The following is a 57,671-nucleotide window of genomic DNA, read 5'->3' on the forward strand; positions in this document are numbered from 1 at the left end:
GAAGAAGAGTTGGAAGCTGGAAAAAATACTTCCCATTCTCACGAACGGTAGAATCCGAAACCGAATATGACAATAAGGGCAACCGGACCGGTGAATGGACCTATTATTACGAAAACAGAAGGGTAGCTCGAACTGAAAATTATAGAAATGACCTTCCTACAGGCACCTGGGAGGAGTTTTACCCAAACAGGAATTTGGCCAAAAGAAAAACCTACAACGAGCTGGGTCTTCCCCATGGCGAGTATGTGGAATACCATAGCAACAATAACATCTCCGTGGAAGGTCAATTTGAAAACGGTTCAAGAGTGGGGCTATGGAAAAATTACTTCCCTGAGGGAGAGCTTTACAGCATAGGTGAATACAGAAATGATGTGAAATCTGGTCTTTGGAAGTATTTCAACAAAATTGGGATATTGATCGCTGAAGGGGAATATCAACTCGGTAGCGAACACGGCCAATGGGTATACTATTACGACGGAGGCCAGTTGAAGTCTGTAGGCTCATATTTTTATGGCTTTGAAGACGGCGTTTGGGGATTGTTTTATGACAACAAGCAATTGACCCAGGAAGAAACCTGGGCAAACGGAAGGTTGCTCAACGTAGGTGAATACAACAATTATGATGGCACATCCACTTTGGACCCTGGCACCTTGCAAAATGGAAACGGCACCCGCCTGACCTACTATGTAAATGGCCGTAAAGAGTCTGAAGGTACTTATCTGTCAGGCAAGGCAGAAGGAACGTGGAAATATTATCATGACAACGGAAGACTTGCCTCTGAAGGCGAAATGAAAGATGGCAAAAAAGAGGGGCAATGGAAATATTATAACCGAAATGGCCGACTTGATGAAGTCCTTATTTTTGAAAATGACGAGGTGGTAAACCTAGACGTACCGGAAGTAGACCTCCCGTTCCAAAATTTTGATTAAAGTCAGCAACATTTAAACAAAAAGCCCCACTTGGGGCTTTTTTTATTTATGGGCATGCAATAATTTTTATCATAAGTAAATCTTAGTATCTTTTTTACCTATTTGACTAGCCATTACCAAAAGGTAAAATTTTAAACCATTAACAATAACTTAATTAATTTTTTTATTAAAGTATTGTTTACTTATTTGTTTATTTATTAAATTGCATTAAATTAGACCTATGGACCTGATTAACCCCGACAAAGTACTCGAGCAGAAGGAAGGCGTGGTGGAGATTAAAAATTACCTTAACAAGATTAAGATAATCAAGCATCTCTATACCCATACGCACAATACCGCCAGCTCCATAGGAGGAGAACTGGGGTTGAGTTTACCCACTGTAAACTCCCTTCTGACCGCACTCCAGCAATCCGGAGAGGTCATTAAGCAGGGACAAGGTGAATCCCAAGGGGGAAGAAAGCCAGACCTATACGCCTTGACCGACGACTCCTTCTACGTGCTTTCTGTGGATGTGAGCAAGTACAAAGTCCAGGCGGCTATTTATAACAGCTCGCATAGACAATGTTCCCAGATAGAATCTCAAAATCTTAACCTCAACAATGAAAGGGAGACATATGAGGCACTGGAGCAGTTTCTTGAAGATACCATTAAAAATTCCGGTTTACCCGACCGAAAGATAATTGCCATCGGAATATCCATGCCTGGGCTGGTGGATTCAGAAAAAGGAATCAATCACAGCTACTTAAATTTTGGAAAGAAAAGCCTTAAGAAGAGGCTGGAAAAGAAATTTGAAAGGAAGGTTTATCTTGAAAATGACGCCAGAGCAATGACCTTGGCTGAATTCAAGTTTGGGCAGCACTCAGATAAAAAGCAAAATGTACTAGGCATCTTTATAGGCTGGGGTATTGGTTTGGGGATTATTATTGACGGAAAACTTTACCGGGGCGGAGCTGGGTTTGCCGGTGAATTTAGCCACTCCCCCATCTTCGAATCCAGGGAAATCACCTGCACCTGCGGCAAAAAAGGTTGCCTGGAAGCTGTTGCTTCCGGAACTGCCATTGTAAGAATGGCCAAGGAGGCCATCAAGACCGACGAAGACTCCATTCTAAGCAGGCTTGCAAAGGAAAGGAAAAACCAGCTAGAACCCTCCTGGGTGGTGGAAGCTGCCCTGGCCGGAGACCAGCGGGCCATTACCATCATTTCCAATGCGGGACTTGATCTAGGCCGCGGCATTTCCATACTCATCCAACTGCTCAACCCCGACATGATCATCATAGGAGGGTCAGTGGCAGAGGCACACCAATATCTTTTAACACCCATACAGCAGGCCTTAAATCTATACAGCATGGCCAAGTCAAGGGAACAGTCAGAACTGGTTCTTTACAAACTGGGTAAGGAAGTAGGCTTACTCGGCGGGGTGGCAGTGGTTGTGGATAAGATTTTCGAGGATTTGATGAATTGACAACCAACAAAGCATTTTACCAAAACATTAAACAATATGCCAAGTAGTTACCCATTATCAGAAGTAGAAAAAAGCTTTCAGAAAGAAGCCGGCCAAGGCCACAATTCTACTTTAATCCCTTATTTGACAGTTGACAACTTCCCGAAGCTAGGCCTGATGACAGCCTGTAGGTTTTTGGAATGGGCTGCAGCCAATCCTGAAGGGGTAATCAGTTTACCAACTGGCAAAACCCCTGAATTTTTTATCAAGTGGACGCAATTTCTGCTTGAAAACTGGGACACCGAAAAGGGAAAAGAAATACGTTCAAAATACGGTTTGACTTCGGTGAAGAAGCCAAAACTGGAAGGGCTACACTTTGTGCAGATTGATGAATTTTATCCTATTTCCTCCCGGCAAAAAAACAGCTTCTTCCATTATGTCAACAAATTCTATATTGACGGCTTTGGTTTGGACCCCAAAAAAGCTTTGCTAATCAATTCAGATGAGATTCCACTGGCGGAAGGAAGAAATTTTCATCAGGTCTTCCCTGACTTAAAAGTGGACCTCTCCCTAAGATTCAGGGAACCGGCCACCAAGCTTGAAAAAATCCAGCAGGAATCCATCTACCTCATCGATAAGTGGTGTGGGGAATATGAGCAAAAGATCAGGGATAAAGGCGGAATCGGCTTTTTTCTTGGGGGAATTGGCCCTGATGGCCACATTGCTTTCAATACAAGAGGCTCCCACCTTTTCAGCACGACCCGCCTTACCGAAACCAACTTTGAAACCCAGGCAGTGGCTGCAGGGGACCTTGGCGGGATTGAAGTCTCTGCAAACCGTCTGGTAATTACCATCGGACTAGACACCATTGTTTATAATCCGGAAGCAGTGGGAATCATCATCGCCGCAGGTGAAGCAAAAGCCCAGATTGTAAAAGACTCATTGGAGACTCCAATGACCAACCTCTACCCTGCCACCGTACTCCAAAAGCTGAAAAACGGCAGGTTCTACATGACCAAGGGAGCTGCCAGCAAACTAACTGACAGTCTCGATAATTATTATAAACAAGGCGATTGGACTCAGGAGAAAACAGAAAAATCCATCATTGATCTCTGTAAAAAGCTGGGCAAATATGGACACAGGCTGACTTTGGAAGATTTGAAGGCAGATAAATACACTTCCATGATCCCGAATGTTTCGGAAGAAACTGTTAAAGAGGTAATGGATAGCATTTTAGCCAAAATCAACAGGGGCACAACCAAAGAAAAGAATGAAGTATTGCTCCACACCGGACCGCACCATGATGACATTTCTTTGGGAATTCTCCCTCATATCACCACACAGCTTCAGGAAAACACTAACGAAGCCCACTTTTCAGTTTTAACATCAGGGTTCACAGCGGTTACCAACACCTTTGTAATCAACACTCTAACACAGACCAAGCAATTGCTGGATGAGGGAAGGATTCAAATGGTGAAGTATGAAGACTTCTACACATCGGGTTTTAAAATCAAAACCGACAAGGATGTCTATCAATACCTCACAAATGTGGCATCTGAAGACCCTGAGGAAAGCCTTCGAGGTCTTTGTCACCGGGTAGTTAGAGCTTTGGTGGAAATTTATAAGGTAGAAAACACGGCAGGGCTTCGCGAAACCATTAATGAGGTGATCAGCATTCTGCGTAATTCCTATGACGGGGAGAAAAATCCGGCCAAGATCCAAAAACTGAAAGGAATGATCCGTGAGTTTGAGGAGGAATTGGTTTGGGCCCACTTTGGTGTGCAGGTCAAAAATGTCCATCATTTAAGGCTAGGGTTCTATACGGGAGACATTTTCACCGAGCAGCCTGAAAAGAAAAGGGATGTGGAGCCTATCGTGGAGATGTTCCGCAAGATCCAGCCTACCAAAATCAGCCTTACTCTTGACCCGGAGGGTAGCGGCCCTGACACCCACTATAAAGTACTGCAGGCTACCGCCGAAGCTGTAAGGGTGTGGAGTGAGGAAAAAGACCTTAAAGACCTAAAAATCATAGGTTATAGAAACGTATGGTTCAAATTTGAACCAGCAGAATGCAATGTGATCGTGCCGGTTTCCCTTGGGGATATGGCCGTGATGGAGGATAGTTTTGCCAATTGCTATCTCAGTCAAGTAAACGCCTCCTTCCCTAGCTACGCCCACAACGGTAAATTCAGCACCATCGCGAAAAGAACCTGGGTGAGCCAGTTGAATGATATACAGTTGCTATTGGGAAAAAATTACTTCTATCTACACGAAACAGCCAAAGTAAGATCTAGCCATGGCCTAATTTTCTTCAAGGAAATGAATGTGAAGGAATTTTTGGAGCATGCCAGAGAACTTGAAAAATCAATAGAAGGTATGCTATAGCATGAGTGTGGCTTTTTCTAGAAAAACAAAAACCGGAGTCTTCTAAACTCCGGTTTTTTTAATATAGCATGTGGCAGTCGGTCCCCATCTTAGGGCCGCTGCGTGTTCTTTCCGTAAATTTTCATGCCGGTAACCCTTACTTCTGCCTACAAATTGGAAAAGCAGTCATCCAAATAAACATATTCAATTACCTTTGCAATTCTTTTAACAAAAATTAAGAATCATGCATGGGTTTAAAGCTAAGTCTTGAAATAAAGCATGTTATAACGTTAAATTTTATTTTACGTGTGTCAAAAAGGCAAAATAAACTATCGCATAAGATTTTAACAACAAACATATTACTAAAAGCTTGCGTAAACTCCCTTATACTTAAATCCCACAGCTATGAGAAATCCCTTTCAATATTTCCGATCTTATAGGCAGGCGCTTAGGGTTTTTGCAGTATTGGCTTTCATATCCATAGGTATCCATAAGCCGGTACATGCCCAAATGCAGGGTGCTGTCTCCTTTCAAGTCTTTTACGATGAATTGATGCCCTACGGTACCTGGGTAAATGACCCTCAGTATGGATTTGTGTGGGTACCTCACGTACATGCAAACTTTCATCCTTACGCAACAAATGGTCACTGGGTAATGACTTCCTACGGAAATACCTGGGTGTCGGATTTCGATTGGGGCTGGGCGCCATTTCATTACGGCAGATGGTTTTATAGCAATAGATACGGTTGGTCATGGGTTCCAGGCTATGAATGGGGGCCAGCATGGGTAGACTGGAGAACAGGGGGAGGCTATTATGGCTGGGCTCCATTGGCTCCAGGAGTACACATAAATGTTGTAGTAAACTTGCCCTACCATCATTATGTCTTTGTCCCGCATAATAGACTTATTCATAGAAGGGTTCACAGGTACTTTGTGCCTAGAGCAAGGGTAGTAAATATCTATCAGCAAACCACCATCATCAACAATACGGTGGTCGTCAATCAAAGATCATATGTGGGAGGTCCGCATAGAAGAGATTTGGAAAGGGTGAGCAGAAGAAGCATCCCCGTGTACCAGGTAAGCAACTCGGGCAGACCGGGCAGATCTGCGGTGGCCAGAGGATCTGTGGCCATGTACAGGCCAGAGGTAAACCGAAATACAGCCACTCAGGCAAGACCTTCCAGAGCCGTCAATTCTTCTGAATTTACCAGAGGTGCCAGGCCGAATAGAACTGCCCCTGTGAGAAGTTCAGCGGTACAACAGCGGGCAAATAGCGGTGTGCAGAGAAACAGTTCTGGAAACGTAAAGAGCGAAGCTACCGCAGCACCATCCCGAGTATCGGCACAGCCAGCACAGCGAGGCCAAGTGCAACAAAGACCCGCTCAGACTCAAACCAGACAGGCTGCCCCAAGGCAGCAACAGCAGGTGAGATCCTCGGCGCCCAATGTGAATAGCACCAGACAGCAGGCCCCCGCAAACCGCAGCAGCAATGTGCAGAGCAGGCCTTCTAATAGGAATTCCGGATCTGGGTCAGCGGTAAGAAGTAACGCTCCTAGACAATCAAACCGGAGCAGCGGAGGTACTGTTTCTAGCTCCTCTTCTTCAAGGAGTAGTAACGGAACAGTCTCCAGGTCTTCTTCCTCAAGAAGCAGCGGCGGAGGAACTGTCTCCAGATCTTCTTCCAACTCAAGAGGCAACAGTCGAAGAGGCGGCAATTAAAAATAAAAAGCTCCAAGCTAAATGGCTTGGAGCTTTTTATTTTTATTTACCTGTTGAAATCATCCTCAACTCTCACAATATCCTCCTCATCAGAGGGATTTGAAGGGTCAGCATGCATCCATATTTCAGCAACCATACCCCACTCTTTTAGTCCTACCAAACGGTGACGTTCTCCCTGCTTCAACTTGACCACCTCCCCTATTTTAAGGTCTTTCAACTCGCCTTGCTCATCGGTGTCACTGGTGACAATGCCCCCATTACCTTTGACCAGTTTCCAGATTTCAGCTCGTCGGTGATGGTATTGCCATGAGAGTCTTTTATCAGGAGCCACCAATAGGATTTTCGGACTCAGCTTTTGACTCAACTGCAATTTGTCCAATTCCACTTCAGGAAAAAACTGATCTTTAAATTTCTGGATCTGCCCCTCATCAATGACAAAAAACCCACCCCAAGGCCTACTCTGATCTTGGGTGATAATCTGGTATCCTTCTCCTTGCAGATAATTTTTTACCTGCTCAAAAATCTCACTTTTTTGGTTACTATTAAAATCAATATTTTGCATAATCTTAAATAAAATTGAAATTAAAAATTACGAATAATTTCTTCATAAAAGCCAGTTAACATCAAAAAAGCCACCAAATTTTATTGGTGGCTTTTGAATTTGCTAATGTTACAGCGATTATTTCAAAAACAGCATTTCTCTGTACTTCACCAATGGCCAATTTTCATCGTCCACTAGGAGTTCAAGTTTGTCTACAGCGTATCTGATTTTCTGGAAATATGCTTCCTTCACTTCAGTGCTATAGGCTTTGGCTTTTTCCTTTACATCTGTCACCTTGTTGAGTCTTCTTCTCACATCAATCATGGCATTGACATTTGATTTGATCGACTCGATGTAGTTGCTGACTTCTTTGATGGTTTCTACAGCAGCAGTATTATCCAAACCTAGATCTTTCATACCCTGGGCATTTTGGATCAGTTTATTTTGATAATTGATAGCCGTAGGAATAATATGATTAAGCGCCAAGTCACCCATAACTCTGGATTCAATTTGAATCTTCATCACGTAGTTTTCCAGCATGATCTCATGTCTGGCCTCCACTTCGATCTCAGAAAGTACCTTATGCTTGCTGAATAGTTCTTTAACCTTTTTGTCCTCGAAAATATCAAGTGCAAATGGCGTGCTTTTCAGGTTGGACAATCCTCTTTTTTCTGCCTCCTGTTCCCACTCTTCGGAGTAACCGTCACCCTCAAATCGGATGTTTTTGGTTTCGCTGATATATTTACGAAGTACATTAACTATAGCGATTTTCTTCTCTTTGCCTTTTGCGATTTCTTCTTTCACATCGGCATGAAGGGTTTTCAGGGTTTCGGCTACGATGACATTCAGAGTTGCCATTGGACCAGCCACGTTGGCATGTGAACCTACGGCTCTGAACTCAAACTTGTTGCCCGTAAAGGCAAACGGAGAAGTCCGGTTTCTATCGGTGTTGTCAAGGATAATCTGAGGGATCTTGCTAATCCCCAGCTTCATATACATGTTATCACCCTTTTCAATCTTGAGGTTACCATTTTCCTCCAGCTCATCCAAAACGCTTGTCAAAGTAGAGCCTAGGAATACAGAAATAATGGCTGGAGGCGCCTCATTGGCTCCCAATCTCCAATCGTTGCCGGCAGAGGCGATGCTTGCTCTAAGCAAATCAGCATTGTCATGAACGGCTTTGATAGTAGCCACCAAAAACGTCAAGAACTGAAGGTTTTCGCGTGCGGAATTACTTGGCTGGAAAAGATTGACCCCTGTATCGGTGATCAGAGACCAGTTGTTGTGCTTACCGCTACCGTTAAGGCCTGCAAATGGCTTTTCGTGGAAAAGAACTTTAAGGTTATGCTTTTCAGCCACCTTGGTCATCAAATCCATCAACAGTTGGTTGTGGTCAGTTGCCCTGTTGATTTCTTCATACAATGGGGCAACTTCAAATTGGCCTGGAGCCACCTCATTGTGACGCGTGGAAACAGGAATTCCCAATTTCCAGGACTCGATCTCAAACTCCTGCATGAAATCCTTAACACGCGTTGGAATAGACCCAAAGTAGTGATCATCCAGCTGCTGTCCCCTTGCAGGGTTATGGCCAAAAACTGTTCTACCTGCCATGATCAAGTCAGGTCTAGAAGCAAAAAGCGCTCTGTCAATGACAAAATATTCCTGCTCGACACCAAGCGAAGCTGTAATTTTTTTAACATTCCTATCAAAAAGCTGACAGACAGGTATAGCAGCATTATTGACGGCTTCGATAGACTTCAACAATGGTGTTTTGTAATCCAAGGCTTCTCCGGTAAAGGCCACGAAGATAGTTGGGATACAAAGAGTTTTATCAAAAATAAAGATTGGAGAAGTAGGATCCCAAGCGGTGTAACCTCGGGCTTCAAAAGTGGACCGGATGCCTCCGTTTGGAAAAGAGGAAGCATCTGGCTCCTGCTGGACTAAGGCAGATCCTTTAAATTTTTCTATTCCGGACCCTCCATCGAAAAAGGTATCGTGTTTTTCGGCAGTTGAGCCTGTTAGTGGCTGAAACCAGTGAGTGTAATGGGTCACCCCTTTGGAAAGTGCCCAGGTTTTGATGGCAGAAGCAACCTCATCGGCGGTGCTAGTGTCAATTTTCCCGCCTTTTTCAATTGCATTACTTATTTTTTTGTAAACGTTTGGCGCCAGAGCTTCCTTCATCTCCTTGAGTCCGAAAACCTGACTGCCGAAATAATCAGAAATTTTGGCTGAAGGAGCGACTACACTTACCCGTTCCCTCTGTTGCACCATTTTGAGTGCTTCTTGTCTTAAAGTTGCCATTTTTTATTTATGTGGTTTGATTTTAATACACAAATCTAACAATATTTATTTTTACTATGCAAAAATGGTCAAAAATTAAACCATTTTTCAGAGTTTTATCAAATTTTACAGATAAAACCCTTCTTTTTTGATCCACCCTATGGTTTGCAATCAAATCAATACAGAAAAATACCGGATTGAAATCTTAAGGGAATATGCTTACCTTTGCGGATTAATTAAGCATCAAGGATTTAGGTTTGAAGAAGGTAGCATTTTATACGTTAGGCTGTAAGCTCAATTACTCAGAAACCTCTACAATAAGTAGAATGTTTGAAAATAAGGGGTATCAGAAGGTCGAATTTGACCAAACTCCCGACATTTTCATCATCAACACCTGTTCGGTAACCGAGAATGCCGACAAAAAATGTAAAAAGATCGTCAAGGAGGCCAAAAAGATTTCCCCTAATTCTTATGTGACTATTATAGGCTGTTATGCCCAGCTTAAACCTCAGGAAATCGCCACCATCAAAGGGGTGGATGCCGTATTAGGGGCGGCCGAAAAATTTAGACTTATTGAATTGCTTGACGGCTTTGCCAAAGAGCAAGAAGCCAAAGTGCTGGCCTCCGAGATCCAGGAAGCCACTGTTTTCAACAACGCTTTCAGCATCAATGACCGCACCAGGACCTTTTTAAAAGTTCAGGATGGCTGTAATTACGGCTGTGCTTTCTGCACTATTCCTCTTGCCCGGGGTAAAAGCAGAAGTGACAGTATCGCCAACATTTTAGATTCTGCCAGGGAAATTGCCGCTTCCGATGTGAAGGAGGTGGTACTGACTGGCGTCAACATCGGCGACTTTGGAATCCAGGATGGCAAGAGAAAAGAGCGCTTTGCAGACCTGGTAACTGCATTGGATGAAATTGAAGGAATCAACCGCTTCCGTATCTCATCCATTGAGCCTAACCTTTTGACTAACGAAACGATAGAATTTGTTAGCAGATCAAAGCGTTTTGTTCCTCATTTCCATATCCCACTTCAATCTGGAAGCAATACTATGCTAAGGGCTATGGGCCGTCGCTACCTGCGTGAGCTTTATGAGGACCGTGTATCCAAGATTAAGACCCTCATGCCCCACTGCTGCATTGGCGTGGATGTGATTGTTGGATTTCCCGGAGAAACTGAAGAGCTGTTCTTGGAGACCTATAATTTCCTTAATGAACTCCCTATCTCCTACTTACACGTATTCACCTATTCTGAACGTGCCAATACACGGGCGACTGAGATGGGCGGGGTGGTACCTATGAAGGTTCGAAATGAAAGGTCCAAAATGTTACGGATTCTTTCTGAGAAAAAAAGAAGGCAATTTTACCAAGAAAATCTGGGCAAAACTTATACGGTTTTGTTTGAAGAGGATGTGGAAGAGGGTAAAATGCATGGTTTCACGGAAAACTACATCAGGGTTTCCGCTAAGTATGACCCCATGCTGATCAATGAGACAAAGTTGGTGCAACTGGTCGAGATCAATGAAATGGGCTCGGTGGATATCGAAGAGCCTGAAATCGTATACGAAAAACACTAAGAATTTTATAGGCCAAAGTCTAAACATCCTGCCTACAGCAAACGTTTAACTACTGATTATCAACGGTTTTCAGGTATGAAAAATGTACTGGAACCTACGGGCAGGATTACCAGAAGAAAGTTTCTGGTCCTCTTTGTGGTTTTTTATTTCATCAACCTTTTATGCCTGCTGAAGATGTACGAATCTTTGGAAATTCAGGCCTGGGTCAGTTTTGCCATTTTTGGAATCATCCTGGTCACCACCATTGTGTTTCTCATGGTAGCTGCCATCAGAAGGTTACACGACATTGAGTTGGACTGGAAATACTCACTCTATCTACTAATACCTCCCCCTATCAACTTCATAGGATTTATCTACCTGACTTTTAAAGAGGGGACTGTAGGGCCAAACAAATACGGCCCGGATCCTAGAAACACGGACGTGGTCTGATTATTCGTAGCGGAGGGACTCTATTGGGTCGAGTTTGCTGGCTTTGTATGCCGGAAAGAAACCACTTAGCAAGCCCACCAAGATACAGATACCGAAGGCCACAAAGATCCACAGCCAAGGCACCAGAAACCCGCCTGGCCCAACCAAGTTGGCCACCACGTTTCCGATTCCAATCCCAAACAGCACTCCAAGCAGACCGCCCAGAAGGCAGATTACTATCGCCTCGATCAAAAACTGTTGCCTGATTCTAAGAGGGGTCGCCCCTAAAGCTTTTCTCACGCCAATTTCCCGGGTTCTTTCGGTCACCGATACCATCATGATATTCATTAGACCTATTGCTGCACCCAGCAAGGTGATGAAGCCAATTCCAAAACCGCCAATGCGCAAAAAGCCGGCTACCTCCTCTAGGCTTTCTCCCAATGTCTGGCTCTTGACGATCTCAAAGCTATCTTCATCCCCAATCCTATCTTGGCGGATTTTCCGCATCACACCGGTGGCATGGCCCATTTCGTAGTCCATTTTTCCTGGGTCAGATAAAGAAGCCGTAATGGCATATCGGAACGTCCCATTTCGATCGAGTCTTCTGGCATTTTCCAAAGGAATCACCACAGCCCTATCAGGGCCGGATCCGGCAGTGGCACTCCCCTGCTCCTCAGTCACCCCGATGATGGTATACCTGCTACCATAAAAAGTAATATGCTGATTAATCGGGTCCTCCCCTTTCTCGAAAAGGGCAGATACGATTTCCTTGCCCACTACACATACATTGTTCCCAAATTGTATCTCGGAATTACTAAAGTTTCTCCCTTGTTCAATCTTAATACCCTTGATGAAAAAATAATTTTCATCCCCGCCAATCATTCTGCTATTTGGATTGGTTTTTTTGGAACCCCGCTTGATCTCCGTGGCTCCGGAAAAATTGGAAAACACGGTTACCACACCTCTTTGGGAGTATTCGTCCCTAAAGGCGGTGGCCTCTCTGTAAGAAATCGGCGGATAGGTTTTTTGAGCCACACCATCCGTGGTCACTCTTGCACCATTCGAAAACCTTGATTTCACATCAAAGTTGTTGGCACCGAACCCGGCAAAGCTCTCCTCAATCTGGGCTTTCATTCCATCTATGGCGGTAAGCATGCCCACCAGGGAGGTAATTCCAATGGCAATAATCAACCCAGTAAGGATTGTTCGGAGTAAATTGGACTGAACGGAGCGTAACGCTTCCTTTATGTTTTCAAGAAGATTCATTCTGTAATAAAAATACCGGATGTAAGTATAACTAAAAAACTCCAGAGTACATAGAACCTGTCTTTACTCTTTTTCAACGGTCAAAAAAACTTATCAATGCACTCTATCATCCCGCATTTCCAATTCCGAGATAATTTTGGCTTCTTGGGCTAGCCATTCTTTCCATCGGGCTTCCACTTTTGCCTCATCCTGGTAATGCCTCGCCAATTCCAAAAAATTCACATAATGCCCGGCTTCAGACACCATCAATTCATAATAGAATTTCTTGAGTTCTTCATCCTGGAGGTTTTTCCAAAGGAGTTTAAACCTCTCACAGCTCCTGGCTTCTATCAGGGCATTCATCAGCAGTTGCTCTGTGAGTTGCTGCATGCGATTGCCACCTTTTTTGACAAACTGAGCCAATCTGACTACATATTCATCCTTTCTTGGCCAGCCAAATGGAATATTTCTTTTTCGGAGCTGGTCCATCACCCTTTCAAAGTGGGCCCATTCCTCGGCTACCACAGGAGTGAGCGTATCCACCAAAAGCTCCAGATCCGGGTATTTCAAGATAAGGCTGATGCACGAACTGGCCGCTTTTTGCTCACAATATGCGTGATCAACCAAAATATCACCCAAATTCATACTTGCAATGTCCACCCATCGCGGATCGGTGGGCAGCTGCAAGTTCAACATCTTATTCTTTGTACTTTCTTCCCAACTCATTTTTATCAATCAAAGAAGGACCAATTGATCCCCAAATCCAGCATTCCTTTCAGTCCCGTATACCCTGGTGTCACAAAATAGCCAGGCTGTTCCAAAAGGTTATCATTCAAATGATTGTATCGGATGGATATCCTGGTCCTGTTGATTCGGAAATTGAAGAAAAAGTCAACCACGGGATACCCCTGCACCAAGAAATTGTCCTGCAGGTAAAACTGTTGGGTGGAAGGCATCCAGGCTGGCGCGAAATATTCACTTCTATATCTACCTTCAATTCCTATTTGCACGAAAATGTTCTCATCAAACCAAGGGCTGTCATAGAAAATCCTGGAGTTGACAAACCATTCCGGGATACGGAAATTGTCGGCTCCATCTCCAGTAATGGTGGTGTTATAGATTTCACTCTGGAAAGCGAATTTACCCAAAAAGAGATTGGCCGTCACCCCTGGGATCACCATGAAGGCATCGGCGGCGGTTTGTTCCGGCACCACCTCTTGGTTATAATAAATATAATTGCTCACTCTATTCAAAGTAAGTGATGGCCTAATCGAAATCGGTCCAAAATCGGCCTTCAACTGTCCGGTGATCTGATCCACCCCTGTGTTGGAAAGATCGTCGTTGGTCCATTGAAAATGGTTGCCACGGTATAACAGGTGCATCAAAGTAGGACGGTAAAGGGCCTTGGTATAGGTCAAATCCAGATAAGGCGACCTAAAAAGCCCCTTGATTCTAAAGGCATCCGGAATGAAATACTCCCCTTCCCCTTCAAAATACCACCTTTCGCTTATCTGACCGCGGAGAGCGCCACCGATGTAAAATTCATTGAAGCTGTTGTTGCTTTCAAAGTAGGGGCTTGCCATCCGGCCGGTCCGGAATTTCATGAATGCATTATAATAGATCGGCCCAATATCCCCTTTGAAACCAAATTCATTTCGCCATTCCGAAAAATGGCTTAGATTTCGGGTACTATCGGTACGGTCACCATCTTCACCAACATGAAACCTGTTGGTATTAAACTGGTCGAAAAACAAGTTATCTGATCCGGCCATGTCGGACACAAATGACACCTCTTGCTTTTTCTTGTCAAAGACATGGTAAATCTGCCAGCCTTTCACTACTTCATACTGGTGGTAAAGGTGGTAATCCTGCCTCAGATCATTGGCTTGGGAATTACGGAGCCACATTTTGGAATCCTCATAGGTAAAATAAAGCGAGGTGCTGTCCACTTCAGGTGGAATGATCCCCCCCTGCTCATTGACCGTATGCTTCATTCTCGAGAAGTTGGCTAGAAGTATGTATTTCTCGTTTTCTGAACGGTAGCTGGTGTGGATAGAATAGCTGTTCTGCACAGCCATGTTATCATCCCTACGGCTGGGGTTCAGTACTTTTCTGGCTCTGATAGTATTAAAATTAAACCCAACATTCCATCTGGGATTGATGTTTCGGGCAAATGCCACATCCAGCATATTGCGATTTCCCCCACCAAAAAAGGCCCCCAAATTAGTATAAGGCGACTTGGTATCGAAATACGTCATACTATCGGGAGAATTGTAATATAAATCGTAGGCATGAAAACCTGAAGTCCTTCCGATCTGGCCGGGGATTTCATAGAAAATCGGCATTGCACCACTCCCTATATTACCCAAATCCTGATGCCTATACCAGTGCCTGGCCACGGGCTCATAATTATGGAAACCGGTCAAAGCCGTGTCTATCTCAGTAAGCTCAAACCTATTGTGCCGGATATGTTTTTCTTTGAAATACAGGGTGGTGCGTGGCCCATACACCTGCTTGGTGGAGTCATCTAGGATACCTCTTCGGGGTCCCGCCTCCTCTTGGTCTTCGTCTGGATCCTGCGCCTGTCGCTGCTGGGGGCGCTGCTGACCCTGAGGGGGAGGCATAGTGACCTGGGCGCTTGCCTGAAGACAAAAGCCTAAAATGCCCAAAAAAAGGATGAGAAAATGTTTAAACCTCACGCTTATAATCTTTTTCAATTATGCTTTTTTGGATCATGTCCATCAGCAGCTTTTCATCTTTGTGGTCAAAATCCACCTTGACCGGAATTGCAAAAATCGGAATTTCCTCCAATAAATGGGCAAATTTCCTGTCTTTTAGTTTGACCATATCCTTTTCGGTGGTCAAAATCACCGCTTCATTTCCTCCAAACTCCTGAAAAGCCTTCCTGATTTTGCCGGCATCCTCCTCGGTATATTTATGGTGATCCGCAAATTCCAACGTGTATTTCAGGTTATATTGCCCTTCCAGCCTTTCTTTGAGCACTTTGTTATCAGCAATTCCGGTAAGGAGAATGACATCTTTGGTCAGCTTTCTTCCTGTCGGGAAAATTTCGTAAGGGTCACCGTATTTTAATCCGGCAAAAAAAACAGGGGTATCAGTCACCGCATATTTGGCTATTTTGCTTCGGTATTCCTGCTTGGTTTTCTCCGAAAGTTCGTTCGGGCATTTGGTCACCACCACAGCCTGGGCTCTGGAAGCTCCTTTTCTATGCTCTCTTAATGTTCCCAACGGGACCACCTTGTCATCGAAAAATGGTTTTTGAAAAGTAGTCAGCAGAATACTGAAATCACCTTTTACATACCTGTGCTGAAAAGCATCGTCGAGGAGGATCAAATCTGTGCCGGGGAACTCCATGATGACCTGGGGGATGGCCATCACCCGTTGTTCGCCCACGGCTACATGCACTTTTTCCCCAAACTTGGTGAAAATCTGAAAAGGCTCGTCCCCTATTTTTTCTGCCGTGGCATCTTGATCGGCTATGATCACCCCGGTGGTTTTCCTGCCATAACCGCGGCTCAGGGTGGCGATTTCATAATGACTGGAAAGCCTTTCGATAATAAATTCCACCATGGGGGTTTTGCCAGTACCTCCTAAGGCGAGGTTACCCACCACCACGGTCGGGATTTCAAACACTACACTTCTTTTGCTCCCTATATCAAAAAGCTTGTTTCTCAACCTGGTCATTCCATCATAAAGCAGGGCAAATGGATACAAGACGGGGTCAAATGGGCGCATTGGGGAAAATTTTGTTAATTTTGATTACCGAACATTCAATTAAGCAAAGACAAATATATGGTTTATTCTATAAGAGATATAACATCCTACCTGGAAACCTTGGCTCCCCCAGCCTATCAGGAAAGCTACGACAATGCCCAACTTCTCACAGGCGATCCGGAAGCTAAAGTAACAGGGGTGCTCTGTACACTCGATGCTACAGAAGCCGTGGTGGATGAAGCTATTGAACTCAACTGCAATCTGATTGTTGCCCATCATCCCATTATTTTCAAGGGATTAAAAAGTCTCACCGGGAAAAACTATATCGAACGTACGATTATAAAGGCCATCAAAAAGGACATCGCCATTTACGCAATCCACACCAACTTGGACAATGTCTCCACTGGGGTGAACAAGAAAATCTGCGATATGATAGGCTTGGAAAACACCAAAATATTAAGTCCCAAGAAACAGATGTTGCAAAAGCTGGTTGTCTTCGCTCCATTGGCATCAAGGGAAGAAGTGAGCCACGCGCTATTCCAGGCCGGAGCGGGTCAAATAGGCAATTATAAAGACTGCAGCTTTTTCCTTCAAGGCACAGGCACCTTCACCCCCAATGAAAAAGCGAACCCAACCATAGGAAGCCAAGGAAAGGAGGAGGAAGTGGAAGAAGCAAGAATTGAGGTGATTTTTCCCCAGTACCTATCGGGAAAGATTTTAAACGCCATGAAGAAAGCTCATCCCTACGAAGAGGTGGCCTACTACCTTCAATCGCTGGAAAACACAGATCAGGAAATCGGTTCGGGCATGATTGGCGAACTTCCAGAAGATATGGATGAGCAAAGCTTTTTTGCCCAACTTAAAAAGAAAATGAATCTAAACGTGGTGAAAAGGACTGCGTTGAGGGGCAAACCTGTGAGAAAAGTGGCGGTTTGCGGGGGAGCAGGCATCTTCCTTTTGCCAGCTGCCATCCGATCCGGAGCTGATGTATTTGTCACATCCGATGTAAAATATCATGAATTCTTTGACGCGGACGGTCAAATCATTTTAGCAGACATAGGCCATTACGAAAGCGAAATTTATACAAAAGATTTATTAAAAGAGAAATTGTCACAAAATTTTAGTAATATTGCACTCTATTTGACAAAAGTAGTTTCGAATCCCATAACTTATATATAGTACATGGAAAGTACAGTTGCACAGAAACTTGAAGCCATACACAACCTTCAGAAAATTGATTCCCGCCTAGATGCTATTTTTAAAATCAGAGGAGCTCTTCCAGAAGAAGTTCAAGACTTAGAAGATGAGATCATAGGTTATGAAACCCGCCTTGAGAAGTTCCAGACTGACATTACGGCCTTGGAAGATGAAATTAAGAGGCATAAAGAAGCTATCAAGGACTCAGAAAAGCTGATCAAAAAATACCAGGAACAGCAAATGAACGTCAGAAACAACAGAGAGTATGACGCCATCACTAAGGAACTGGAACTTCAAGATCTGGAAATTCAGGTAAGCAGAAAGAAAATCGGTGAAGCAGAAGCCAGAATCGAGTCCAAAAAGCAGGATGTAGATGCCCTACAAGAAACTTTGAAAGACCGTAAGAAGGATCTTGATACCAAGAAAGACGAGTTGAAGTCAATTGTTTCGGAAAGCGAATCTGAAGAGAACAAACTTAGAAGCGAAAAACAAGACGCCGGCAAGAAAATCGAGGACAGACTATTAAAGTCTTACGAGAAAATCCGCAACAATGCCAAAAACGGCCTAGCCGTAGTAATGGTTAAAAGAGGAGCTTGCGGAGGTTGTTTCAACATCGTGCCACCACAAAGACAAGCTGATATCCGAGAGAAAAAGAAGCTTATTGTATGTGAGCACTGCGGTAGAATCCTCGCAGGTGTAGAGGATGAAATCGAAGATGAGACTACGCCAAAGAAAAAAAGAAAAGCATAAAATGAAGCCCGAAGCAATTCGGGCTTTTTTTTTGCATATTTTTTGTAGAATTGAACAATACATTAGAGTAAAAACGTTTATTTTTATATATTCGATATTATGAGAACACTACTGACTGCCATATTAACGCTTACCATATTTTCTTCTGTTTTTGCAAAAAACCCAGAAGATAGAACATTCCTTATCATTTTTGATAAAGAGGAGTTAAAAGAGCTTAAGACTAGTCCAGAGTACATTGAACTTACTTTTAACCAGATGTTTACTACCAAAACATATTCTGGCAACAGCGAGTCGGTACTATTAATGACTATCCCAAACTGTAACATGGATCCATGTCAAGTGGGCGAATTGTTGGTTAGGGTAAACAGAAATACCACACTTTCGCTTCAGGAGGTAGCCTTTAGAATCGTAGACCTCAATGAGAGCAAGTCTGCCTATCAAGCCCTGCTTGCCCAATTGGACAATAAAAAAGACAACGGAAAGAAAAAGAAAGAGAAAGGGATTCTCTCCCTAGTCGCAAATTAAAAAAAGCTCCAAATGGAGCTTTTTTTATTCTAAATAGGAAGTGTCATTATACCTATCCAGCCTAAACTGCAGATTACCCATCAGGGTAAGTTCATAGCAACAGAGATTTTGATGTTCAAATAAATCCATGTATTGTAAGGGATAATGTAGCATCACACTCAGCAGCATCCGCATCGCTCTGCCGTGCATGCACAGCAGTACTGTTTCCTCCCCATCCTGCAGGATTTTCTTCAACCCTTTTTTGAGGCGCCGCTTCACCATATTGGGAGATTCGCCCCCAGCAATGGCATAATCAAGATCCCCAGACGCCCATTTTTCAAGCATGTGCAGATAATACTGGTTTTCGTCGTGAGTCATAGGAACCCCTTCATATTTACCCCAGCTGATTTCATTCATTTCCGGAAGGCTTTCACTCGGGATACCCAATTCCAAAAACCCGGCTATGGACTGTCTGGTCCTTTGTAGAGCCGTGTAATACACCTTATCGAAGGCTATATGCTTATGTGCCTCAAAAAATGCCTTGGCCTGCTCCTGGCCGTAACTGTTGATAGGTGCATCAATTCCCGAGCCTTGCACTATGCCCTTCAAATTGTAATCTGTCTGTCCATGACGGACTATGTATATTTTTTTCGTGGCCAAAAGTTCTTTATTTTTGCTTTCAATTTTCAAAGAAAAGGCTTTTTATCCAACATTTCATGATCTTTCCCCAAAACCTGCAACTCGAAACCCTAAACCAAATGAGCCAAAATACCATGGTGGAATACCTGGGGATAGTGTTTACAGAAATCGGAGAAAATCACCTTGCAGCTACTATGCCCGTAGACCATAGAACCAAACAACCTATGGGACTGTTGCATGGAGGAGCAAATGTGGTGCTTGCCGAAACCATCGGTAGTGTGGCCGGAAACTTTGTTTTAGACAGGGAAATACAACATTGTGTGGGGCTGGACATCAATGCCAACCACCTCAAAGCTGTCAAAAGCGGCTTGGTGAAAGGAATCGCTACCCCTATTAAACTCGGAAGCAAAATCCAGGTTTGGGAAATCAAGATTTATAACCAGAAAAATGAAATGACCTGTATCTGCCGGTTGACTTTGGCGGTACTGGATAAGGGATAATATGGAGACAACTTCGAGTATTAAAGCAATCACTCACGAGTCCTATTTGGACTTGATGCTGCAATATGCCTTTCAAGAAGGTTTTAATTTTGCTGTTTGGAGAAAGCCTAAATCCAATCAGGTAGAAATCATCATAGATTCCGAGCCTGTTCTGCGCCAAGGAATGCCCCAGTTGAAAGAACTGCCCGCTGGATTTATAGCCCATAATTTTGAGGATGGCACCTCCCCCTCCTATTTTTTCTTGGAAGCAAAGGAATATTATAGCCTTGATTTGGGTACTCCGGTGGAATTGGAAGAAAACCATCCCTTTGTCGAAAACACGACGCTTTCTAAAACAGAACTCCAAAAATTAGTTCGAGAGGGCATCAAGAAAGCCTCCAAGGGACTTCAGGTTCAGGAGACCAGTAAGGAAGACTTTATCGATCAAGTCCAAAAAGGAATTGACCAGATTAATGGCGGGAAACTGATTAAAGTAGTGCCAGCCAAAATTAAAAAGCAGGAATTGAATGAAAATTTAGATTTGAGCCAGACTTTCCTAAAGCTTTGCGAATCATACCCCAATGCTTTCATAAACTTTGTTCATAGCCCGGCATTCGGCACCTGGATGGGTGCAAGTCCCGAAGTCTTGATCAAAACCGAAGGCAATACCTTTTCTACCATGTCTCTGGCTGGCACCCAAAAAGCAATCGGTGACAATCCTCTCAAAACTGCCGCCTGGACCCAAAAGGAAATCGAGGAACAAGCATTGGTGAGTAGGTATATAGTAAACTCATTTAAAAAAATCAGGCTCAGGGAGTATGAGGAAAAAGGGCCAAAAACTGTATTGGCGGGCAATCTTCTGCACTTACGCTCTGATTTTATTGTGGACATGGAGACTACCAATTTCCCCCAGCTAGGTTCCACCATGCTGGAACTGCTGCACCCTACCTCGGCTGTTTGCGGCATGCCAAGGCAAGCTGCCCTAGACTTTATTTCCGCGAATGAGAGGTTTGAGCGCACCCTTTTTGCGGGCTATTTTGGCCCGGTAAATGTGCAGGATGCCACTTCTGTTTTTGTCAATCTCAGAACAGCGCAACTAATGGGCGATCATGCCTACCTCTATGCGGGTGCGGGCATCACGGAGGACTCCATTGCTGAAAAGGAATGGGAAGAAACCGAAATGAAGTGCGATATTATTGGACGATTTTTCACTAAAGAAAATAAATAGATTTGGTAATCCAGCCCATCAATGATCTAGTAGCCATTGCGGCTAAAAAAGGCATAAAAGAGGCCATACTCTCACCTGGAAGCCGATGCGCTCCGCTTACTTTGGCCTTTGCCAGGCATCCCGATATCCATTGCCGGACTATTTCCGACGAAAGGTCGGCTGCTTTTGTGGCCATGGGTATGGCCCAGCAGCTGGAAAAACCCGTGGTACTGGTCTGCACCAGCGGATCTGCCGCATTAAATTACGGCCCGGCTGTAGCTGAGGCGTATTATCAGCAAATTCCTTTGCTAATCATCACCGCTGATCGCCCAAAGGAGTGGATTGACCAATGGGATGGGCAGACCATCAGGCAGGAAGAAATCTATGGCAAACACGTGAAGGGGAGTTTTAACTTCCCCGATGAATTTTCAAATGAGGATAAGGTTTGGCATGCCCACCGGATCACAAATGAAGCCATAAACTTGGCAAATAGCTACCCAGCAGGCCCTGTACATATCAACATCCCTCTGAGAGAACCTTTCTACCCGAAAAGAGAGGAAATGCTGGACTTTAAAAAAGACTTACCCTGTTTTGAAACGGTAAAGGGGAACAGCACTCTCTCGGCTGATGATGAACTGAAGTTGGGCGAAAGCCTGAAGAAATTCAAAAAAATAATGGTTGTTCCCGGGCAGCAAAAGCCAAATAGAGCTATCAGGGAATTGCTTGGCAAGTTACAGGAAGACGGGAAGGCTGCGGTGGTGACAGATGCCATTTCCAATTTATCCAGCTCAAACAGTATTACTTTTCACGACACCTTTATACCCCATATCAAGGAGGATAAGGATTTTGAACCTGATCTTATTATCAGTTTTGGAAAATCCATTATCTCCAAAGGCTTAAAGCTATTCCTGCGGGCGAGTGGGGCAACACACTGGCACATTTCCCCTGCCGGAGCCTATAGCCCCGATACTTATCAAGGCTTGAGTAAGTTGATCCAAGTATCACCAAAGTCTTTTTTTGGGTTCTTTTCAAAAGTTGAACCTGGGCATAGCCAGACATTCGTCCAGAAGTGGAAGAGGGAGGACGAAAAAATTGGAAAAAGATTTATGGAGGTTTTATCGAGCGCAAGGTTTGGTGAATATCAAGCCGTGCACCTGATTGGGGAAAAAATCCCTTCTGAATCCAGGCTTCACCTTTCCAACAGCATGGCTGTCAGATATTTCAATTTCCTGGGACTAAAAAATCTTCCCTTCGAGATTGTCTGCAACAGGGGTACCAGTGGGATCGATGGCTCCAACAGCACCGCTGTGGGCTGCACATTCACGACCAAAGATGCTGTGACGCTCATAACGGGTGACATGGCCTTTTTCTACGACCGCAATGCCTTCTGGCACAATTACAACATGCCTAATCTTCGGATAATTGTACTCAACAATCACGCTGGGGGAATATTCAGGTTGATCGATGGACCAGCAGCCCAGCCGGAATTGGAGGAGTTCTTTGAAACTAAGCAGGCTTTAAGCGCAGAACACTTAGCAAAAGAGTTTGGGTTTGCTTATCAATCTGCCAGCAATAGTTATGAACTGAGGGCTGCTTTGGATAGTTTTTACAATAAATCGATGGAGCCAAAATTACTGGAGGTTTTCTCGGACAGCAAAACCAATGCGGAAATACTACAATCCGTGAAGGCACAATTGAAAGGAGCTTAGAAATGGAAGAGCAAAGAAGTTCTATTAACCTCAACAAATACATCAGTGACACGGGGATCTGCTCCCGACGTGAGGCTGAAAAATTCATTGTGGCCGGCAGGGTCAAAATCAACGGTGAGGTGGCCGCATTGGGCAACCGGGTATTTGAAGGGGATGAAGTCCTTTTGGACAACAAGCCCATTAAGGCCAAGGAACAGCCCATTTACTTGGCTTTCAATAAGCCAGTGGGCATTACCTGTACAACCGAAAGGCATATCAAAGGAAACATCATCGACTTTATCAAGCACCCGAAGCGGATATTCCCAATAGGCAGGTTGGATAAGCCTTCCAAGGGCTTAATTTTTCTAACCAATGATGGGAATATAGTCAACAAAATTCTTAGGGCGGGCAACAATCACGAAAAGGAATACACTGTGGGGGTGAACAAGCCCATAACTCAAAGCTTTATTGATAAAATGTCTAACGGGGTACCAATTCTGGATACGGTCACCAAAAAATGCAAGGTAGAAAAGATTTCGAACTTTGTATTTAAAATCACACTTACCCAGGGGCTGAACAGGCAAATCCGTCGGATGTGCGAATACCTGGGGTACGAAGTCACCAGCCTTCAGCGAGACAGGATCATGAACATCACCCTTGAGGGCATCCCTGAGGGAAAGTGGCGCTACCTCCAACCCAACGAAATCCAAACCATCCTCCAAGCTGTCGCTCAAAGTAGCAAAACCGAGGAAGCATCACGAATACCGAGACCGAGGAGAAAAAGGTAAATGATGTATTATGTACTAGGTACTAAGTACTATGTTGATGCAAAAAATTCTCGCCACTTTGTGAACAATTGTTACTGCGAACAGGCCTTGGTACCACTTTACATTTTTGTGCCCTTCGTGGCCATTTTCTCCGCGAAGAAGCTTTTGTTGCAATTGCCTCCGCAAAGCAGTTACGAATATTCAATATCCCTTAGCCAACCCGTAATACTTATCCTTTGCTTGTTGGTAGGCAATACCTCATGGGGGATTTCGGCGCTGAGGAAAACCACAAGCTTTCCGCCGCTAGGCATAATATCCAGTATTTTTTCCTCTCCGTCCTCCTGTGGCAGGTACATCCGCAGCTTGCCTTCATCCTCTTCGGTCCAGGAGTCATTCAAGTAAATGATGACGGTAACCACCCTGTACTTAACCTGCTGAAATTGATCCAGGTGGCGCAAATAGAACGAGCCAGGGGGGTACATGGCAAAATGAGCTTCAAAAGAGCGCAAACCCAAAAAGCACCGCTGATTAAGCGCAACTCGTATTTCCTCCACCAAGTTCCAATATTGATTTTGCAGGGGAGTGAGAACCAGGTGGTCCATCCAAAGCACTTTGTCGCTCCGGATTTCAGGTCTGATGGTAAAGGCATCCCCTTTTCCCACTCCCGCATGGCGAAACTGGCCATGTTCAAGCAGGTCCTGCTGTTCGGCGAGTAACTCCTTGCGGAAGTCTTCTGAAATGAAATTTTCAACAACAGCATATCCATTCTCATAGACATCCTGCACGATTTTTTCTATATGGTCTTGCATATGCGATCTAACGTGCAAATAAACAGATTAATTTAATAGAAATATATAATTTTGTAACATGCATTTAAAGAAAGAAGATATCACCAGACTGGAGATTGAATTTGACTCCGGTTCAGTGCCGCCGCCTTTTAGCCATACTTTTAAAATCAGAGTAGGTTTTGAAAAAGGCTTCGTCAATACACAACTTGAAATCACCTATACCCATCGCGAGGGGCTCACCGAGGAAGAGATCCTTGACGAGGGCTTCACGATGAACGATGACTTTCAATACAAGGGAGAGCTGCCAAAAGTTTGGGAAGAGCCCCTAAAAGAGCTTTACGCCAGCACCCGCTGGTCCAATAAAAAGTACTTGGGAGACGAAGGCGGGATAAAAGTCTTAGCCAAAGACCTTCATGGAAAAATAGCCCGCGGCATACCAGCAAACAATGAGGATTGGCAGCATATGGCCCAAGATTTCATTCAGGCTGTATATGAAATCAGTAATAGGGAATTGCCACTGAATCTTCAATATTATGTAAACACCAAAGAGGAAGGTGAGCTGTTTTATGACCTGAAAATGAAGTTTGCCACCCGCAAGGTTGACCTGGAAATCAACGGACAAAAGAAAGAAGCAGACTTTGAGGCTACCAAACATATGCTTGGTTTTGTGTATTTGCCTGATTACGATTATGAACTGGCAAAAGAGGCCAAACCGACCAAACGAGGCCACTATATCAATTTAGGGGATGGCTTCTGGCATGAATTTGGCAAAGGCATATTTAACCTAGATGATTCTTTTGATGCGGTTTCCAAAATCAAAAGCGGATTTAGAAAGCTGAACCAACCCTAAAAAATTATATGCGTAGTTTAAAATCATTATGTGCCATAGCCCTGGGGGCTGTTTTTTTATTCAGCTGTGCCAACTGGAGCAGCACCGGTAAAGGTGCCGCAGCCGGTGCCGGTGCCGGAGGTGTTCTGGGTGGCGTGATAGGCAGCAAAAAAGGTAGCACAGCCGGAGGCGCCGTGATCGGAGCCGCAGTGGGCGGTGCAGCCGGTGCAGCAATTGGCCGCTACATGGACCGTCAGGCCAAGCAATTGGAAGAGGAAGTCAAGAATGCAGAAGTTGAAAGAGTGGGTGAAGGGATAAAAGTGACTTTTGAATCGGGTATTTTGTTTGGTTTTGATTCTTACAGCCTCACTCCTGCCGCACAGGAAAATGTTCAGGAGCTTGCCAGGATCCTAAATGAGTACCCTGATACCTATATCCAAGTAGAAGGCCATACGGACAACCGTGGTTCGGCAACTTATAACCAGGGTCTTTCCGAAAGAAGGGCCAGTTCTGTAGCCAACTATTTGAAGATGCAAGGCGTGGCCAGCGACAGGATTACCACCACAGGCCATGGTTTTGACAAGCCTGTAGCGGATAATGAGACCGACGAAGGCAGAGCGAAAAACAGAAGGGTTGAAGTGGCCATCTGGGCTAACGAAGACCTAAAACAAAAAGCCGAAGAAGGCGAATTGGAACAAAATTAACCAACTCTTCATATACCAATCTAAAAGGCTGTCCATTGGGCAGCCTTTTGCTTTATACTGGTAGCGGATCGGGAGGATCAGAAAACACAGAGGGAGGGTTGAAAAAAAATTAACCGCAATGGACGCTGAGGTTCGCAAAGAAAAAAATCGACACAAGAAAATAAACCCCAGAAACTGTTCCGAGGATATCACGGATCGGGAGGATCTGAGGGCACAGATACTTTAATTGGGCTTTCTGAGGGAAGACCAAGGGAGGAACTTACCGTTGGCGGATTATTTCTGATTTGAGGTCCGAAATCATCTCTGAAAGATCTTCAAGTGTGACTTTTTCCTTCTTGTCTTTGGGGTGGGGAAATTCCGTGCTGATAAAAGCTTTGGCTTCCCATATCTCCAACACATCCTCTGGTGCTATCTCGTAGGGCTTATATTGTTCATTATCAGACACCAGCAACAACGTCCCTTTTTCCTCCAAATAGTTAAAAAGTCTTTTGTATACAATCCCCTCAGTTCCGGTAACCAGGACATAGGTTTTACCGCTTTTAACATTCTGGAAATCGTCAATAAAAGAACCTATTATCACGGTGCCGGGCAGTATAGGCAGCATGCTGTCCCCACTGATTTCAAAACCTCTATAGGATGCATTTCGGGGAAGATTTGGCAAATTGAATTGGGGCAATTGCTCCATATATTCCGGATCGGAATAGCCGTTGAGATAGCCGGCAGAAGCTTTTTGGCTAATCATGGGGATAGTCTCCTCCTCCTTTTTATCCAATGTGACCGTAAGGATCCTTGTTTCGGCAGACTGAAAAGTCCTTTTCCCCTGAGTTTCCAAATCCCTTTCAATCAAATCATCAAGACTTACATTGAATATTGAGGCTACTTTCTGCAAAGAAGGAAGTTTAGGTTCAGAGCGGCCGTCCTCATACGCTGAGATCATGGTCCTTTTAACTCCCAGTCTCTCGGAAAGCTCTTCCTGAGTCATGGCGCTGGATTTTCTCAAAAACCTAATATTCTTTCCAAGATTCATATCGTCAGGGTATTTAAATGCCAGTCAATTTAAGCACTATAAAGATAAAAATTATGGTCATCTTGGTAATTGCGGCTGAAAGAAAAACGCTGTAGGTCATAGGAAGCTTTTCTCTTTTCAGCAATCCTGTTTTTGATCTCTTCTATCACCTCTCCTACCGATCTGGATCCGGTCACCAAAAGGTAACCATATTGTGGATGTTTTTCATCCTCGATGAAAAATTTCACCTGATGATTTCCCGAAGCCAACTTCTTGCTTGTGATTCTGATTTTCGACTGTTGTTCTGTGTGCGTCTCCATAGTGGTTGTTGTTTTAACTGACACTAAGTTACGAATGTTTATAAAAACAACAAGTCAACGTTCATAAAATAAACGTTTATGTGACATTAAATGACATAAAATTAACCGAAGAGACGAAAAGCTCGCAGAGATAAGAAATAGATTATTCATCGAAAAAGGAGGAGTCCGTTCCCGAACCCCTCCTTTTTTTAAATGTACTCTTATTTATTACCTCTATTGGCCAATTTAATTAAAGTAGCTCCACATTCGTGCGACTTCATTTTACTTTATGCCACTTTGGGATTTCTTTATGATCTTTGTGCTACTTCTTTTTTCCTTGTGCCACTTTGTGACCCTTTTCTAAAGCGACAACCAAGGAAACTGCTTGAAATCCGGCTTTCTCTTTTCCAGGAATGCCTTTCTGCCTTCTTCTGCTTCCTCGGTCATGTAAGCCAATCGGGTGGCCTCTCCACTGAAGACCTGCTGACCTACCATTCCATCATCTACCAAGTTGAAGGCAAATTTGATCATTCTGATGGCTGTAGGGCTTTTACCCAAGATTTCCTGAGCCCATTCGTAGGCGGTTTCCTCAAGTTTGTCATGCTCGACCACTGCATTTACCATACCCATTTCAAAAGCCTCCTGGGCTGAATAATTTCTACCCAAGAAGAATATCTCTCTAGCGCGCTTCTGCCCTATTTGTCTGGCCAAAAGAGCCGAACCATAGCCCCCATCAAAAGAAGCCACATCCGCATCCGTCTGCTTGAAGATTGCGTGCTCCTTACTGGCCAGTGTCATATCACAGACCACGTGAAGACTGTGACCTCCACCGACAGCCCAGCCTGGTACTACACAGATCACCACCTTGCTCATAAAGCGGATAATACGCTGAATATCCAAAACGTTGAGTCGCTGAACACCGTCCTCACCTTGGTAACCTTTGGCACCTCGAACACGCTGGTCGCCGCCTGAACAGAAAGCATACTTGCCGTCCTTGGCCGGTCCCTCGCCGGAAAGCAGGATGACTCCAATGGTATTGTCTTCCCGGGCATCGATCAGCGCCTCTTCAAGTTCAAACAAAGTCTTTGGTCGGAAGGCATTGCGTACTTCCGGTCTGTTGAATGCAATTCGAGCCACCCCGTCGCATTTTTTATAGGTAATGTCTTCGTATTCCTTTACGGTTTTCCAGTTCATAAGTCGAAATAATTAATGAAGCTGCAAGATAATGTGTTTGGGGGAAAAGGAGGCTTTTTCCTCTCGCAGATTTCGCACCCGGCAACCCCAAAGCCACGTAATTATATTGGAAAATTTACACGTATTTCTTTTTTTATTTCGTATATTAAACCTGTTAAATTAAGGACTTATGAACACCAAATTAACCCTAACGCTTGACAAAGATGTAATTGAAAAGGCAAAAAGGTATGCCTCAAATAAGGGAAGAAGTTTATCTGACCTCATCGAAAATTACCTGAAAGTTTTGACGGAAGAAAAAACTGAGAAAATCACGGAATTAACGCCTTTGGTAAAATCCCTCAAAGGCTCATTTAAAGCACCTGAAAGTTTTGATTACAAAAAAGAGCTTGCTAGAGGCCTAAAGAAGAAATATCTTAAGGAATGAAAAATGTATTAATCGATATACAGACATTATCCTTGATTTTTTCTTTGACAGGAAACCCTTTTCAGATGATGCCGCAAAAATTTTAGCGCTCTGTGAAGCAGGGGAAATTACCGGATATGTTACTCCTGTTATCATCAGCAATATTTATTATTTGCTGAGGCAAACTGCTAAGCATGAGACGGTCATTGATAAACTTAAGGATCTGATGTCTTTTATAGAGGTTCTGATTATCAATAAGGAGGTGGTACAACAATCGCTGAGATCCAGTTTCAGGGATTTTGAAGATGCTTTGCAAAATTATTCAGCAGAATCGGCCGGGAAACTAAATGTAATTATTACACGAAATGTAAAAGATTTCAAACACAGCAAAATCGGAGTTATGACTCCTGAAGGTTACCTGAAAATGATTGATTAATTGGCTGACTAAATTAAATATTGTTTTAGGCTCCTTCCCTGAATTCCCCTCCCCTGGAAATTTAAATTCTCCACCTCTTCCAGAACTTTAGCCCTTGGTGTGCTAAACCTTCATTTTTTTATTCCTCAAAAGGCGAATAATTCCATCCCAAAATTCAAGCCTTCCGTCACATTTTTTTGCATGCCTCTTTACTGTTTGATATTCTTGTCCTATCAAATTCAAAATATAATGAAGCCCAGCGCATATAAAAGAAAAATCTTCCTGCTCCTGATTATAGGACTGTTTTACAACTTTTACCTCCACCAAAAAGTGGTATCAGTATCTGCAGTTCAGGGACCCAGGGAATTATATTGGCATATTAAATTTATAAATGAATGGCAATTCTTTAAAAATATTACTCTAAAATTACTCTCGTGAAACAAAAACCTTTTTCCTTCAGACAGATTGAGTGGTGGTTTATTACTATCATCTTTCTGGCAATTGTTCTAAGTAATATCCTCTCCGTCAACATCGATTATCTTACTCGGGGCAATGACCTTAGGATGAACCGTTATATCGCCAATATTTTCCTTCCGCTGATATTGTATGGGGCGTTTTATTTTGTTCATATGAAAATCATTCCCCAATATCTACTGGACCGGAAAAAATCAAAGTTGATCATTTATTCCCTTTTGGTGTTTTTTGTATCCTTAGCTTTGAGCATGCCTTTTTACTTTGGAGCCAACTATGGGGACCATCCTTTCATGCCTTTTTATTTTTCAGCAGTGGCTATTTACCTTTCCTATTTGCTGTTGGTTTATATCTTTAAAAGGCTCATTCTGGATCATTCTCCCAAGGATTATTCTTTTTACAATATTATCCGGCTCATTACCCTATATTTATTCACTATGCTCTTCCTGTTGAAGATGCAGAAGTATTATTGGGATCTTTTGCTGGTGGTTTATATGATCGTTCTTCCTGCGATCCTGGCCGTTTCTATATACAACTTCCTCCTTGTCTACCAATATGAAAAGTCAGGAAGAAATGGTGAGGCACGGGCCTATTACTGGCTACTACCTGCCTTGGTGGCCATAATTTTTATTGTCATAGGCATTGGAGGCAGGTCCTTGGAACCATTGATTGCAGGCGCAATCTGCATCCTATTGATGATGTTGGTGGTACTGCCCCTGTCCAATCTCCTTTTCAGGAAATATGATGATTTTCTGGGCCAGATCAGCACCCTTTCTCTGCAGGTGGACCAGGGGGCAGCCAATCTTGATTTTCTCCGCTCCCAGATCAACCCCCACTTTCTCTTCAATGCCCTTAACACACTTTACGGAACAGCACTTCAGGAAACCGCAGAACGGACCGGCGAAGGCATACAGAAACTCGGGGACATGATGAGGTTCATGCTGCACGAAAACCACCAGGACACCATTCCTGTGGAGCGGGAAAGAGAATACTTGCTCAATTACGTGGACCTGCAGCTGCTCCGGCTCCAGGATCAGGAAAACATCGACATCACCTTTTTACCCGGAGAGACTCCTTGTTCGGGAATGATTGCACCAATGTTGCTGGTGCCATTTGTGGAGAATGCTTTCAAACACGGCATCAGCTTCCGAAAAAAGTCCTGGATAAAGATCAGTCTCCGCTGCCTTGAGGGATCCGTTCACCTGGACGTCAACAACAGCATTCACCGAAAGGATGCCGATGACCCGGAATACAAGGCTTCGGGAATCGGACTGGAAAATGTCCGGCAAAGGCTTAAACTTCTTTACGGTGACCGGAACGAGCTGGTGGTCAGGGAAAATGAAATGGAATTTTTTGTACATTTAAGCATCAAGTTAAAATGATAAAGATGCTGACGGCAATAGCTATTGACGATGAACCCATGGCCTTGGAAGTGGTGAAGGCACATGCTTCCAAGGTTCCTTTCCTGGACCTTCAGCATGCCTTCACCGATGGCATACAAGCACTGGAATTCCTTAAGGACAATCCCGTAAACCTGATTTTCCTCGATATCAAGATGCCGGATATTTCAGGGATGGAACTGGCCACCCTGCTTCCCAAGCAGACCATGGTTATCTTTACCACCGCTTATTCCGAGCATGCGGTCAAAAGCTTCGAATTAGACGCGGTGGACTACCTGCTCAAGCCTTTCCACCTTAGCCGCTTTTTGAAATCCTGCCAAAAGGCCCAGGAACTGTATGCCTTCAAAGCAGGTGCGGGCTCTGGATCCATCTTCATCAAGACCGGCTACGAGCAGGTTCGGATTGATTTTGACAACCTCCAGTATTGCGAGGCCAACGGCAACTATGTCACCTTCCACCTGCCCCGCGAAAAAATTCTCAGCCGTATGACCCTCGGGGAGGTTGAAGACTTGGTTCCCGCAAGCTTTATCAAGACCCACCGCTCCTTTATCGTCAACAGCTCCAAAATTGACCGCGTCGAGAGGCACCAGCTTTCTATTGGGGAGAAAATGGTTCCGGTGAGCAGCTCCTATTACGAAATGTTATTAAAAAAAATCAGCAAATGAGTTACAAGAAAAGTAACACCGAGTATAGCCACAAACCATCAAAATCGATCTCGAGTAAATCTTCAACGATGAATTTCAACATCCACCAAACCGGTAAAAATCTTAAAGAAAAAATATCCCGGCGTATAAAAAGGTCCCAGATTCCCATCCTTGTTTATCTGGTCCTTATTTGCAGTATGGTTCTCCTTTGGTATTTGAGAGATTTTCAGGACGGCATCACCATGGATTTCTTTGCCGAGCTTTTTGGTGCGGCCTTTACGCTGTTTATCATTGATGTCCTATTGGTCCGGTCCAAAACCAAGCGATGGAAGAATGTACAGGAGGAAATCAATTACCTTATATCCAGAAACGTCAACAGATTGAGAGACGGGATCTCAACCAGGGTCTTCGGATTTTCACCCACCATTGATCATGAGTTGGACGAATTGCAGGCCATCCAGGCCGTACGGGACCAGCGCAATGTTTTCCTCATCAGGATAGCTGCCCTCAATGAGGAAGATTTAATCAGAAGCCTCCACCAAGAGGAGCTATTTTCCGACAACACTTATGATTATTTCAATGAAAAGGCGGATGAGATTTGGGCTATTTTAAATATGAAATACTCTGATGATCTTCACCCGGAAATGGTTTCCCTTTTAATCAACCTTCATGTCCAATTGAAGGACATATGTAGCCACATCAGGCAATACCTGAAAATAAAACGCTTCCCTGAAGAGCGCAAATATTATAGCACAATAGGATTGAAAGGCGTATCTGTGAGTATGTCCAAAATTCTCCTGATTTTAAACAGGTTAAAGGAGGAAGGATATTCGGAAGCAGCTTCATTGATAAAATCTACTTAAGTCAATTTTACAAATTATCCCCGTTAAGTACCTGTTATTAGGTATGATTACCAAAAGTGAGTGGCCATGTTTACACAAATTTATTTCAGGGCTGTTACTTAGAAACAGTATATGTAGCCAATTACAGTAGGAAAATTTCCAATTTTTGGAATAATTACTAAATTCACTATTTCAAACTTTTCCTTATGAGAAAAATCCTACTTTCTATTTTGGTCATCACGGTAATTTTGTTTTTATGGAGCGGAATGACGCAGTTGTTCCCGTGGGGGGTCCCTTCTACTCAAAATGTAGCTACCCAGAGTCCGGGACAGGAAAAATTTGAATCCGACCGGGTTTTGGAATTGCCGGCCCAAAGTCTCACCACCTCAGCTTACGATTCCCTCTTTGCTGGAAAAATCAGTACCCTAACCACGGATGATACATTTTCCTGGATTGTCAACCGGCCAATAGAGACGTATGATATGACGGGATATTTTGTCAAAGAGATCATTACCCAAGCCTTGGTGGCCCTCCTTTTATCAATATTGCTTTTCCTGACCCAGCCCTTGCCTTTTGGCAGACGGATGGCGATCATTGTTTTTGCCTCCCTGGCTGCTGTCACGGCAATCTATGGGCAGTTGATGAACTGGTGGGGCTTGCCCAATGTCTATGCTTTGGGCGTTAGTTTCAACCTGATTATTGGATGGACAATTGCGGCCTATGTATCGGCAAAATGGATTATAAAAAAACCGGCACACCCTGCTGTACCGGCTTAAAATTAAAAACCGCGGAACTTGTCCCGAGGAGCGTAGAGGATCGGGGAGGCGCAGAATATGCAAACATTAAATTAAACTCTGTGCCCTCTGCGTCTCTGCGGTTAATTTCTTTAATTTTCCACCTTAGTAGGAAGCGGTTTCCCGTCGGGAATAAAGCTCATGGAAACTGAGTTGACACAGTGTCGAACATTTTTGTCGGTGAATCTTTCCCCTTCAAATACGTGCCCCAAGTGACCATCACAGTTGGCACAAAGGATTTCTACCCTCCTACCATCGGGGTCAGTCTTCCTGGTCACCGCACCTTCTATCTCATCGTCAAAGGCAGGCCAGCCGCAGTGGCCGTCAAACTTGTCCTCTGACTTGTAAAGTGGTGCATTGCACTGTCGGCAGATGTAGGTTCCTGCTTCAAAATGGTTGTCATACTCTCCCGAAAAGGGTCTCTCTGTACCTTTTTTCCGGATTACGTAATCCTCCATATCGTTCAATACATTGAAAGGATTGTTTTTTCCATCCTTTACGATCAGCTTTTCATCATTTTGCTCTGACATAGTTTCATTCTGGGTTTCTTTCCTGTTGGATTCCTGCGCACACGCGCCAAAGGCCACCGAAATGGCTAACAGGGTTACAATAATATATGTTTTCATCTGATTGAAATTGTCTTTGGTGCCAATGGAATTCCGTCAAGACTTTCTCGCGTTACTCCAAATTTTATTAATGCATAAATAACAAGAAACAGTTTAGGAAGGTTTACCAGCATGTATCAAGTACGAAAAGTCAAGTCATTAAAATGGTTTTATTTAAACGCATAATTCAAACTTTAAACAAAAATCTAACTATGATCAGGGAAGGAAGCAAAGTAAAATGGAAATGGGGTGATGGATATGGGTATGGAAAAGTAAAAGAAACCTATGATGAGGAGGTAAGCAAAACCATAGATGGCTCAAAAATCACCCGCAAGGGAGAAAAGGGCAACAAAGCCCTCCTGATCGAACAGGAAAGCGGAGACTTGGTATTGAAACTGGAAGACGAAGTTGAAAAAGAATAGGTTTTGCCAGCCGGCCAAAAAAAAAGGCAGCCCTTGAGCTGCCCTGATTGCTAAATTTTAACGTTTATTTTGCTCCCATTTCTGAAAGTACGGCTTTTTGGCTTCCTAGTTTGATGTTATCAAACATGATCACCCTTACGTCAGTATCGGTAGCCCTGTTGGCCCATGAGGCTTTGTAGATTCCTACTTTCCATCTAGGCAAGGGAAGTTTATACATGTTGCCTCCTTTGTGGGTAAGTACTTTTTTGCCGTTTTGCCAAACCTCCAGCAGTCCGTCGGTACCCGGAGAATGGACAATGTGGAAGACGAAGTGGTGCCAGGTATCCTTTTGCAGCGCCCCGAGGTCAAAATCCTTTCTGGATTCTTTGGTGTTTCCGGATTTAATCAAAAACCTGTCATTTTGAATTCTGATCGTGGTGGCTGGGCTTCCTCCCCCCTCTTGGTGCCATTGGGAGATAATATCGTTGTCCCTGTCTTTCTTAAAACCAGTTGAAGGAACATACAAAGAGTAGGAATACCACCTGTCCCTGTTGGCCTGGGCCGGGAAGAGGACCTCTGCCCTCTTTCCCCCGCTGACGATGGGATCCTTGTATCTCAATTCAAATCTTCCGCCCTTGTTTGACTTATCCCGCGGATCCTGCACCGTCTTGAAAGAATGGCTCGCAGGAAGCTGCCGGTGAACCTGCCCAAAAGGGTTGCTTCCTTCAAAATTTTCCTGGACCAGGATGTTGGCCGAGGTGGACCTCAATGCGGCCATTTCTTCTGTGAACTCATCCTGACCTGTGGTGTCGCAGGCTGAGAATGCTGCACCTAAGAAAGCTAAACTCAATAAAAGCGAAAACTTGTTTTTTGATTTACTCATGTTCTAAATAATTTAATTGCTGGGGAATTTTATTCTTTGACCGGAATTCACATCATTTTTCCAATTCCGGTGAGAAGCCCCAAGCCAAAATCTATTCCCAGAAAACCGTACGAAATTTAGACTAGAGAAGAAAAAATATGATTTTACCAAGCTAATACAATCCTTTTCCACTGATATTAAGATTATTGCCTTAAAAAATTAACCTTTTTAAAATCCGTGTATGCACTTAAACCCGACACCACTTTTAAAAGGGTTTCACCTTTCAACTAAATTATTTATGACAAATTCAATTTTAACATGAATATTTCAATATATAATAAAATATTTCAATTGAGGTAAAATATTATTGTTTTCAGGTTAAAAATCACCTTTTGTTAATAAATTTAGAAAAAATTGATGAACGAATATTTATAGTAAATAAATATCCATTTTTATGAAACAACACGTGTTTTTGAAAATTACTGCGGGTTAGTCTATTTAGCCTAATTCACTAAAAAGTTGTGGAATTACCCTCCTCACTCTGGGGAGGGTAAATTGAGATATACTCAGATTTTGTCGACTATCTACAAGATAACTCATAACAAGGCTAAGCTAACATTTATGATATTAAAAGTACATTCCTTATTATTATCGTTTATTTTAGTGATAAATCACCAACTATTCTTATGGAACAAAACATCGTCACTGACTTGCTGCTTCCCCTCGCCCTGGCTGTGGTTATGCTCGGTATGGGCCTAAATCTTGTGCCAGCTGATTTCAAAAGGATTTTTCGTAATCCAAAACCCATATCTATTGGTCTGCTCAACCAACTGCTCTTACTGCCCCTAATGGCATTTCTCCTGCTGTTGCTCTTTTCCTTGAAATTTGAGCTTGCGGTCGGAGTCATGTTATTGGCCGCATGTCCGGGAGGGCCAACCTCGAACCTGTGTACGCATCTGGCAAAAGGCGACATAGCCTTGTCGGTATCACTGACGGCCATCACCACGGTGGTCTCCATGTTTACCATCCCCTTGATCGTCAACTTTTCCATCCTGCACTTCATGCCGGAAGGAGAAGCGGTCACTTTGCCTATGGCGGGAACCATCATAAAATTGCTTATCATCGCCATCATCCCAATTGTTTTGGGCATGGTAATACGGAATTTTGCGCTTTCCTGGGCGAGGATGGCCGACAGACCGGTAAAGTTTATGTCAGCCGTTTTTCTCGTGGTCATCATTGGTGGGGCCATAGTCAAGGAAAGAGAACACCTGGTGGAGTATTTCATACTGGCCGGGCCCGTTACACTGAGCCTTAATATCATGACCTTGCTGATGGGATATTTGACATCCAAACTTTTCAGTTTAAATGTCCGGCAGCGCATCACCGTTTCCATTGAATCCGGCATCCAAAACGGCACCCTGGCCATTACTATCGCCGCCTCCATGCTGCAGAATACGGCCATGACCATCCCCCCTGCCATCTACAGCCTATTGATGTTCTTTTCTGCAGGAGTAGTGATCGCCTTGGCGATTAGGAAAAAGGAGATGATAACGCAGGCTGCGGCATAAATTAGTTTTACTAAGTTGTTAACAGATTATTTTGATTGGAATAAAAATTACGCTAAGTTTAATTAATTCCATAGTCCATTTTAAATTAATAAGATGAGAAGCCTTTTAGTTTGTGCTTTATTTTTAATATTATTTTCATGCAGCGATAATTCTCCCTCAATTAAACCTGCTAACCTCTTTGATTTCGAAAGTGGGCAATTCATTATTAATAAGCCTTCTGACAGTAACATTCTAATGTTTACGGGAACCGTAGAGTCTGATTCTGGAAGATACTTTGTCAGTGAAACGACCAACAAATATGAGCTTTTTGATTTTGAAACGGGCCTTCGCAAATTTTCCTTTCAGATTCCATTTGACGGCCCGGAAGCTATGAAAAGATCTATGAATGGTACAGCCATGATTTCGCCTGCGGAATATGTTGCATTTAATCAAATAGGTCAATTTCATAGCTATGTAAACGGAAGATTAAACCGGGATATACACATTAACCTTTCAGAAATCACCCAACATAAATTTACCCAAATTTCCAAAGGGACAGGGAATCTCACCAAACTAAGTACAGGTAAATACCAAGTTGTATTAAACCCTTTTGATATCATGGATCCTAATGGAGGTTTTGATACTGAGTTTAGTGCTTGGGTTTTTCAAATTGATTTGGAAAAAGGTATTAGCTGTGTCTCTAATTTTAATTCACCATATGATGAATCCTTTCATGACAGTCCCTCTGCTACGTTGACCCTTGGGACGAGAAATCATGCGCAGGATGAATATTGGTTTATGTATGCCTTATCAGATTCAGTTTATCGAATAGAAGACTGCAAAATCGTTCAAAATCATAAATTGGACAGTGGTAATGAAGTTATTTATTATCCCGATGTGGTTACCAGAAATGGGAGAAACACCCAATGGAACTCTAACCCCAAAAATCATAAAAACATCAAACTTTTTTACGATAACAAAACCTCGACTTTTCTAAGAGTGTTAGAACTACCCAAAAAGATCAATGAAGAGGATCTTAAGGCAATGGATGTCAGAAAAGCATCCAAATTAAAATCTGACTATCAAATCCTCATTTATGATCAACAGTGGAACTTGGGCGCTATCCTTAACTTCACTATACCCGAAGGGAATAATTTGGAGAGTTGCTTTGTGCATGAAGGCATATTTTATTTGAACCAACCAAATCAAGAAAATGAAGATGAATACGTATTAATGAAATTTGACCTGACAAAAGCTATTATTTAATACTACCTATAATAGAGAAAGAAAGACTACAAAAATTAGTGAAAATAAACTCATTTTACCTTGTGATCTATGCATCTACCCTCCCCGAGAGTTAAAGGCCATCTTTTACCTAAACTTCCCCTTCAGCATTGCCAGCTTCGCAGCCAGGTCGCCTTCGGGTTCTTTTTCCTCTCTGGGACGCTTTCCACAACCCACTATCGAATTTAATTCTACATATCAGAATTTTGCCCAACCAAACCATCCAGAAATTTACATTTCCTAATAAAATATTTTTACATATTGAAAAATGCCTTGCACATATTTTGACTACATTTTCACCTCCATAATTTTGCAATTAACGGATTAATCCCACATATTGAATAATCTTTTAACTTAAATTTTTAATCAATGAAAACAATTTTACGATTTACCCCCCCCCATTTTCAGCAAGTTAGCGTTTGCAAGGAGGCATCCTAAGTCTCCATTTCAGCGACAAACAGCCTTCAGGGGGCTTGGACTGTTCGGTTTGCTGATGATGTTTACAATTGCCTGTGTACCTGAGGAACCTTTTGGATCTGAAAACCAAATAAGTGATCCAGAAATTTTAAAGGCTAAAGCCTGGTTCGAATCCCAAGAGACAAACCTGTCAAGAGACAACGGTGAAAACCTCAGAAACAATTCCTCTAATTTTGAAAAAAGACCCAATTGGAATCTGACTAAGAAGCATAAAAATGCCGCCGGTCAGGAAGTATTGGAAGTCAGCCTTCAGGTCAACAAGACCATGGTCTCCAGGTTCATGTTGGAAAAGTTCAAAAATAACAGACCCCGACCCCATCAGATCAGCCAAAACCTGCTGATGGTGGAAAAGGGCAACGGAGAGTATGATGTGTTTATTTTTAAGATCCATAGCGAAACAGACCTTTCGGTAAACAACAGGAGGGATTTATTCTACGAAGTAAATTATGGCAAAACACCCTCCGACTTTTCCGGTGAACTGATTATTACCACGCTAAACGAAAACCTCATCAAGGGATGGAGAGTCAATGACGGAAAAACCCTCATGAGGTTCAGAGCTGCAACAGGAAAAAAGATACCGAATAGTGCAAATCTATCCGGCACCTGCGGATATACAGAGACTGAATCCTGTCAGGTGACAACCTCAATGGAATATGATTCCTTCCTCGAAGAGGAAACCATGAGCTCGGAACTTAATTGCACTACTACTTACCAATATGAATGTATTGATGCGGATGATAACAGCCAGGGGCCTATATCAGAAGAACCTGATCCGCTAGCGGGCACAGGAGGAGGTTTAGATTCTACTTCAGAGCCTGAGGTGGAGGAAGATAATTTTAAAATAGATATGAAGCATTTATCAAAATGCCATCAGATTCTGATAAACACCTTAATTGGGTCGACAAAAGAAGAATTTAAAAAAATCTTTCAAAAGTTTGCCGGCGACCTACCTGCACCTATGAATTTTCACGTGGAAATAAAATATGGGTATTGCGGCCCTGGAGTAACAGCATGTACCAACCCTAAATTACAAAACAATAAGGCTATTATAAGTTTGAATGAAGCTGTTAATTCTTCGGCTACTGAGCTTTCGATAGGCAGAACCATCCTGCACGAAACCTTGCATGCTTACTTATTATTTGTAGAACAGTTTCCGGGAGAGGATAAAAGTCTGAATGCATTGATAAATGCATATATTGATAAATATGGCGACCGGGACCTAAATCCAAGTCATCACAATTTATTTGTTGAGCAGGCTTTTATTTATGATATAGCAGAAGAATTAAAGAATTTTGCAACTTCTCTTGGGTACCCTACATCGATTCTTGAGGATCATCAATTCTTTATGGATATGGCGTGGGGAGGATTACATCAAACAGATGTTTACCAACAGCTGTCTGATTTGGATAAAGATAGGATTCGTGATCACTATTATGCAGAACGTAATGGCGAAAAATATTTAGGCACTGAACCCAAAGGCACAAAAGCATGCGAACCATCATGGCAAGATTCTACCATACAATAATTTTCATTTGGTTTCTGTTTGGCTGTGGAGATCAACAAAAAGATTCCATTTCCCAGGAAGTTATCCAAAAGGAATCAGAGGAAATCCATGAGCTTATAAATCAACTTATAGAAGAAAAATTTCACATCTTTTATTATGACTTTGATTCTTTGGTTTTTTTGGCTGAAGAAACATCAACTGAATGGAAAGAAAACCATATAAAAAACATAAATAATCTCAACCAGTTTGTGGAACTCCAAAAAACTTCTATCCGACCTCACCATGAAAGGATTTCAAAAGTAGAAAATATATTTACAGAAGAGGATTTTCAGATGGTTTTGACTAATTCCACAGTACCTTTTCAATTTCATGCTGATTGCTTATCGGATGATATTTATTTGCTCAGTAAAGAATATGAAAACCAATTCCCGGAAATAGCTATGGATTCTCTAGGTATTAATGAATTTACTTTTCTAAAAGTATCAAAACCCACATTTCTGATGGATTTTCAATATGCCTGGACATTTTTAGAGAAATCTTCCTGGTCAGGCTTTATGTCCAGCGGAAGTGGGTTCCTTGCTGTTTATGAAAAGGTAAACGGAAAGTGGGAATATATTTTTTCCATTCAACTATATATGTCTTAACAACAATTAGGCTGCCTCTACTTAGAGGCAGCCTATTCTTATATTTTAAAGGTCACGAATTTACTAATATTTATTCGTGCATTTGTGGCCATCTATTCACCTAAATTTTTCCTTCAGCATCGCCAGCTTGGCAGCCAGATCGCCTTCAGGTTCCTTTTCCTCTTTCTGATGCCTTCCGCCACCTTTTCTAACAATTTATCCTCGTAAACCATTCTACATAACCCAAATTATACCCAATAAAAGTTTTTCATAATTACATTTACAGATAAAAGATACTCCCATCATAAAAAACGTCTTGTACATATTTTGATAAAATTTTCACCCCAATTATTTTGCAACTAACGGATTAATATCACTTATTGAATAATCTTTTAACTTAAATTTTTAATCAATGAAAACAATTTTACGATTTACTCCCCCTCACTAATGTCTTAAGGATAGTTGGGTACTTGATTATCATCTTTTTCGTAACTACAGGATGTGTAGTTGACCAAGAAGAAATAATTAAGAAAGATGGAGATCTAAATTTGAACGAGGCTTTATTAAACCAAATTGATTCCCTCAACCGAACAGAGGTATTTCCCCAAGGTAACGTTGCCGGAAAGACAAAGCCCATCAAAAGGCACATCAACCAAGGTAGTTACCGTCAAGATGTAAATTCTAAAAATGAGAAAATCCACATCTTTACAATCATGTATGATGATTTGTCTTTCCCGGCACCCCTAGAGAGCAATCATCTTAATGAAGTAGAAGCCGCTTACAAAAAGCTTCAAAGCAAAGTAGTAACTGAACTAATAATTGTAGAAAAAGGAGTCGGAAATTTTGAAACCTATATTCTAAAAATTGTACCTGATTTCTCTTACAAGGTTAGGAACAGACAAATAACCTACAACAAGTTGCCTGAAGATTTTAAAGGCACTTATAACTGGTACAATTGGAATGAAGAAGCTGTTTTAGCCGTAGAGTTAGAGGATGGTGCTACCAAGTCAACAATAACCCCGGAAAGAAACAGTAAGAAGAAAATATTCGAAAATAATGCTTCCTATTGTGTAACCACCATCACCTATGATGTTTGGTCAGTAACCACATCTAGTGGAACAACCTATCACGTTAGCACCTCCTCCTCTTCAAAGTGTTATCATGTCCCAGGATCTCAAGGTTCTCAAGATGCCTCTTTGGAACCGCCTTCTGATGATCTTGGTGGCGGCGGTGGTGGAGGTGGAGGTGAAACTCTAGACCCTGTAATTGAGGAAGAAGAGATCATCAATTATATAGAAGAAAAATATAAAAAATTAAATGATTGTGAAAAAAGTACAGTAAGAAATTCCATATACAACGGAAATCTACATAATATTTACAAGATTTATGAAAATTCTATATTAGCTGACGAAAAAACAAAAGATTTTTTTGGTCCAAATGGGGGAGGAAACAATCACAATGACTGTGGTGATGCATTTAGGCACGCTTACTGGAATGCCTTAAATGTCATATCAACGAATAATGTACCATTATCAAAACAGTTTGCAGATGCTCATGAATGTGATACTCCATCCAATAGAGAAATGGAAAAAATTATGGATTTACACAATAATCAAGTTGGGAGAGACATAGGTCTTCTTGCAAACAATACAAATGTGGCCAATCTTGTTTTACAAGCTCTATATAGAGGTGATTTGGTGGTTTTAGACCAAGTAAACCAATACAATCAAATAATTCCGGGATTGACCGAAATTGTTACTTCAGACATTTTATGCAATTAATCCATGAAAAAAAACATTCTAACCGCCATAATAATATTAAGTTCTCTTTTGCTTATAATTATTTTATTTAAAACCAATACAGAATTTCAACACATTGAAGATGTTTCGAAAAAACAAACATTATTCTTTAAAACGGATTCAGAAAGAGTGGTAACGAAAATCATAACAGTTGTCGGAGAAGTGGATGGAGTATTTTCCCTAAACGGGCTGGATTCCTTTGGGCCGGGAAAAATCAATCAGGAATTCAGAAGTGATTGGTATGACAATAAAATTACTATCGAATATGAGCCAGAAAATGTCACCAAGGGCAATTTAAAAATTAAAGTTGAATTGTATTGAAAAAAGGCTCCCTTTCCGGGAGCCTTTCTTTTTAATCTATTTTTCATCTGTGCATCTGTGGCAATCTATATCACCTAAACTTCCCCTTCAGCATCGCCAGCTTCGCAGCCAGATCGCCTTCGGGTTCCTTTTCCTCTCTTGGGCGCCTTCCGCCGCCTTTTCCGCCCTTGGGCCTTTCGGCAAAGGGGTCGGACTTCATGCTCAGGCCTATTCTTTTTCTGCCCAGATCCACTTCCATCACGGTCACCTCCACCTTCTGATTGACGGTTACCACCTCGTTGGGATCGGAAACGTACTTGTCGGCCAAGTGGCTCAGGTGGACCAGGCCGTCCTGGTGTACCCCCACGTCTACGAAGGCACCGAAGTTGGTGATATTGGTCACCACTCCAGGAAGCTTCATGCCTACCTGCAGGTCCTTCATCTCGTTGACGCCTTCCTGGAAGCTGAACACTTCAAAAGTCTCGCGCGGATCCCTGCCCGGCTTAGAAAGCTCGGCCATGATGTCCTGAAGGGTTGGCAGACCGATGGTCTCGGAAACGTAGTTCTTCAACACCACCTTCTGTCTCAATTCCTCGCTGCTCATCAGATCGCTCACGTCCACACCCAAGTCAGCGGCCATTTTTTGCACCACCGTATAACTTTCCGGGTGAACGGCACTTCTGTCCAAGGGATTGATGCCGTTTCTGATCCTCAAAAAGCCCGCTGCCTGTTCATAGGCCTTGTCGCCCAGTCTAGGCACCTTTTTGATTTCCTCACGGCTTTTGAAAGGACCGTTTTCGTCCCTGTATTTCACGATATTCTGAGCCAGTGACGGGCCAAGGCCTGACACATAGGTCAGCAACTGCTTGGAAGCGGTGTTTACCTCCACACCCACGCCGTTTACACAGCTCATTACGGTGTCGTCCAGTGAGCTTTTGAGGGCATTCTGGTCCACGTCGTGCTGGTACTGCCCCACCCCGATGGATTTGGGGTCGATCTTTACCAGTTCGGCCAATGGATCCATCAACCTCCTGCCAATGGATACGGCTCCCCTTACGGTCAGGTCATGGTCGGGGAATTCCTCCCTGGCCACATCCGAAGCCGAATAGATGGAAGCGCCGCTCTCGTTGACCATCACCACGATGACATGTTTTGGAAGGCCCAATGATTTCACAAAGGATTCCGTCTCCCGGCTGGCCGTACCGTTGCCGATGGCAATGGCTTCGATTTGGTGCTTTTCTACCAAGTGTTTCACCAAAGCACCGGATTCAGCAACCTTTCTGTTTTCATGGGGATAAATCACATCATAGCCCAGCAATTGCCCCTGGGGACCCAAACAGACGGTTTTACAGCCAGTCCTGAAACCAGGGTCAATGGCCATCACAGCCTTTTCGCCTAATGGAGCGCCCAAAAGCAGCTGTCTGAGGTTTTCAGCAAAGACCTTGATGGCCTCTTCGTCGGCTTTCTTTTTGGTATAAAGCCTTACCTCTGTTTCCATGGAAGGCTTCAGCAAGCGCTTGTAGGCATCCTTGATGGCGATTTTGACCTGTTCCACAGCAGTATTGGCAGCACCCTGAACCACGATCTTTTCCATCAGGGCGATGGCGTCCAGTTCCTCCGGCTGGGAATCCAGCATGAGGAAAAGCTCCTTTTCTCCCCTTCTCATGGCCAGCACCCGGTGGGAAGGGGCTGTCTTGATGGGTTCGGACCAGTCAAAGTAATCCTTGTATTTCTGCGCCTCTTCCTCCTTGCCGGGAATCACCTTGGAGGTGAATTTGCCCTCGTTGATGAAAAGGTCCCGCATCTGCTTTCTGAGCTCCACGTTTTCGTTGATCCATTCGGCGATGATGTCCCTCGCACCCTGTAGGGCTTCCTCGGTGGAGTTTACCTCTTTTTCCGCATCCACATACTGGGCTGCTTCGGCTTCCAGGTCAAATGACTCCTGTTCAAATATCTTGTTGGCCAATGGCTCCAGCCCTTTTTCGCGAGCGATGGTGGCCTTGGTCCTTCTTTTTGGTTTGTAAGGCAGGTAAAGATCTTCCAATACGGCCATGGTTTCGGCGGCATTGATTTTCTCCTCCAGTTCGGGGGTGAGTTTTTCCTGCTCCTTGATGGACTTGAGGATGGCCTCCCTCCTTTTGTCCAGGTCGCGCAGCTGCTGCACACGGTCCCTAATACTGGCCACCTGAACCTCGTCCAGGCTTCCGGTCACTTCCTTTCTATAGCGGGAAATAAAGGGCACGGTAGCTCCTTCATCCAATAAGGCCACCGTATCGGTCACCTGCTTGAGTTTGACGCTCAGCTCCTCGGCAATCTTGAGGTAATGGTTGATGTTCATGTTTTTGATGCTAATGTACAGACCGGCCGGCACCTGAATAAGGCCTTTCCGATCGGATGATTTTAGGCTTGCAAGTTAAGGCTAATGCCAGAGTTTTCTTAAAAGAAGCGCCGGAAATTCAGAGATGGAAAAGTAAAGAGTTGGAAATCAGGAAGAGGAATCGAAGCGAACAATGGGACACGGAGTTTCGCAGAGTTACAATTAGAGTTACACAGAGTTGCTGCTTCGCGGAAGAAATTTCACGCAGCGGCGCAGAGAAAGACGCAAAGGTCGCAGCGAAAAAATATGGTAGAGCATAAAGTTTCAAAGTTGTAATGCCAGCCTTGGAACAACGGAAACTCCATTATTAATTTCTAATTTTACATTTTCAATTATAATATTTCCGATATGAGATCAAGCATTTTAATCCTCTCCATAATTCTTTTATTCCTAATAGCTCCAGCCATTGTAAGCGCCCAATCAAAACCTGTGGTCCTGGTGGCTTATTACAGTCCGTCCGGACACACTAAAGCCATGGCGGAGGCGGTGGCCGGGGGGGCGGAAACCGGGGAAGTGGAGGTGGTTCTTAGATCCATTGAAGATATTTCTGAGGAGGATGTATTAAAAGCAGGGGCCATTGTATTAGGTTCACCGGTCTATAATGCCAACATAACCCCGGCCGTGCAGGAGTTCATCAACTCCTGGCCTTTTGAAGGCAGGCCTTTGAAGGACAAGATCGGGGCGGCATTTGCAACGGGAGGCGGCATATCCATCGGGGAGGAACTGGTGATGCTCAACATCATCCACTCCATGCTGATCCACGGCATGGTCATCGTAGGAGGCCAGGAGACTGAGGCTGCCTTCGGTGCCTCCGCCATCACCGGTGAGGGAGAGTATGCGGGTAAGGCCGTTCAGGAGGTTTTCCTGAAGAAAGCTGAGGGCCTGGGAAAACGGGTGGCGGAAATGGTGGTGAGGATTGAAGTAAATCCTTAAATGAAACCTAAAGACATAACTAAACAACCATTAACACCAATATAACGCCATAAAAAAAAAAAAAACACACACCTTTTAAATAAGGATGAATTCGGCACAACCCTTTTTCACCTAAATTGTAAGTATGTTGAATTTTTAAAACAAACTATTATGATTAGTAAAAATCTAAAAACAAAACTAGCATGCCTAGCAGCTATTCCTGCACTTTTCTTAGCAACCAATTTCGTAGAAGCAAGTACTTGGTGTCGATGGAATGATGAACTGTTTGTTTGCCAACCAGAAGCCCCTGGGGGATATTGTGCTGTGGCAAGTCCTAACTGTGATGTTCCTGTTGTTGAGTAATTTAACCTTCTTGTCCCCTCCCTTTGGGAAGGGACAATTTTAACCATATGAAAAATATTTACTTATTAATAAGTATCGTTTTTTTGCTTTCCTGTTCAAAAAAACAAGCTGTCCAAGATCTCAATGATTTTTTAGTTTCCAATCATTCCTTACCTCTGGATCCAAATATAAGTCCGACTTCAAGAGCTATGCAGTACCAAGATGGGATGCTTTACTGGTGGAATTCCGAAAGGGAAACGATTAGTGTTTTTGATTTATCTAAACAAGAAGTTATAAATACCATAAAATTAGAAAGAGAAGGGCCAGATGGCGTGGGCAATTCTTTGGGAATTTATGTACATAATAAAGATAGTATTTACATCCCTAATTTTTCTTATGAGATCAAACTCATAAATTCTGAAGGAAAATTGCTCAACAGTTATGATTATTTTAACTTTTCTCCCCTAGGTGCTATGCCGGGCTCAATGTCCAGATATTCACTTATGTTTCAGGAGCATGAAGGCAAATTGATTATTTGGCTGGATATCAGTTCAGTTAATAAATCAAGCCTCACCTTAAATTCCCTACTGGATTATCCTCCATTTTTGGCTTTGGATATGGCGAGTGGAGAATTTGAAAACCTGCCCTTTCATTTTGATGAAAAGATATTAGAAAGTCGGGACTTTACGAGTTTCTCATTATCCAAAACACAGGATAAATTATTGGCTCTTCATCGAAAAAGCAACTTGCTATACAGCTTTGGCTTAAATGATCTGAAAATCCATACCCAAAGACTGGAATCCGAGTTCGTATATAATTTTTCAAATCAATACTATCTTTCCGACCGTACTGGAATGACAATAGAGGACGGTATGCGGCTACTGTATCGGACATCTAGCAATCTGGGAATAACATTTGATCCAAAGCGCGAATTGATATACCGTTTCGGTTGGCCTGGAGAGGAATTGTCAGAAGACACTGATGCTATGGCTTTTGCTTATTCCCCTGACTATTTTGTTCTGTCCATATATGATGGAAATGATTATTCACTACTAGAAGAGTTTTCCTTGCCACGAAACACCTACATGGCCCACCATTATTTTGTGGATGAAAATGGCCTTAACCTCTTCCCAATACATCCCGATAACCCCGAGCTCAAAGAAGACGAATTGAAGATACATACGTTTGATTTTGCCCGAATAAAACAATAACAAACCATTGGACAAACATTTGGAACCATTAGATTTTACATTCAGAACTAACTTCCTTTGTGCGACCCTGCCTCTGCCTGGCAGGCAGATTCCTTTTAACTTCATGTACATTGTAACCATTTCATAAACGGAAAAAGGCACCCTGTCCCCAAGGTGCCTTTCGTCATTAATTTAAATTAGCTTTATTTCAAATCAAACCGGTCCAGGTTCATCACTTTGGCCCAAGCCTTTACGAAGTCTTTAACAAAACGCTCTTGCCCATCATTACAAGCATAAACTTCTGCAATGGCTCTTAGCTCTGAGTTGGAACCGAAGATCAGGTCCACACGGGTTCCTGTCCATTTGACCTCACCGGTATTGCGGTCACTCCCTACGAAAATCTTCCCTGCGTCCGAGGTTGCCTTCCAGGTGGTTTTCATATCTAGCAGGTTTTTGAAAAAATCATTCGTCAATTGGCCCGATCTGTCGGTAAACACACCATGCTTGGATTGATCAAAATTGGTGCTGAGCACCCTCATCCCCCCTACCAGTACCGTTAACTCCGGTGCAGTGAGTGTCATCAACTGCGCTCGATCGATAAGCATTTCCTCTGCCGAAGCTGAGATGTGCTCATGGTTGCCGAAGTAGTTTCGGAACCCATCCGCATTCGGTTCCAGCATGGAAAACTGTTCCTCATCCGTCTGCTCCTGACTGGCATCCGCCCTTCCGGGGGCAAAAGGAACTTTGACATCAAATCCCGCATCTCGGGCGGCTTTCTCCACTGCAGCACAACCTCCCAAAACAATCAGGTCAGCGATGGAAACTTTCTTGTTTGTCGACTGGCTATCGTTGAAATCTTTTTGAATATGTTCAATTTTATCCAATACTTTGGAAAGCTCCTGAGGATTATTTACCTCCCAGTTTCGCTGGGGAGACAGGCGGATTCTAGCCCCATTGGCGCCTCCACGCATATCGGAATCTCGGTAAGTAGAGGCCGAGGCCCAGGCTGTGGTTACCAGCTGGCTTACCGAAAGCCCGGAATTCAGCAGTTTATCCTTCAGATCAGCAATATCATTTTCATCCACCATTTCATGCTCCACTGCAGGTATTGGATCTTGCCAGATCAACTCTTCTTGAGGGACCTCAGGTCCCAAATATCTGGACAAAGGCCCCATATCTCTATGCGTTAACTTGAACCATGCTCTTGCAAAAGCATCCGCAAATTCATCCGGGTTTTCATAGAAGTGCCTGGATATTTTCTCATAAGCAGGGTCCATTTTTAGCGATAAATCCGTTGTCAGCATAAAAGGCGCGTGCTTTTTATTCGGATCATGTGCGTCGGGCACAGTACCTTCCCCAGCCCCACCCTTGGGTTTCCACTGGTGGGCGCCTGCTGGACTTTTGGTCAATTCCCAATCAAAACCAAACAGATTTTCAAAGAAATTGTTGCTCCATTTGGTAGGGCTGGTTGTCCAGGCACCTTCCAAACCACTGGTAATGGTATCCCCAGAGTGGCCTTTGCCAAAAGTATTTTTCCATCCCATACCCATCTCAGCTATGTCTGCTCCGGCGGGCTCCGCTCCTACATATTCGCCTGGGTCTGCGGCACCATGGGTTTTTCCAAAAGTATGTCCTCCGGCAATCAAGGCAACGGTTTCATAATCATCCATGGCCATTCGGCCAAAAGTTTCCCTGATGTGATGGGCAGCATCAACAGGATCCGGGTTACCGTTTGGCCCTTCCGGATTGACATAAATCAGACCCATATGGGAGGCACCGAGTGGGCTTTCCAGGGTCCCGCCTTCATGACGCTCCTTATTGCCCAGCCACTCACCTTCCGAACCCCAATAGATGTCCTCTTCAGGCTCCCACACATCTACCCGGCCACCGCCAAAGCCGAAGGTTTTCAAGCCCATTGACTCCAGGGCCACATTCCCGGCTAGAATCATCAGGTCAGCCCAGGATAATTTTTTTCCATACTTCTGTTTGATAGGCCAAAGCAAAAGCCTGGCTTTGTCCAGGTTGGCATTATCAGGCCAGCTGTTTAAGGGGGCAAAGCGCTGAGAACCAGAGCCCGCACCGCCACGTCCATCGGCAATTCTATAAGTACCCGCACTGTGCCAAGCCATTCGTATAAAAAATGGGCCATAATGGCCGTAATCGGCAGGCCACCAATCCTGGGAATCGGTCATCAGCTCAGTCAAATCTTGTTTTACGGCATTCAAGTCAAGCGTTTTAAATTCCTCCCGGTAATTATAGTCCTGCCCCATAGGATTGGAAAGGGATGAGTGCTGGTGCAGGATTTTAAGGTTAAGCATTTTTGGCCACCAGTCACGGTTGGTATTTCCGCTGCCTGCAGTGGACCTCACGGCCCCGCTCAAAAATGGGCATCTACTGGATTCATTGGTATCCCATACTGGGGTGTTGGGAGCTGTGTTTCTGTCTTTGTTGTTTTCCATAGTTTAAAGTGGTATTATTTATATCTTCTTGATTGCTTACCACTAAAATTACAAAATCGGATAAATAAAACCTTACTTTATTAACTATTAAAATCTATGGCAGATAGAGGGAATCTATGGGAAGACGGGAGACCGGAGACGGAAGACCGAAGTTTAAAATCTTTCGTGGATTTCGGTCATGATGCGGACCATTTCTTCGCGGATTTCGGCGGTTGGTCTCACGAAGTTGTTGTTCATAAATGCAAAGCGCAGCCTTTTCCCATTTCTCGTCTCCAATATCCCGCTTTGTAGGTGGGCATAAGTCAAGGTGCCGGTTTTGGCCCAAACAAAAGGCACCCCATTATCCAGCTGATAAGCACTTTTAAGAGTTCCGCTGATTCCTCCCACTGGCATCAGATCTTTTAACCTGTCTTCATCCCCTACCTTGTCTTTTATTTTCCCAATAAGGTGGATTATAGTTTCTGGAGTAAAGAGATTGAACCTTGATAAGCCGGAACCATCAGACCATTTGGGCTCAGCCGGAAGGTCAGCCATAAAATTTTCCAGACTGTGGTCGATTGCTTTTTTGATGCCCATCTCCCCATCCATGGTCGAGGAGCATAACATCAAGATCTGTTCGGCCAAAAAGTTATCACTGGGCAACATCATGTGTTTGAGCAGGGAATCTGTGGGCACGCTATACAAGGTTCTGGCATCCTCCGGCATGGCAATATTGGTGAGCCTTACTTCTTTTTGAAGGGTATCAGCCAAGATTTGTGCAGTCAGATCTGATCCAACAGTGTAAAGCACATTGCTTTCGAATTTCTCGGGAATAGGTAAGGCTGGGTAATTCAGGTCATACCCCACCTTGGCCCTTCGCAGGATAAATTTATCCTCAAGCAGTGCGGTATCCTGTTTGATGAATTGGGCTATTGAGGCAGGAAAACTTCTAAACCCTTCCGCACTTCCCATTACTTGTGCCGTATTGGCCGCGATGGGGAACGAATTAATATCCGCCCTCCAATTGCTGGGCTCCAATACGGAACTGCCATCTCTATCCATGGAAAGGTAAATGGTTTTCTCCTGATTCTTAAGAAAATCAAAGGCCCTTTGGTCCTCAAACTTCTCATGCAGGAATGTCGGATCCCCCGTCCCCCACACAATCAGGGAATCTCCCCGCTCCTCATATCTCAAAGCCGGAATGGAATCCCCAAGCATGTTGAGCGCTGCATAAAGGGTAAAAAGCTTGGTGTTGGAGGCTGGGAGGAAATACTTCTGGGAATTTTCCTCATAGATCACCCGCTCCTTTTCCTGGTCATACAGGACAAACCCTACAAAATGCTCCTGCATGATCTCAGACCGATCAAAAATCCGCTTGACCTGCCTCTTATTGAGCCTCTGAGCCTCGGCTTGTAAGGTGATGATAAGTACTAAAGCGGTAATTAGATATTTGGACATAATCAATTTCAAAGGGGACACAGAGTTAAGTAGAGTTTTAAAATGAGTTTCACAGAGTTGGAAAAGCTTCACGCAACGGCGCAAAGGAAAAATACGCCACGGACGCTGCAGTAATTCTCAATTTTTGTGACCCTATTTTTTCATTTCATTAAATGCTTTTTCAAGAAATCAGCCGTGGCTTGGTTTACTTTCACCATGTTGGCATACACCATCCAGTGGTGGGTGTCGTCAGGGATTACCAGGTATTCGTAAGGGATGTTGCGCTGCTCAAGTCTTCTAGCCAAATCCACGCTATGGCTGATGTTAACGTTCCTGTCATCACCGGCATGGATTAGCAACACAGGGGAAGTCCAGTTGTCCAGCATGGCCACCGGGGAAGAATCCCATGCCACCTGCCTGGCCTTTTCCAAATCAGGGGCTTGTTCAATCCCATCGGGGATTTTGATGTAGCCGTCCCTGTTATGCACTCCATGAATATCCACGCCTACGGCAAAAAGATCCGAGTCCAACCCTAAAGCAATAGCGGTGAGGTAACCGCCGTAGGAACCTCCATACACGCCAATTTTGTTTGAGTCCACCTGCTCTAGCTGCGCAAGGTATTCCCCTGCCGCTTTCACGTCCTGGTATTCCGAGGCGCCTGCAATGCCCGCTCCCTCAGGTTTGTGGAAATCATGGCCATAGCCGATCCCCATACGGAAGTTTACAGAAAGAACCACAAAGCCCTGGTTTGCCAAATATTGGTTAAGCGCGTAGGTGTTGGAGTAATAATCCATGTAGCTCCACCCTAGCAGCATCTGCCGCTGGGGACCACCATGCACAAATACCACTGCCGGTTTTTGGGAGTCACCACCCTCTTTTTCAAACAGCTGGCCATACACCTTTACACCATCCGCAGCTTCAAAACTCACCTGCTTGGGTTCCACGAAATGATCCAAAGGAAAATCCTCAACCAATCGGTCCAGGGACAACACTTTTATCTCTTTGCTTTCAATATCCATAACTGACGGCAATAAGGGCTGACGAAAATCTCCACTGAACATGGCTATACGGTCTGATTCACCGATAAAAAATGGATAGGCCTCTATCCCCTCTCCATCCGTTAACAATTCCATATCTGCCTCATCAAGTGATACCATTCCTATATGCCGGCGGTCAAGATCTTCAGGAGTGGAACCGGTGTTGGCCGAGAAGACGGCTCTTTTTCCATCCTTGCTCAAAGTGATGTGCTCCAACATAAAATCTCCCTTGGTCAATTGGGTTACCACTCCTCCATCTTCAGGAATAGAGTAAAGGTGCGGCCAGCCGTCTTCATAGCTGAGAAACACAATTCTATCATCAGCCCAATGTAAGTTGAAACCACCATGAGTAGTAGGCACAGAGCCTTCCAAAGTCTCTGGAGCTTTCCAGATTTGTTCAGCCTCTCCTGACTCCACATCAGCTGTCCATATGCTCCAAGGGCGGTGTTGCTGAACCAACAGGCTGTCCGGCTCTCCTCCGCCACCTGGCGTTCGCACAAATACTACCTTTTCTCCATCAGGAGACCATCTAGGCGAGCGATCTCTGGCAAATGCTGGTGCTAACCATTTTATGGATGTTTTCTCATCTGTGTATACACCTACGAAGGCATGATCGCCCCGTGAAGACACAAAAACAAGTCTTTTTCCGTCAGGAGACCATTCCAAGGATCCCGTGGACCCTTTTGAAGTGAAAAGCTTTTTGGCAGCCTCATCATTTTCCAAATTTGCCATCCAGGCTTGTCCACCATAGATAAAAGCCAACTTTTTACTATCAGAGGATAAGGTGGGCTGGTCGCCTTCACCGATCAGTACTGGCTCGCCTCCACTAAACGGCACCTTCCATATTTCCACCTTTGTGGGAACGGGAAGGCTGGTGGGATTGACATACACATGGGCATTTCCACCTCCATGCTCTCCTCCTCTCACATATACGACCCAATTGCCATCAGCGGAAATCTGTAGACTGCTGATCTCTTGGCCCTCGTCCTGATCATAAGGGGTTAACTTTCTGGGCTCAAAATCCGGCCCTTCGGCCACATAAATATTCCGTTTTCCCTGCTCATTGAAGGCCCAAGCCATTTTATCAGAACCTGAGGAAGTCGTTAGTTCGGACGGAAAAGGATAGGCAGTAACCTGTTCCATGGTGAAGTCCTGGGCGCTCAGCTTGCCGATGAAGAAAGTAAGAAGTATTAAGAAAAGATTCTTTTTCATGGTTGTTTTTTGGTTATTACTAATTCATCATCCGGCGTTCGTCATTCGTTATTTTTTAAATGATGAATAGCGAATGATGAATGATGAATAATGAAGTAGCGCTCATTTTATCACATAGTCATATATTAACTTTGAAACCCTGGCAATAGCCTCCTTGCCTTGGTCCCTGTTTGCCAGATTTTTTGAAAGCAGAACCAATACATACTGACGGCCATCGGGAAGTCGGATGATGCCCGAATCGTGCTGGACGCCCGTGATAAAACCGGTTTTGTGAGCCACCACTACATTTTCCGGCAAATAAGCTGGGATAAGATCTCTATAATATTGGTCGGCCAGGATATCAAACATTTCGGCATCGGCCTCTTCATTGACGGCATCGCCATTTGCAATCGCTTCCATGATGACCATTAAATCATAGGCTGTGGTGGTATTGTTAAGCCCTTGATCAAATGCTTTTTGGTCCTCCACTCCCCTTCTAACCATAATATCAGCAGCACCCAAATCTCTCATCGTCTGAGTAGTGCTTTCGGCCCCTATGAGGTCAATAAGAATATTGGTCGCAAGATTTGAACTTTTAATGATCATGGCGTAGGTGATGTCATAGATGGTGGCCTTTTTGCCAATCCGGTCATAAAGCTCCTCCTCGCTGTCCACCCCCAGCTGCATGCTATATAGGCTCCCATCCACAATACTTTTGAATTCATTGTGCACCTGGATAGAGTCCGAGACATTGAATTTACCTGCTGCAGCCTGCTTGTACACCTCGATCATAACAGGGGTTTTCATGGTGCTGGCAGCATGGAAGCTTTCCATTTCGTTGATCAGGATCTCTTCACCTGAGCCGTCGAGTAATCGAAAGGCTACCGCAAAGTCCCCTTCCGCCGTGGACAATTCCTCCTGAATCTCCTGCTTGAGGGTTTCAATATCCTTTTCCTCCTGGGAAGCAGGACTACAGGCGGCAGCCATCAGCAAGCCGCATGTGGCAATCAATAGTTTTCTCATATTATTTTCTGATAATAATTCCTGATCGGTTTTTAAACTCTTTTCCTTCTTTGGCTATTTCTCCATTAACAATCACCAAATCAAAGCCCTTTGCCAATTGTGCGGGGTTTTCATAAGTAGCCATTGCCTTGATTTGGGCTGGGTCAAACATAACCAAGTCGGCTTTGTAACCTTCCTTAATCAAGCCCCGCTTTTCCAATTTTACGTTTTGGGCAGCAAGGCCGGTCATTTTATGGATAGCTTCCTCAAGTTTCAGAATGGGCTCATTGCTGACATAGGATTCTATGATCTTGGCAAAAGTTCCATGCCCTCTGGGGTGGTTGCCAGTAAGGCTTCCATCGGAGCAAACATTTACATAGGGATCTTTTAGAAACTCCTTCATTACCGTTTCGTCCATCACAAAATAGGCAGCACTTGTCCCCGTAGGGCCTATATCTTCCATCAATACCTTTTCAAAAGGTTTTCCTTTCTCTTCAGCTACTTGTTTTAAAGTCTTTCCCCTGTACTCTCCTGTCCCAAGCAGTGTTGCTTCAGGACCGTTTCTTAAGTTGACACGGTTTCGCAGGTAAGTCAGGAGTTCATTGCCACGGTTGGCCACTACTTCGTTGTAATCGGCTGGTGCCTTGGCCCATTCTGGAAACAAGATGGAAATGCTGGTATAGGATGCCTCATAGGGATAAAGATCTGCCGTCACGGTATAGCCCTTTTTCCTGCTTTCTTCCAAAATACCCAAGACCTCTTGTGCTCTTTCTTCACCTTTTGCATACACTACTTTTATATGCGACACATGCACCGGGCAGTGCTCACCTAGCGATAGAAACTCGTCAAGCGAATCCTCAATGGCGTCATCATCCTCATTTCTCATGTGGCTCATCATGACTCCATCATGATCGCCCACAACTTTGGCCACTCTTGCCAGTTCTTCTTTTTTGGCCACATAGCCTGGGTTGTACTCCAGCCCGGTGGTAACACCAAAAGCACCTGCTTCCATGGCTTCGGCCACCAGTTTTTCCAAATTCTTCAATCCCTCTTCAGTTGGGTTTTTGTCATATTCAATACCTGAAAGCATTCTCAACGTACCATGGCCCACAAACATAGCCACATTAACACCTGGGTTGACAGCATTTACTTCCTCCATCCAGGAATTTAAGTCTGTTGTTTTGGGGCTGGAACCATCCTGGCCCATAAAAATGGTCGTCACACCCATGGCCAAAAAGTTGGGGAATTCTGGTGTTGCGAGAGGGTCCCCGTGGGTGTGGGTGTCAATAAAGCCCGGCGCTAACACCTTTCCTTCAGCGTCGATAGTTCTGGTGGCCTGCGGGGCGTTATTTAAGTCTTTTGTGATTTTGGCAATTTCGTCTCCATTAATAAAAACATAGCCTTCGTAGGCCTCATCTCCACTGCCGTCAACGATTTTGGCGTTCTTGATCAGCAGGTCAAATGTTTCCTGTGCGGAGTCACTTTGTTGACAGGATATAAAAATGACAGACAATAGTCCAAGTAGGTATTTGCTCAGATGCATGGTACTTCAGTTTGGGTGAAAAGCAAAGAAAAAGACTTCCATAAAATATGGAAGTCTTTTTATATATAAGGTTATAAATTATTCTGCAGGTTGTGCCACCGTCACTACTCGGTTGATGCTTCCTCTATTGGTTAGGGAATTGGCAGTTTCAACTTCAATCCACAAAGTGATCGCTGTTCCTGGCTCCAAGTCCGCTGGAACCGTGTAGGTAAAGGAATCTTCGTAAGAATCTCTCAGGTTGTGGCCTGTGATATCTTTGGAAGCGGCTACGGTTTCATTTCCACCGATGATCTGAATCAAACGAAGGTTGGTTACCGGTTCGTGTTCAGAGTAATAGCGGAAATTAGCTGTTACATCTGCGCCAGGGGCAGCAGTGGTGCTAGACACTGTAAAGACAGGTATCGAGGCCACACGACCCACAAGGTCATATCCTTCGTCATATTCCTCAAAACAAGAGGTGAGACCGACCATCATAATCATGGTCAATATGGCTATATATTTTTTCATCATCATTTGTTTTTAATTAAAGGTCCCAGAACACTTTTACTGTTGGAGAACCGGTCGGGATATTGCCCGAGTTGTTGTCCAATTCAGAAGTTGGATAAAGGAATCTTCTAGGGAATACATCATTGGTAAAGTTATCATCTGCCGGCTCCAAGAAAGGAATTCCGCTAGCAGTTCCTTCTGCACCAGCAGGGATACTTCTTCTCCAATCTGCCCAAGATTCAGTCTTTAAGAACATGTCGATATGCTTCTCGTTGAAGATTCTCTCCATACCATTTGCTTCCATGGTAGCGGCCGTCTCAGATCCGAAGGCTGCAATGTAGGCAGGGCTGGCAGTACCAGTTACCCTCAAAAGAGAAGCTTCCACTGCTTGGTTAAAGGCTTCAGCGGCCAAAGCATACTGCCCTAGTCTCTGATGCGCTTCTGCTTCAATAAACTTCAATTCAGAATAAGTCATGATGCTGGTTGGAGCATCTTCTCTATTCAAATAAGGACCTACTCTGGACACATTGCTTGGAATGGAAGCAGCGCCATATTCTGCGCCTACAAATCCACCGGCAGAGTTTGGTCCGATGAAGTAAGGAAGACGTGGATCATTTTCACCTGGTTCAATTCTGTTTTCCAACATATCAATGAATCTCTGAGCCACGGCAATGTTATTTTGGCCGAAAGAACCCAATAGGAATCCAAACCAAGGCCCCGCAGCATCCGCTGAATTACCGAAAACGGTATTCAAGTCATCAGCATTGCTTTCAAACGCTCCAGCGTTGATGGCTGCCAATGCGTTAGTAGCTGAACCCTGAGGATCTACTTTGCTCAAGTGGTTGTAATATCTGGCTTTCAAAGAATTGGCAGCCTTGATCCATCTTGGAAGAGAAGTGCTTCTCCAGGCACCTTCGTTGGCTGCTGGGTACACCAAATCGTTGGCAGCTGGTGAAATGGTACTTTCACTTTGAAGATCAGCGATTCCCTCGTCCAAAAGTCGGAAAACCTCTTCATAAACCTGCTCTCCAGAGTCATATACCGGCTGAGGAAAC

At 43.8% G+C, this 57,671-nt stretch carries 52 protein-coding genes (2 of these 52 cut by a window edge); 31 read left to right on the plus strand and 21 right to left on the minus strand.

Annotated elements, in window-relative coordinates:
• The 4 genes from KI659_RS11850 to KI659_RS11865 all read left to right on the plus strand — a co-directional run.
• Positions 1-929, plus strand: the 3' portion of a protein-coding gene (locus KI659_RS11850) for a toxin-antitoxin system YwqK family antitoxin (RefSeq protein WP_213945565.1). It extends 658 nt beyond the left edge of the window; 929 of the gene's 1,587 nt are visible here — the last part of the coding sequence; the start codon falls outside the window, past its left edge; its stop codon occupies positions 927-929.
• A 220-nt stretch (positions 930-1,149) separates the two neighbouring features.
• Entirely contained in the window at positions 1,150-2,391 is a 1,242-nt protein-coding gene (locus KI659_RS11855) for an ROK family protein (protein ID WP_213945566.1), read from the plus strand.
• A gap of 36 nt (positions 2,392-2,427) precedes the next feature.
• The gene (locus KI659_RS11860) at positions 2,428-4,755 is read left to right on the plus strand and encodes a PIG-L family deacetylase (RefSeq protein WP_213945567.1); all 2,328 of its coding nucleotides are present in this window, start codon (positions 2,428-2,430) and stop codon (positions 4,753-4,755) included.
• Between the two features lie 384 nt (positions 4,756-5,139).
• Positions 5,140-6,453, plus strand: coding sequence for a DUF6600 domain-containing protein (locus KI659_RS11865; RefSeq protein WP_213945568.1), 1,314 nt, complete (start codon positions 5,140-5,142; stop codon positions 6,451-6,453).
• 46 nt (positions 6,454-6,499) lie between these two features.
• On the opposite strand, the gene KI659_RS11870 is transcribed toward KI659_RS11865, so the two are convergent.
• Complete coding sequence (locus KI659_RS11870) at positions 6,500-7,015, minus strand: cupin domain-containing protein (protein ID WP_213945569.1); 516 nt, start codon at positions 7,013-7,015, stop codon at positions 6,500-6,502.
• Between the two features lie 117 nt (positions 7,016-7,132).
• Positions 7,133-9,295, minus strand: a complete 2,163-nt coding sequence (locus KI659_RS11875; RefSeq protein ID WP_213945570.1) for a glutamine synthetase III family protein — start codon at positions 9,293-9,295, stop codon at positions 7,133-7,135.
• 236 nt (positions 9,296-9,531) lie between these two features.
• Between KI659_RS11875 and mtaB the strand changes: the two genes are divergently transcribed.
• Complete coding sequence (gene mtaB, locus KI659_RS11880) at positions 9,532-10,851, plus strand: tRNA (N(6)-L-threonylcarbamoyladenosine(37)-C(2))-methylthiotransferase MtaB (RefSeq protein WP_213945571.1); 1,320 nt, start codon at positions 9,532-9,534, stop codon at positions 10,849-10,851.
• Positions 10,852-10,926: 75 nt separating this feature from the next.
• A complete protein-coding gene (locus KI659_RS11885) occupies positions 10,927-11,280 on the plus strand; it encodes a DUF805 domain-containing protein (protein WP_213945572.1) in 354 nt (117 codons plus the stop codon).
• On the opposite strand, the gene KI659_RS11890 is transcribed toward KI659_RS11885, so the two are convergent.
• The 4 genes from KI659_RS11890 to lpxK all read right to left on the minus strand — a co-directional run bounded on the left by KI659_RS11890 (position 11,281) and on the right by lpxK (position 16,260).
• Positions 11,281-12,525, minus strand: a complete 1,245-nt coding sequence (locus KI659_RS11890; RefSeq protein ID WP_213945573.1) for an ABC transporter permease — start codon at positions 12,523-12,525, stop codon at positions 11,281-11,283.
• 93 nt (positions 12,526-12,618) lie between these two features.
• Entirely contained in the window at positions 12,619-13,230 is a 612-nt protein-coding gene (gene miaE / locus KI659_RS11895; protein ID WP_213945574.1) for a tRNA-(ms[2]io[6]A)-hydroxylase, read from the minus strand.
• A 5-nt stretch (positions 13,231-13,235) separates the two neighbouring features.
• Positions 13,236-15,221, minus strand: coding sequence for a putative porin (locus tag KI659_RS11900; RefSeq protein ID WP_317195969.1), 1,986 nt, complete (start codon positions 15,219-15,221; stop codon positions 13,236-13,238).
• Positions 15,193-16,260: a tetraacyldisaccharide 4'-kinase gene (gene lpxK / locus KI659_RS11905; protein ID WP_213945575.1), complete on the minus strand. Its 1,068-nt coding sequence runs from the start codon at positions 16,258-16,260 to the stop codon at positions 15,193-15,195. The genes KI659_RS11900 and lpxK overlap by 29 nt, the downstream gene beginning before the upstream one ends.
• Positions 16,261-16,317: 57 nt before the next feature.
• Here lpxK and KI659_RS11910 point away from each other — a divergent pair, with 57 nt between their 5' ends.
• The 3 genes from KI659_RS11910 to KI659_RS11920 all read left to right on the plus strand — a co-directional run bounded on the left by KI659_RS11910 (position 16,318) and on the right by KI659_RS11920 (position 18,711).
• Complete coding sequence (locus KI659_RS11910) at positions 16,318-17,418, plus strand: Nif3-like dinuclear metal center hexameric protein (protein ID WP_213945576.1); 1,101 nt, start codon at positions 16,318-16,320, stop codon at positions 17,416-17,418.
• Positions 17,419-17,421: 3 nt separating this feature from the next.
• Positions 17,422-18,186: a zinc ribbon domain-containing protein gene (locus KI659_RS11915; protein WP_213945577.1), complete on the plus strand. Its 765-nt coding sequence runs from the start codon at positions 17,422-17,424 to the stop codon at positions 18,184-18,186.
• A 99-nt stretch (positions 18,187-18,285) separates the two neighbouring features.
• Entirely contained in the window at positions 18,286-18,711 is a 426-nt protein-coding gene (locus KI659_RS11920; protein WP_213945578.1) for a hypothetical protein, read from the plus strand.
• Positions 18,712-18,735: 24 nt separating this feature from the next.
• Here KI659_RS11920 and KI659_RS11925 read toward each other — a convergent pair whose 3' ends face one another.
• Complete coding sequence (locus tag KI659_RS11925; protein ID WP_213945579.1) at positions 18,736-19,350, minus strand: histidine phosphatase family protein; 615 nt, start codon at positions 19,348-19,350, stop codon at positions 18,736-18,738.
• A gap of 56 nt (positions 19,351-19,406) precedes the next feature.
• Between KI659_RS11925 and KI659_RS11930 the strand changes: the two genes are divergently transcribed.
• Genes KI659_RS11930 through rluF form a run of 4 tightly spaced genes read left to right on the plus strand, consistent with a single transcriptional unit; the run spans position 19,407 to position 23,491 of the window.
• Entirely contained in the window at positions 19,407-19,829 is a 423-nt protein-coding gene (locus KI659_RS11930; RefSeq protein ID WP_213945580.1) for a hotdog fold thioesterase, read from the plus strand.
• 1 nt (position 19,830) lies between these two features.
• Positions 19,831-21,036, plus strand: a complete 1,206-nt coding sequence (locus tag KI659_RS11935; protein WP_213945581.1) for a chorismate-binding protein — start codon at positions 19,831-19,833, stop codon at positions 21,034-21,036.
• Between the two features lie 2 nt (positions 21,037-21,038).
• Positions 21,039-22,724 (plus strand): 2-succinyl-5-enolpyruvyl-6-hydroxy-3-cyclohexene-1-carboxylic-acid synthase, encoded by a 1,686-nt coding sequence (menD, locus tag KI659_RS11940; protein ID WP_213945582.1) that lies wholly within the window; start codon positions 21,039-21,041, stop codon positions 22,722-22,724.
• Between the two features lie 2 nt (positions 22,725-22,726).
• Positions 22,727-23,491: a 23S rRNA pseudouridine(2604) synthase RluF gene (rluF, locus tag KI659_RS11945; RefSeq protein ID WP_213945583.1), complete on the plus strand. Its 765-nt coding sequence runs from the start codon at positions 22,727-22,729 to the stop codon at positions 23,489-23,491.
• Positions 23,492-23,661: 170 nt separating this feature from the next.
• Here the strand turns inward: rluF and KI659_RS11950 are convergent, their stop codons facing one another.
• Positions 23,662-24,279 (minus strand): 2OG-Fe(II) oxygenase, encoded by a 618-nt coding sequence (locus tag KI659_RS11950; protein WP_213945584.1) that lies wholly within the window; start codon positions 24,277-24,279, stop codon positions 23,662-23,664.
• A gap of 58 nt (positions 24,280-24,337) precedes the next feature.
• Here KI659_RS11950 and KI659_RS11955 point away from each other — a divergent pair, with 58 nt between their 5' ends.
• Both KI659_RS11955 and KI659_RS11960 read left to right on the plus strand, forming a co-directional pair.
• Positions 24,338-25,108, plus strand: coding sequence for a hypothetical protein (locus KI659_RS11955; protein WP_213945585.1), 771 nt, complete (start codon positions 24,338-24,340; stop codon positions 25,106-25,108).
• 8 nt (positions 25,109-25,116) lie between these two features.
• On the plus strand, positions 25,117-25,791 hold the full coding sequence (locus KI659_RS11960; protein ID WP_213945586.1) for an OmpA family protein: 675 nt from the start codon (positions 25,117-25,119) through the stop codon (positions 25,789-25,791).
• Positions 25,792-26,050: 259 nt separating this feature from the next.
• Here the strand turns inward: KI659_RS11960 and KI659_RS11965 are convergent, their stop codons facing one another.
• From KI659_RS11965 to KI659_RS11975, 3 genes are all read right to left on the minus strand, one after another.
• Positions 26,051-26,818: an XRE family transcriptional regulator gene (locus KI659_RS11965; RefSeq protein ID WP_213945587.1), complete on the minus strand. Its 768-nt coding sequence runs from the start codon at positions 26,816-26,818 to the stop codon at positions 26,051-26,053.
• 29 nt (positions 26,819-26,847) lie between these two features.
• Complete coding sequence (locus KI659_RS11970; RefSeq protein ID WP_213945588.1) at positions 26,848-27,117, minus strand: hypothetical protein; 270 nt, start codon at positions 27,115-27,117, stop codon at positions 26,848-26,850.
• Positions 27,118-27,456: 339 nt separating this feature from the next.
• Positions 27,457-28,290, minus strand: coding sequence for a 1,4-dihydroxy-2-naphthoyl-CoA synthase (locus KI659_RS11975; protein WP_213945589.1), 834 nt, complete (start codon positions 28,288-28,290; stop codon positions 27,457-27,459).
• Between the two features lie 169 nt (positions 28,291-28,459).
• Here KI659_RS11975 and KI659_RS11980 point away from each other — a divergent pair, with 169 nt between their 5' ends.
• The 6 genes from KI659_RS11980 (at position 28,460) to KI659_RS12005 (ending at position 33,241) form a co-directional block, all read left to right on the plus strand.
• Entirely contained in the window at positions 28,460-28,714 is a 255-nt protein-coding gene (locus KI659_RS11980) for a DUF6364 family protein (protein ID WP_213945590.1), read from the plus strand.
• 79 nt (positions 28,715-28,793) lie between these two features.
• Entirely contained in the window at positions 28,794-29,129 is a 336-nt protein-coding gene (locus tag KI659_RS11985; RefSeq protein WP_317195971.1) for a PIN domain-containing protein, read from the plus strand.
• A gap of 413 nt (positions 29,130-29,542) precedes the next feature.
• Positions 29,543-30,961 (plus strand): sensor histidine kinase, encoded by a 1,419-nt coding sequence (locus KI659_RS11990; protein WP_213945591.1) that lies wholly within the window; start codon positions 29,543-29,545, stop codon positions 30,959-30,961.
• 5 nt (positions 30,962-30,966) lie between these two features.
• Positions 30,967-31,644, plus strand: coding sequence for a LytR/AlgR family response regulator transcription factor (locus tag KI659_RS11995; RefSeq protein WP_213945592.1), 678 nt, complete (start codon positions 30,967-30,969; stop codon positions 31,642-31,644).
• Positions 31,641-32,486 (plus strand): hypothetical protein, encoded by an 846-nt coding sequence (locus KI659_RS12000; protein ID WP_213945593.1) that lies wholly within the window; start codon positions 31,641-31,643, stop codon positions 32,484-32,486. The genes KI659_RS11995 and KI659_RS12000 overlap by 4 nt, the downstream gene beginning before the upstream one ends.
• A 185-nt stretch (positions 32,487-32,671) precedes the next feature.
• Complete coding sequence (locus KI659_RS12005; RefSeq protein WP_213945594.1) at positions 32,672-33,241, plus strand: hypothetical protein; 570 nt, start codon at positions 32,672-32,674, stop codon at positions 33,239-33,241.
• 110 nt (positions 33,242-33,351) lie between these two features.
• Here the strand turns inward: KI659_RS12005 and KI659_RS12010 are convergent, their stop codons facing one another.
• A complete protein-coding gene (locus KI659_RS12010) occupies positions 33,352-33,885 on the minus strand; it encodes a methionine-R-sulfoxide reductase (protein WP_246535386.1) in 534 nt (177 codons plus the stop codon).
• A gap of 191 nt (positions 33,886-34,076) precedes the next feature.
• Between KI659_RS12010 and KI659_RS12015 the strand changes: the two genes are divergently transcribed.
• Positions 34,077-34,286: a hypervirulence associated TUDOR domain-containing protein gene (locus tag KI659_RS12015; RefSeq protein WP_213945595.1), complete on the plus strand. Its 210-nt coding sequence runs from the start codon at positions 34,077-34,079 to the stop codon at positions 34,284-34,286.
• Between the two features lie 64 nt (positions 34,287-34,350).
• Here the strand turns inward: KI659_RS12015 and KI659_RS12020 are convergent, their stop codons facing one another.
• Complete coding sequence (locus KI659_RS12020; RefSeq protein ID WP_213945596.1) at positions 34,351-35,148, minus strand: polysaccharide lyase; 798 nt, start codon at positions 35,146-35,148, stop codon at positions 34,351-34,353.
• A 629-nt stretch (positions 35,149-35,777) separates the two neighbouring features.
• On the opposite strand from KI659_RS12020, the gene KI659_RS12025 reads away from it, so the two are divergent.
• The 6 genes from KI659_RS12025 to KI659_RS12050 all read left to right on the plus strand — a co-directional run bounded on the left by KI659_RS12025 (position 35,778) and on the right by KI659_RS12050 (position 42,682).
• Complete coding sequence (locus tag KI659_RS12025) at positions 35,778-36,695, plus strand: bile acid:sodium symporter family protein (RefSeq protein WP_213945713.1); 918 nt, start codon at positions 35,778-35,780, stop codon at positions 36,693-36,695.
• Positions 36,696-36,788: 93 nt separating this feature from the next.
• Positions 36,789-37,940, plus strand: coding sequence for a hypothetical protein (locus KI659_RS12030; protein ID WP_213945597.1), 1,152 nt, complete (start codon positions 36,789-36,791; stop codon positions 37,938-37,940).
• Positions 37,941-38,451: 511 nt separating this feature from the next.
• Complete coding sequence (locus KI659_RS12035; RefSeq protein ID WP_213945598.1) at positions 38,452-39,960, plus strand: hypothetical protein; 1,509 nt, start codon at positions 38,452-38,454, stop codon at positions 39,958-39,960.
• Positions 39,936-40,583 carry a hypothetical protein gene (locus KI659_RS12040; protein WP_213945599.1) on the plus strand — a complete coding sequence of 216 codons (648 nt, stop codon included), beginning with the start codon at positions 39,936-39,938 and terminating at the stop codon, positions 40,581-40,583. The genes KI659_RS12035 and KI659_RS12040 overlap by 25 nt, the downstream gene beginning before the upstream one ends.
• Positions 40,584-41,032: 449 nt before the next feature.
• Complete coding sequence (locus KI659_RS12045) at positions 41,033-42,343, plus strand: DUF6973 domain-containing protein (protein WP_213945600.1); 1,311 nt, start codon at positions 41,033-41,035, stop codon at positions 42,341-42,343.
• 3 nt (positions 42,344-42,346) lie between these two features.
• A complete protein-coding gene (locus tag KI659_RS12050) occupies positions 42,347-42,682 on the plus strand; it encodes a hypothetical protein (protein ID WP_213945601.1) in 336 nt (111 codons plus the stop codon).
• A 70-nt stretch (positions 42,683-42,752) separates the two neighbouring features.
• Here KI659_RS12050 and KI659_RS12055 read toward each other — a convergent pair whose 3' ends face one another.
• Positions 42,753-44,999 (minus strand): Tex family protein, encoded by a 2,247-nt coding sequence (locus KI659_RS12055; protein ID WP_213945602.1) that lies wholly within the window; start codon positions 44,997-44,999, stop codon positions 42,753-42,755.
• Positions 45,000-45,386: 387 nt separating this feature from the next.
• Between KI659_RS12055 and KI659_RS12060 the strand changes: the two genes are divergently transcribed.
• The 3 genes from KI659_RS12060 to KI659_RS12070 all read left to right on the plus strand — a co-directional run bounded on the left by KI659_RS12060 (position 45,387) and on the right by KI659_RS12070 (position 47,503).
• Positions 45,387-45,971 (plus strand): flavodoxin family protein, encoded by a 585-nt coding sequence (locus tag KI659_RS12060; RefSeq protein WP_213945603.1) that lies wholly within the window; start codon positions 45,387-45,389, stop codon positions 45,969-45,971.
• Between the two features lie 150 nt (positions 45,972-46,121).
• Positions 46,122-46,313 (plus strand): hypothetical protein, encoded by a 192-nt coding sequence (locus tag KI659_RS12065; RefSeq protein ID WP_213945604.1) that lies wholly within the window; start codon positions 46,122-46,124, stop codon positions 46,311-46,313.
• 47 nt (positions 46,314-46,360) lie between these two features.
• Positions 46,361-47,503, plus strand: coding sequence for a DUF4221 family protein (locus KI659_RS12070; RefSeq protein WP_213945605.1), 1,143 nt, complete (start codon positions 46,361-46,363; stop codon positions 47,501-47,503).
• A gap of 182 nt (positions 47,504-47,685) precedes the next feature.
• Here the strand turns inward: KI659_RS12070 and katG are convergent, their stop codons facing one another.
• The 7 genes from katG to KI659_RS12105 form a co-directional block, all read right to left on the minus strand.
• On the minus strand, positions 47,686-49,941 hold the full coding sequence (katG, locus tag KI659_RS12075) for a catalase/peroxidase HPI (RefSeq protein WP_213945606.1): 2,256 nt from the start codon (positions 49,939-49,941) through the stop codon (positions 47,686-47,688).
• A gap of 153 nt (positions 49,942-50,094) precedes the next feature.
• Positions 50,095-51,378, minus strand: coding sequence for a D-alanyl-D-alanine carboxypeptidase (locus KI659_RS12080; protein WP_213945607.1), 1,284 nt, complete (start codon positions 51,376-51,378; stop codon positions 50,095-50,097).
• A 140-nt stretch (positions 51,379-51,518) separates the two neighbouring features.
• Positions 51,519-53,606, minus strand: coding sequence for a prolyl oligopeptidase family serine peptidase (locus KI659_RS12085; RefSeq protein ID WP_213945608.1), 2,088 nt, complete (start codon positions 53,604-53,606; stop codon positions 51,519-51,521).
• 102 nt (positions 53,607-53,708) lie between these two features.
• On the minus strand, positions 53,709-54,608 hold the full coding sequence (locus tag KI659_RS12090) for a serine hydrolase (RefSeq protein WP_213945609.1): 900 nt from the start codon (positions 54,606-54,608) through the stop codon (positions 53,709-53,711).
• Between the two features lies 1 nt (position 54,609).
• Positions 54,610-56,130: an N-acyl-D-amino-acid deacylase family protein gene (locus KI659_RS12095; RefSeq protein WP_213945610.1), complete on the minus strand. Its 1,521-nt coding sequence runs from the start codon at positions 56,128-56,130 to the stop codon at positions 54,610-54,612.
• Positions 56,131-56,208: 78 nt separating this feature from the next.
• Positions 56,209-56,643: a hypothetical protein gene (locus tag KI659_RS12100; RefSeq protein ID WP_213945611.1), complete on the minus strand. Its 435-nt coding sequence runs from the start codon at positions 56,641-56,643 to the stop codon at positions 56,209-56,211.
• 10 nt (positions 56,644-56,653) lie between these two features.
• Positions 56,654-57,671, minus strand: the 3' portion of a protein-coding gene (locus KI659_RS12105; protein WP_213945612.1) for a SusD/RagB family nutrient-binding outer membrane lipoprotein. The gene runs 455 nt beyond the window's last position; the window shows 1,018 of its 1,473 coding nt (coding positions 456-1,473); its start codon lies beyond the right edge, outside the window — the gene reads right to left on this strand; its stop codon occupies positions 56,654-56,656.

The organism is Litoribacter ruber, assembly GCF_018449405.1.
GTDB classification, from domain to species: domain Bacteria; phylum Bacteroidota; class Bacteroidia; order Cytophagales; family Cyclobacteriaceae; genus Litoribacter; species Litoribacter ruber.

Excerpts from the sequence above, each read along its gene's own strand:
- KI659_RS11855 (WP_213945566.1), top strand. The coding sequence starts at position 1,150 with ATGGACCTGATTAACCCCGACAAAGTACTCGAGCAGAAGGAAGGCGTG.
- KI659_RS11860 (WP_213945567.1), top strand. The coding sequence starts at position 2,428 with ATGCCAAGTAGTTACCCATTATCAGAAGTAGAAAAAAGCTTTCAGAAA.
- KI659_RS11865 (WP_213945568.1), top strand. The coding sequence starts at position 5,140 with ATGAGAAATCCCTTTCAATATTTCCGATCTTATAGGCAGGCGCTTAGG.
- KI659_RS11870 (WP_213945569.1), bottom strand. The coding sequence starts at position 7,015 with ATGCAAAATATTGATTTTAATAGTAACCAAAAAAGTGAGATTTTTGAG.
- KI659_RS11875 (WP_213945570.1), bottom strand. The coding sequence starts at position 9,295 with ATGGCAACTTTAAGACAAGAAGCACTCAAAATGGTGCAACAGAGGGAA.
- KI659_RS11885 (WP_213945572.1), top strand. The coding sequence starts at position 10,927 with ATGAAAAATGTACTGGAACCTACGGGCAGGATTACCAGAAGAAAGTTT.
- KI659_RS11890 (WP_213945573.1), bottom strand. The coding sequence starts at position 12,525 with ATGAATCTTCTTGAAAACATAAAGGAAGCGTTACGCTCCGTTCAGTCC.
- miaE (WP_213945574.1), bottom strand. The coding sequence starts at position 13,230 with ATGAGTTGGGAAGAAAGTACAAAGAATAAGATGTTGAACTTGCAGCTG.
- lpxK (WP_213945575.1), bottom strand. The coding sequence starts at position 16,260 with ATGCGCCCATTTGACCCCGTCTTGTATCCATTTGCCCTGCTTTATGAT.
- KI659_RS11910 (WP_213945576.1), top strand. The coding sequence starts at position 16,318 with ATGGTTTATTCTATAAGAGATATAACATCCTACCTGGAAACCTTGGCT.
- KI659_RS11915 (WP_213945577.1), top strand. The coding sequence starts at position 17,422 with ATGGAAAGTACAGTTGCACAGAAACTTGAAGCCATACACAACCTTCAG.
- KI659_RS11920 (WP_213945578.1), top strand. The coding sequence starts at position 18,286 with ATGAGAACACTACTGACTGCCATATTAACGCTTACCATATTTTCTTCT.
- KI659_RS11930 (WP_213945580.1), top strand. The coding sequence starts at position 19,407 with ATGATCTTTCCCCAAAACCTGCAACTCGAAACCCTAAACCAAATGAGC.
- KI659_RS11935 (WP_213945581.1), top strand. The coding sequence starts at position 19,831 with ATGGAGACAACTTCGAGTATTAAAGCAATCACTCACGAGTCCTATTTG.
- rluF (WP_213945583.1), top strand. The coding sequence starts at position 22,727 with ATGGAAGAGCAAAGAAGTTCTATTAACCTCAACAAATACATCAGTGAC.
- KI659_RS11950 (WP_213945584.1), bottom strand. The coding sequence starts at position 24,279 with ATGCAAGACCATATAGAAAAAATCGTGCAGGATGTCTATGAGAATGGA.
- KI659_RS11955 (WP_213945585.1), top strand. The coding sequence starts at position 24,338 with ATGCATTTAAAGAAAGAAGATATCACCAGACTGGAGATTGAATTTGAC.
- KI659_RS11960 (WP_213945586.1), top strand. The coding sequence starts at position 25,117 with ATGCGTAGTTTAAAATCATTATGTGCCATAGCCCTGGGGGCTGTTTTT.
- KI659_RS11965 (WP_213945587.1), bottom strand. The coding sequence starts at position 26,818 with ATGAATCTTGGAAAGAATATTAGGTTTTTGAGAAAATCCAGCGCCATG.
- KI659_RS11970 (WP_213945588.1), bottom strand. The coding sequence starts at position 27,117 with ATGGAGACGCACACAGAACAACAGTCGAAAATCAGAATCACAAGCAAG.
- KI659_RS11975 (WP_213945589.1), bottom strand. The coding sequence starts at position 28,290 with ATGAACTGGAAAACCGTAAAGGAATACGAAGACATTACCTATAAAAAA.
- KI659_RS11980 (WP_213945590.1), top strand. The coding sequence starts at position 28,460 with ATGAACACCAAATTAACCCTAACGCTTGACAAAGATGTAATTGAAAAG.
- KI659_RS11995 (WP_213945592.1), top strand. The coding sequence starts at position 30,967 with ATGCTGACGGCAATAGCTATTGACGATGAACCCATGGCCTTGGAAGTG.
- KI659_RS12000 (WP_213945593.1), top strand. The coding sequence starts at position 31,641 with ATGAGTTACAAGAAAAGTAACACCGAGTATAGCCACAAACCATCAAAA.
- KI659_RS12005 (WP_213945594.1), top strand. The coding sequence starts at position 32,672 with ATGAGAAAAATCCTACTTTCTATTTTGGTCATCACGGTAATTTTGTTT.
- KI659_RS12010 (WP_246535386.1), bottom strand. The coding sequence starts at position 33,885 with ATGAAAACATATATTATTGTAACCCTGTTAGCCATTTCGGTGGCCTTT.
- KI659_RS12015 (WP_213945595.1), top strand. The coding sequence starts at position 34,077 with ATGATCAGGGAAGGAAGCAAAGTAAAATGGAAATGGGGTGATGGATAT.
- KI659_RS12020 (WP_213945596.1), bottom strand. The coding sequence starts at position 35,148 with ATGAGTAAATCAAAAAACAAGTTTTCGCTTTTATTGAGTTTAGCTTTC.
- KI659_RS12030 (WP_213945597.1), top strand. The coding sequence starts at position 36,789 with ATGAGAAGCCTTTTAGTTTGTGCTTTATTTTTAATATTATTTTCATGC.
- KI659_RS12035 (WP_213945598.1), top strand. The coding sequence starts at position 38,452 with ATGATGTTTACAATTGCCTGTGTACCTGAGGAACCTTTTGGATCTGAA.
- KI659_RS12040 (WP_213945599.1), top strand. The coding sequence starts at position 39,936 with ATGGCAAGATTCTACCATACAATAATTTTCATTTGGTTTCTGTTTGGC.
- KI659_RS12050 (WP_213945601.1), top strand. The coding sequence starts at position 42,347 with ATGAAAAAAAACATTCTAACCGCCATAATAATATTAAGTTCTCTTTTG.
- KI659_RS12055 (WP_213945602.1), bottom strand. The coding sequence starts at position 44,999 with ATGAACATCAACCATTACCTCAAGATTGCCGAGGAGCTGAGCGTCAAA.
- KI659_RS12060 (WP_213945603.1), top strand. The coding sequence starts at position 45,387 with ATGAGATCAAGCATTTTAATCCTCTCCATAATTCTTTTATTCCTAATA.
- KI659_RS12065 (WP_213945604.1), top strand. The coding sequence starts at position 46,122 with ATGATTAGTAAAAATCTAAAAACAAAACTAGCATGCCTAGCAGCTATT.
- KI659_RS12070 (WP_213945605.1), top strand. The coding sequence starts at position 46,361 with ATGAAAAATATTTACTTATTAATAAGTATCGTTTTTTTGCTTTCCTGT.
- katG (WP_213945606.1), bottom strand. The coding sequence starts at position 49,941 with ATGGAAAACAACAAAGACAGAAACACAGCTCCCAACACCCCAGTATGG.
- KI659_RS12080 (WP_213945607.1), bottom strand. The coding sequence starts at position 51,378 with ATGTCCAAATATCTAATTACCGCTTTAGTACTTATCATCACCTTACAA.
- KI659_RS12085 (WP_213945608.1), bottom strand. The coding sequence starts at position 53,606 with ATGAAAAAGAATCTTTTCTTAATACTTCTTACTTTCTTCATCGGCAAG.
- KI659_RS12090 (WP_213945609.1), bottom strand. The coding sequence starts at position 54,608 with ATGAGAAAACTATTGATTGCCACATGCGGCTTGCTGATGGCTGCCGCC.
- KI659_RS12095 (WP_213945610.1), bottom strand. The coding sequence starts at position 56,130 with ATGCATCTGAGCAAATACCTACTTGGACTATTGTCTGTCATTTTTATA.
- KI659_RS12100 (WP_213945611.1), bottom strand. The coding sequence starts at position 56,643 with ATGATGATGAAAAAATATATAGCCATATTGACCATGATTATGATGGTC.